This is a genomic window from Devosia sp. Leaf420 (assembly GCF_001425445.1).
Lineage (GTDB): Bacteria > Pseudomonadota > Alphaproteobacteria > Rhizobiales > Devosiaceae > Devosia.
Genome location: NZ_LMQU01000012.1, coordinates 451656 through 505837 on the forward strand (window position 1 = coordinate 451656; position 54182 = coordinate 505837).

The following is a 54182-nucleotide window of genomic DNA, read 5'->3' on the forward strand; positions in this document are numbered from 1 at the left end:
GATGTCCGGTCAGCAGGCGGTTACGGTAGCTGTGAACCGTGCGGCGGCATGTGCGGCGATGGTCGCCATGTGAGATTTGCCCTTCGGATCGAGCATGCCGTGATCGAGGGCGGGGATTTCCCAATAGGTCAGGTTGCAATGACCTGCGCTAGCGAAGGCATTTGTGGTGATGCGAGAGGAGGCAATGGGGCCGGGGTGCTGGTTATGCTTCGCATGCCGGTTTCCGAGCTAACATACTGATGGGTCGAAAATTTACCTGTGCCGGACGGGGTGTCTAGGTGCTCCGATGTTTCATTGGGAATATGCTGGTGACGGCTAAATGTGCTGGGCATTATCGCGCAACCCCCACCTAGCCTCCCCCTGGTAGGGGGAGGGACGCAGCGGTTCTTGCTGCGGCTCGTTGGTCCTACCGGCGGATACCTCCCCTGGGAAAGGGGAGGCTAGGTGGGGATTGGTGATGCGCGGGCGGACTCTGTCACCTGTTGGTATGGTGTTTGGCACCGTAATCCGCGCTATTGCACCGATCAGCGTCTCGCGCTGTCGCTTACGCCGCCTTCGTCTCGTCCGGATTGGCGATGTCTTCGATGTGGACGAAGCCGCGTTGGAGGGCGGCGAAGATGGTGGGGTCTATGGCGGTGCCGAGGTCTTTTTGCATGATGGCGAAGGCGTCGGTGACGGACATGGCTTTGCGGTAGGGGCGGTCGGCGGTCAGGGCGTCGAAGATGTCGGCGACGGTGACGATGCGGGTGTCGAGGTCGATCGAAGCCTCGGAAATGCCGTGGGGATAGCCTTTGCCATCCAAGCGTTCGTGGTGATCCCCGGCGATGCGAGCCATGGCGCGGAAGGCGGAGATTTTGGAGAGGATGACGCGGCCGAGTTCGGGATGCTGGCGGATCTGGACCCACTCGTCTTCGTCCGGGCGGCCATTTTTGTCGAGGACGGAATTGGAAACGCCGAGCTTACCGATATCGTGAAGAAGCGCGGCGCGCTTGAGCCAGCGGCGGCGGTCGGGGGCGTAGCCGAGTTCTTCGGCGATAAGATCGGCGAAGATCGAGACGCGGTCGGAATGGCCGGCAGTGAACGGGCTTTTTGCGTCAACGACCTTGGCGAAGCCGGCGGCGATGTCGTCGAGATAGTCTTCGTCGACTTCGCGCATGCGGGCGCGTGGCTCGAGCGATGCGACGCAATGATCGAGATCGTTGGCGAGGAGGACCTGCCAGAATTTGGCGTCGGATGCGAGGTCCTGAATGATGGCCACGAGGCTTGGCTCGAACCAGCGGCCAGCGCGATCGCTGACCTCAGCGACAGCGGCTTCGGCGCCGCCGCGCATGAAGAACACATCGACCACCTGCGATAACAGGGCGATGCGGGCGAAAAGCGAGATTTCGCTGCCGGTGCGGCGCAAGGGTTGGCCCGTGCCATCCCAATGCTCGTCGAGGTCGAGGATGCCCTGGCAGACGGTTTCGGAGAAGCGCATGCTGCGGGCGATATCGGCGCCGCGCTGGCAGCGGGTTTCGATGAGCTCGCGAGCGATCTCGCCACCATTGCGGGCAACATTGATCATGGTTTGCAGGCGTTCGACGAAGCCGGATTTGCGCGCGGTGTTGGAGATCAGAAACCGCAGGATTTCCGGAAGCTTGGTGTCGACGCTCTTGTACGAATTCTTGAAGTTGAGATCGTCGGCCAGATAGAGCTTGCAGATGCGGGCGGCATTGGAGCTGCAGCCGATATCCTTGAGCAGAAGCGTATAATAGAGGTCGGACAGCTCTTCTTCGGAGAGATCGAGCCGCATGCCGATATGCATGCCGATCCAGCAGCAGCGAAGACTGTGGCCGACCGGTTGGCCCTCGGTGATATCGAGCGCATAGCTGAGCGCGCCGACGACTTCGGATAGATAAACGACGTCCTGCATGCTGCCCCGCCTGTCTGACCCAGGCAGAATAAGGGATAATCCTTAAGGCAAACGCCGAGGAAGATGGCGCAATTGCAAGCAAGTGGCTCGTGGGCGCGATCCATTTGATGCCGTCACCACCCGGACAAGCCGGGTGGCGACGGCGTTTGGGCGGTGGTGTTACTCGGCAGGCTGCATGCGGGTGGCGGCGTTTGGCGCGGGCGTGAAAAAGACATAGGCGCCGATGAGGACGCCGGCGGCGGTCAGCAGCGAGCCGATGGCGACGAAGGCTTCGACGCCGGTATTGCCTTTGAGCAGCAGATAGAGCGCGACGCTCATCATGGCGACGCCGGCCGTATAGACCCAGAAATGGATCTGGGGCAGGCGGCCTTCGGCCTTGGCGGGATTGAGCGCGTAATAACCGCCGAAGATGGCGCTCGTGACCCAGCCGAGCAGATTGATATGGGCGTGGGCGCCGATGACGTCATGGTTCTGGCTGATCGACATGGCGAGGCCGAGGCCTATGCCTGTGATCAGAAAGAGAATTCCGGCACGAAAGAAGAGATGCGAGATTTTTGGCATTGATGTTCCCCCTGTAAGCCGGCGGAGCATGCAAGTCCCCAATGTCCGCAGGCGGCCGGAGAATACCGGTTTTCCGGGCGTCTTACCAGATTGTTAACGCGGGCGATGCGTGTCCGAGGACAGCGGGGGGAAGATGGTTTCGGCGATGCGGACAAGGACCCAACCGGCGGTGAGGCCAAGCAGCGCGCCCACGGATTTGACCATGGCGTCGGAAAAGCGGCCGTGGCGATCTGGGCGAAGCTCCTGCAGCCATTCGAGACCGAAAACACCAATGATGACGATCAGCAACGCGAGCCAGATTTTGCGCGGATAGGCGAGGGCGAAGAGGAGGCCAACGACCACGAAGGCTGCGGACCGCTCGATGTCGACCGGGAGCATGGACAGGCGCGGGCGCAGGCCGATTGGCGAGAGCGTGGCAATGGCGATGCCGATGAGGGCGAGCCAGGCGAGGGCCTGCAGAATGGTTCTGGTCATAAAACTGTCATACGCGCCGGAGGCGGAACTGGCCAGTGGTGGGGCGGCATGGCTGGTGCCCATCATGCGCGGGCACGGCGGACCTCGGGGAGCGCGATGACCAGGAGAAGGAGCGCAGTGAGGAGGAAAAGCCAGCCGCCTATGGCGAGATAGATGACGACGCCGGCAATGCCGCCCAAGAGAAAAGCGGCGAGGGTGCTGATATGGAGTTTCAAGCGCTGGGGGCCGTTGCCATAGGTGAGCGAGGCGAGGGCGAGGCCGATATCGGTGGCCATGCCGGAGACATGGGTGGTGCGGACGCGGGCATCGCTGATCCGCGTCGTCGCGGCGTTTTGGAGGCCCATGATGAAGCTGAGGCCGATGAGGAGGCCGGGGCCGAAGCTCGGGATAGTGAGATCGGCGACGGCGAGGACGGCGAGCAGGGCGGCTTCGAGGAGGATGGAATAGGCATAGATGCCGCGAATGGCGTGACGGCGGCCGGTTTCGATGAGAAGGCCGGAACAGAAGGCGCCGGTGATAAAGGCGACGATGAGCGCAAGGAAGATACCCGTCAGGCCGAAGCGGCCGAGGCCGATCTGATCGGAGAGGGCGGAGACATTGCCGGTCATATTGGCGGAGAAGAAGCCGACGGCTTGAAAACCTGATGCGTTGAGCGCGCCGGCGATACCGGCCAGAAGCACCGCCAGCTTGACGTCGATTGCGGGCGTTCGCTGATCGCCTTCATGGATAAGCACGGAAATTTGGCCGCCGGTTGAATTTGTGATCGCTGAAATTACGAGGATTTCCGGGCTTTGCAAGCGGCGAGCGCGGCCAACATTACCGACCTTGCCAAGAGTTCATCCCCTCGCAACCTCAGGGCCAGCCCGTTGCCTGTAGGTTGGTGTCATTCCGGTTCGACCGGTTTCCCATGCAAGGAAAAAACCATGACCTCGATTTCTAAAAAAGCCATCGTTGCTGCTGTGACCGCAGTGATCGGCCTGGGTGCCATTGCACCAGCCATGGCGCAGACGGCTCCAGCCGCTCCGCAGCCGCCGACGGCCGATGCGCCGATGCCGCCCGATGCCAATGGTCCGATGGGTGGCCCCGGCCATCGTCCGCATGACGGCGGGCCGCGCCGTGGTGGTGGCGAAGGGTTTCTCGACTTTGGCCGTGGCGGCGAAGGCATCGAAATTGCCATCGTGCGCCTCAGCCACCGTATCGACCTGACCGCTGAGCAGAAGACGCTGCTCGAGACCTTCAAGACCGACGCGCTGGCGGCGGCTGAAACATTCACTACGGCCACCGAGGGTTTGCGTCCGACCCCGCCTGCTCAAGGCACGACCGCGACTGCACCGACGCCGCCGACGTTCACCGAACGGCTCGACAATCGCATTGCGATGGAAAAGGCGCAGCTTGCAGCGCTCGAAGCCGTGCAGCCGTCGGCGAAGGCTTTCTTCGATAGCCTGACCGCCGAACAGCAGGCCCAGCTTACGCCGCAGCGTGGCGAACCCGGCTTTGGTCCGCATGGCCGCCCTGGCCAGCATGGTGGGCCGAACGGCAAGGGTCAGCATGTGCGTCCGGGCCAGATGGGTGCGCCTGATCAGCCGGCCACTCCTGCCGAAGCACCGACAGAAGCGCTGCCGCAGACCTAAGCAGCAAACGCTTTTACGGCTCCGCGCATCCTTCGGTGCGGAGCCGATGAGCGGCACGATTTGCCCCCGAAGTCCATCGCGTCCGCGGACCCCGGCCCTCAACGGCCGGGGTTTTTCGTTGCTGGTTGAGTGCGGCTCGACTACCAATCGATCAGCCTTTGATGGATTGACCATGACCCAGCTGCCACTCGACACCGCCCGCATTCGTGCGCTTTTTCCCGCTTTTGCCGAGCCGAGCCTAAAGGGGCTGGCGTTTTTCGAGAATGCCGGTGGGTCCTATACGGCCAAGGTAGTGCTCGATCGGCTGGAGCATTTTTATCGGGCGACCAAGGTGCAGCCCTATGGCGTTTATCCCGCTTCGATCGAGGCGGGCGAGGCGATGAACCTCAGCTACGAGCGGATCGCGGCGGCGCTGAATGTGACGGCGGACTGGATCCACTTTGGTCCATCGAGCTCGGCGAACAGCTATGTGCTGGGCAATGCTTTTGGCGGCTGGCTAAAGCCGGGTGATGCTGTTGTCGTGACCAATCAGGATCACGAGGCCAATACCGGCGCATGGCGGCGGTTGGCGCAGAAGGGCATCGAGGTGCGCGAGTGGAGCGTCGATCCGCGGACCGGGCGGCTGGCGCTCGGGGCGCTCGATGCTGTGCTCGATGACAAGGTGAAGCTCGTCGCGGCGACGCATTGTTCCAATGTGGTGGGCGAGATCAATCCGGTGGCGGAGGTCGCCAAGCGCGCGCACGCGGTTGGGGCCGTGGTGGCGATCGATGGCGTCAGCTATGCGCCGCATGGTTTGCCGGATCTGGCTGAGTTGGGCGCGGATATCTATTTGTTCTCGGCCTATAAGACCTATGGCCCGCATCAGGGGGTGATGGCGGTGCGGCCGGAACTGGCGATGGCGTTGCCGAACCAGGGGCACTTTTTCAACGATGCCAAGCCGCGCTATCGGTTGACGCCGGCCGGGCCGGATCATGCGCAGATCGCGGCTTGCGCGGGGATCGCGGATTATCTCGAGCAGGTGGCCGAGATCGACGGCGGCGAGGGCAATCCATTCAGGCGGGCGCATAAGGCGATGCGGGCGCAGGAGATCGAACTGGCGCGGCCGCTGCTCGATTATCTCAAGGGGCGAAACGATGTTTCGTTGGTGGGGCCGGACGATGCGGAACTGCGGGCGCCGACGATTGCGCTGCGGCATCGCGAGCCGGGGATCGACGTGGCGAAGCGCTTGGCCAAGCATGGCGTGATGGCCTCGGGCGGTAATTTTTATGCTTGGCGGCTTATGGAGGCGCTGGGGATCGATCCGCACCATGGGGTGCTGCGATTGTCGTTCGTGCACTACACGAGCGAAGAGGAAATCCAGAGTCTGATCAAGGCACTAGATGCGGAATTGTAGAGACTGATTCATTTCTCACAACGTCGGATGTCATCCCGGCCTTGAGCCGGGATCCATCTTGAGATCTTGGGTTAGGCCCCGGCTTTCGCCGGGGTGACAATCGAGTTCGTGACGGGCTCCGGGCCTAAACTAAAAAACGAGTTACAAAAAATGTCGCGTCCACTTGCAGCTTTGCTTTTGCTGCTTTGCACCATGTTTTGGGGTTTTGCCTTTGTGGCGCAGAAGTCGGCCATGGGGACGATGGGGCCGCTGAGTTTTGCGGGGGTGCGGTATATCCTCGGCGGGCTATTGGTGCTGCCGTTGGCACTGGGGGAGTGGAAGCGGCGGAAGGTGACGTTGACGCGGAACAACTGGCTGCTGATCGGTGTGCTGTGCTTTGCGTTTTTCATGGGGTCTTGGCTGCAGCAGGCGGGGCTGGCCCTGACGACGGCGACCAATGCCGGGTTTCTGACCGGGCTCTATGTGTTCTTCGTGCCCTTGATCGGTCTGGTGTTTCTGCGGGTGCGGCCGCATCCGATTGTTTATGTCGGGGTGCCGATGGCGCTTGTGGGGATTTATTTCCTCAATGGCGGTGGGATTTCGGGCTTCAACCAGGGCGACTGGCTGATCGTGCTCAGTGCCGTGTTCTGGGCGATGCATGTGCTCTCGCTGGGGCATATCGCCAAGGAGACGGGCCTGCCGATCTTCGTTTCGGCCATCAGTTTCCTCGTGGCGGGTGTCGTGGCGCTCGCCATTGCCGTGCCGACCGAGGCGCTGACGCTGGCGCAGATTTCGGGCGTGTGGGTGCAGCTTGCCTATGCCGCGGTGCTGTCGACGGCTGTGGGATTCACCCTGCAGGCGGTGGGGCAGCAATATGTGCCGCCGGCCAATGCGGCGATCATTCTTTCGGCGGAAAGTTTGTTTGCCGCGCTGGGTGGGGCAGTGGTGCTCGGCGATCGATTGCCGGCTGTGGGCTATGCCGGGGCAGCGCTGCTGTTTGCAGCAATTGTTCTGGTAGAGGCAGTGCCAGCACTTTTAGCGCGCCGGCAATTGCCTGAGGTCCGGGCCACGAACTGAGTTACTGGCTAACCCTATACATCTCGTAGCTCTTGCAGACGACGAGGACGGCGCAGCCTTGGAGGGTCATGTGGTCTTCGCTGTGCTGGGTGATGGTGCCCGACATGTTGAAGCCGAAGAGTTTGAGATTGCCCTTCCAGGCATTGCTGCCGGACGGGCGCAGGCGGTTGGCCATGGGCTTGTTGAGATAGGGCTTATACTGCTCGTTGTAGTCGACGTCGCTGAGCCAGACGAGCTGGCCGCAGAGCTGGTTGCCATCGCCGCAGAGTTCGAACTTGAAGCGAGTGTCCTTGCTATCCAATTCCCAAACGCCATTGGGTGAGGCAAGGGCCGGGGTGGCGACGAAGGCGGCGAGGGCGAGTGGCAAAAGGGCAGACAAGCGGGGCATGATGTTCTCCGGCAACTGAGGAAGAGTTTGCGGGCGCGGAGGTGAATGGCGGCTGAACGGTTTGCAACGCCGAAAGCGGTTCATCGGGATGTCACGCAGAGGGCCTAGGGTGAAGATGCTCCGGAGGCATCCCATGTATTGCCGGATGCGCCGCCCGCCTTCCCATAGCCCGGCGGGCGTTCCCCCGAGGTCCTCGACCTCACCGCATCGTTGCTTTGGCCGCCTTCGGGCGGCCCTTTTTTGTGGACCATTGGGAATAGTCCTCGCGCCGGCCTGCAGGCTGCGCCAAAAAGGGCTCGAACGCGCCTCGGCGGATTGCCAGAGTGGTTCGCAGCTTTTGGGGCGGACGATGGCCAAACTCTATTTTTCCTATGCCGCGATGAATGCCGGCAAATCCACCTTGCTGCTGCAGGCTGCCTACAATTATCGCGAGCGCGGCATGCGGCCGCTGCTTTTTACCTCGGCGCTTTATGTCGAGGACGGGGTCGGGCTGATTTCGTCGCGCATCGGCATCAGCGAGCCGGCCGAACTCTATTCGGCGGGAGACGATCTCTACCAATCGATCAAGGACCTCCACGAAGAGTCAAAGGTCGATTGCGTTTTCGTCGATGAGGCACAGTTTCTCGAGCGCGACCAGGTCTGGCAATTGGCACGGGTTGCCGACCGGTTACGCATTCCGGTGATGTGCTTTGGGCTGCGGACCGACTTCCAGGGCAAACTCTTTCCTGGCTCGATGGAACTGCTTGCCGTCGCCGACGTGATGCGGGAAATCCGCACCATCTGCACATGCGGCGCCAAGGCGACTATGGTGGTGCGGCAAAGCATGGATGGGCGCGTGCTGACCGATGGCGATCAGGTATCGATCGAAAAATCGGTTTATCTCTCGCTCTGCCGCAAGCATTGGGAAGAAGCCGTGGGACGCTGGCCGGTGAAAGGACCGCGATGATGGATGACGCAATGAACGAACCGCTGGGCCAATTGACCATTCGCACCATGGCGATGCCCGCCGACACCAATGCGGCAGGCGATATTTTCGGTGGTTGGGTAATGAGCCAGATGGACATCGCAGGGGCGATCGCGGCAGTCGAGCGGGTCAAGGGCCGCGTCGTGACGGTGGCGGTCGAGGCGATGACGTTTATCGCGCCGGTGAAGGTCGGCGACGTACTGTGCGTCTATACGAGCATCGAGCGGATCGGGAACACGTCGATCACCATAGCGCTCGAAGCCTGGGTGCGGCGCAACAGGCTCGACGAACGCAAGAAGGTCACCGAGGGTCGGTTCGTCTATGTGTCGCTCGACGACAATGGACAGAAGCGCCCGATCCCGCCCGCCTGAAGTCTGCATTCAGACTGCGTTCAGCCACGCCGCGCCAAAAAGGCAGCACGACATCGCCTTGCTCGTGGGGAGCCACACCATGAAAGCCATTCTTCTCGCTGCCGCTGCTGCGCTCGGTCTTTTTGCCAGCGTTTCCAGCGCTCAGGCCGAACCTGCATTCGCGACAACGACCGTGGAAGTCTATAGCGGACCGGGCTGGCAATATGGCGCGACGGGCTACTATATGAATAGCGGCCTGACGGTGGACGCCAACTGCTTTGGACGCGGCTGGTGCCAGGTAAACGGCAATGGACCAAGTGGGCCATTCATCGGCTGGGTGGAAGAGGGCGCCTTGGCTTTTGGGGGCTATCAGCCGCAGCCGCCACGTCCGCAGCCTGTTCCGCAGCCGCCCCGGCCACAGCCGGTGCCGCCGCCTGACTATGAAGATGCCGGCGCTTGCTTTTACGCGCAGCGCAATTTCCGCGGCGACTCGTTCTGCGTCGATGTGGGCGAAGAGTATCCGCGCCTGCCGCGCGGCTGGGATCAGCGTATCCGCTCGGTCGAAGTTTTCGGCGATGCGGAGGTCGATCTCTGCACTGACAGCGACCTTTATGGACGCTGCGTGACGTTGCGCGCGGATTCCTCGCGATTGCCCTCTGGGCTCGACCGTCGCGTCCGCTCGCTGGAGGTTTACTAGCATTCGGATTCCGATTTCGGCTCCGGAACTCTTTTTCAGGCCACTCCGTTTCTAGCTCATAACAATTCCGCACCGGGCACTGCGTCACCCGGGACGCGGCACACAGGGACTACTCACCATGAACCGCCACACCCGCAAAATGCTGCTCAATGTGACCACTGCCGTTGCAGTGGGTGCAACAGCACTTGTCGTTTTCCTGCCTGCTGCGCAGGCTGCCCCAGGTACAGTGACGAGCAATGTCAATGTGCGGTCCGGTCCAGGCACCAATTACGCCGTCGTCGACACCGTGCGCCGCGGCCAGGCTGTCGATGTGCAGCAGTGCCAGGGTTCCTGGTGCTATATCGCCAAGCCGGGTCCGGATGGTTGGATTTCCGCCAGCTATCTCAGCGCTGATGGCGGCGCCGTGAACCCACAGCAGCCGGGCATTTCTTTCGGCTTCAACCTTGGCCCCAACGGCCCGAACGTCAATATCGGTGTCGGCAACCAGCAGCCGCCGCGTCCTCCGGTGACCCCGCCCGTCGTGCAGCCGCCGCGCCCGCAGCCGGTCAGCGATGACGTCTGCTTCTATGATGGCTCGCGCTATCGCGGCCCGAGCTTCTGCCTCGCACCGGGCGACAATATCCGTGACCTGCGGGAATGGACCGACCGTATCTCCTCGATCCAGAACGAAGGCGGTTACTCGGTTCAGGTCTGCTCGGAGCCGAACTATCGCAATTGCCGGACCTATACGACGAGCGCATCGAGCCTGAACGACTATGACGATTACGTCGCTTCGATCCGCATCCGCTAAATGAACCAACGGCGCCCTAAACACAGGGCGCCGTTTTTCTATTGGGAATTGGCTGGGCACAGGCGAATAGGCTAGTGTCCGGCCAAACAGTATTGGTGGACAGAATCGATGAAGCGACTGCTTGGGTTAGGACTGGCTGTGTTGATGGGTCTGGCGAGCTTTACGCCTGCCTCCGCTTTTTCCGACACCGGATCGCATGGCTGGGCGCTGGTCGACCTTTCCCTCTCCAATGGTCCCGGCGCGGCCTATGGTCCAGCCGGCAGCATTGCTGAAAATTCCGCCATCCGCGTCCTGCGCTGCCAGGTGAACTGGTGCCTCGTCGATAGCGGCCCGGAGCGCGGCTGGACGAGCCGTCAGTCTGTCGGCTTTGGCAAGACGCCGGAAGGCCCGTTGTTTTCAATTCAGCCCAATTACCCTGCCGGTGGGCCAGGGAGCGTCTGCTTCTATGAGGGGCGGAATTTCTCGGGTGCGTCGCTGTGTGCGGGTCCGGGGCAGGTCTTCACCGATCTCAAGCTCTATGGCCATGATAACCGGTTCAGCTCGGTCGAGATCACCGGTGACGTGTCGGTTGCGGCCTGCCGGGATCGTGGCTTTCAGTCCTATTGCGAGCGGATCATCGAGAGCCAGCCGGTCATGGACCAATATCTCGTGCGCAATCTGTCCTCGATCCGCGTCTACTAAAGCTGTCGTTCGCGCAAAAAAAAGGCCGGCTGAGCCGGCCTGAGGACTTTGGAGAAAAGCCGCGCAGAGGGCAACTCGCGGCAGGCACTGATCAGCGTTTTTTGGGCGCTGACCAATTGGTGACGCGCCGACGGGGCGGCACGGAAGCAGGAATGCGGTTGCGCCAGACATAACGGCTGACTTCGAACATCATAGTCAAAACCAGAATGGTCAGCGGGACCATGAAGACGGCAACCTGCGCATCGGGTTGAGCCGCAAGATCTGCCGCCAAAGCGGGCGTTACACCGGCGAGGAGGGCGCCGGAGAGGCCGAGCGCAACAGCGAAACCTGATGCAATTGCGACCTTGATCTTGAGGCTCTTACGACCGCGAGACGGAGTAGTTTGCATGGGATAGGCGTCTCATCAGTGAAGATGCAGAAGCTAACCATGCAAATGGGGTTCGAGTGTGACCGGTCGCCATGATGGCTTGACCATTTTCTGTCCGAAATGCGGCAGCGATTTCGCGTGCGGTGGGCAGTTGCCGGACGTGGCGGCTTTGCTTATTCATGCCGGCATTGACCGGAGGCAGACATGGCTTTTCTTTCCGACGCACTGGGACGCGTCGCCACATCGGCGACCATGGCGATCACCCAGAAGGCCCGCGTGTTGGCGCAGGAAGGGCGGGACATCATCGCGCTTTCCGCAGGAGAGCCGGATTTCGACACGCCAGAGCATGTGCGCGACGCGGCCAAGAAGGCCATGGACGAGGGCAAGACGCGCTACACCAATGTCGATGGCATTATCGAACTGAAGGAAGCAGTGGCGCGCAAGTTCAAGCGCGACAATGGGCTCGACGTGACGGCGGCGGATTGCTTCGTATCCTCGGGCGGCAAGCAGATCATTTTCAACGCGCTGATGGCGACGCTGAATCCGGGTGATGAGGTGGTCCTTCCCGTGCCCTATTGGGTGAGCTATCCGGAGATCGTGCGGCTCTGCGGGGCCGAACCGGTGTTCGCCATGGCGGATGCTTCGACGGGATTCAAGCTGTCGCCGGAAGCGCTTGAGGCGGCGATTACGCCGCAGACCAAGTGGCTGATCCTCAATACGCCGTCGAATCCGACCGGCGCGGCGTACTCGGCCGCGGAATTGCGCGGGTTGGCGGATGTGCTTTTGCGGCATCCGCAAGTGCATATTCTCACCGACGATATCTATGAAGTGCTGGTTTACGACGGCGGCAGCTTTGCGACGCTGGCTCAGGTGGAGCCAAAGCTGCAGGAGCGCACGCTGACGATGAATGGCGTGTCGAAGTCGCATGCCATGACGGGCTGGCGCATCGGCTATTGCACCGGGCCGCGGCCGCTGTTGGCGGCGATGACGAAGTTGCAGGGACAATCGACGTCGAACCCGACCTCGATCTCGCAATGGGCGGCGGTGGCGGCGCTCGACGGGCCGCAGGACTTTTTGGCGGATTGGCGACGGGTGTTCCAGGAGCGTCGCGACCTGGTGGTCAAGGGGCTCAATGCCAATACCGGGCTCGACTGCCTGACGCCCGAGGGCGCATTCTACGTGTTCCCGTCGTGCAAGCGGCTCTTGGGCAGGACTACGGCCGGTGGGGCCAAGCTTGAGACTGACGAGGATTTCGTGATGGCGCTGCTCGAGGAAACCGGGGTGGCGCTGGTGCATGGCACGGCGTTTGGCCTGCCGGGGCATTTCCGACTGAGCTATGCGGCGAGCAATGCGGAGCTGGAAGAGGCGATCAAGCGCATCCAGCAGTTCTGCGCGGGAATTTCCTGAGCGTGGCGGTTGCCGTAACGCTGCTGTTCGATCCGGTTGCCACCGCCTCGGTGCGGGAAATCTGGCATCGGATGGCGGAACTGGGGATCAGTTCGAGCATGCTCGATCTGCACTACCCGCCGCATCTGACGCTGATCGTGGTCGAGGATGAGGGGCTGGCGGGGCAGCTTGATCGCGCCTTGCCGGATCTGGCGCAAGATGCGCGGCTCAATTTGACGCTTGGGCCGCCGGGGCGGTTTGTAGACACCGATGTCGTGTGGCTCGGCGTCGATGGTGCCGGATTGCGCGAGCTACAGGCCAAGGCGGCGACTTTGGTGGGTGATGCTGCCATTGCGCCGCACTATCGACCCGACGGCTGGGTGCCGCATGTGACGCTGCAGACGGCGGGGCATGCGGATGCGGCGCTTGAGCTGGCGCATACGATGTGGCCAGCCCAACAGGCAGCGGAAGTGCGCACGATCGAGCTGGTGGGTTTTAGCCCGATCGTGACGCTCAAGCGTCTCGGGGTTTAACCGAGGAGGCCCGCAAGGCTAAAGCCTGGCGTGGACTTGCTGGAACTGCCGCTGCTGGCGCCCAGCTGGTTGAACATTTCCATGAGCTTGTTGGACGACGAATAATTAGCAACGGCCGCTTCATAGAGCTTGTCGGACCAGCCGGCGGCCTGGCGTTCCTCAGCGCTGAGCGAGGAGAATGCCGAGATGACATTCTGGCTGAAGGCGGTGGGGTCGGACGATTTGGACGCGGACTTGAGGCCCGCCATCAGTACTGCGCTCGATTTGGTGCGCAGCTCGGACTTTGCGGCCGCAACTTCTTGGGACGAGAACTGGCCTTCCTTGTCGAGCACGATGGACGAGAGCGTGCGGCTCGATAGATCGGACAAATCGATAAGGGCGCCAGTGCCGTTTGGCTTCAAAGTCGGGACCTTGCCAGCGGCGGTGGCATCGGCATAGCGCTTGTCGATGGTGGTGCGGGCGTTGGTAGCAAGGCTGGCCATGGACTGGTCGAGCGCGCCGCGGGTTTCGAGCAACTTGATATAGGTTGCGACGGGATCATTCTCGCCAGCTTGAGGCAAGGTTTTGGAATCGGTCTGGAGCTGCTTGAGGCCTTCGGTAACTGAGGCGCGCGAGGCCTGCCAATCGGCACTGACTTTTTCCTCGGGGCCCAGAGCGTCGAGGAAGGTCGCCGCGGCATTGTAGAGGCCGGTGTAATTGCCGGTTACCTTCGCAATGGATAGCGGGCCTGCGAGCGCCGCTTCCATGCGACGCTGCATTTCGAGCTTGGCGGCGTCGTTTTGGTCGGCGGCAAAACTCTTGTCGCTCGCCATCGCATAAAGCTCGCGAGAATCAAGGCTCGACATATCCAGCGCGAGTTCGCCGTTTTGGAGCGGCGATTTACGGCCGGCGGCTTCGAGCAATTCGGTCAGCTTGGTGCGCGCATCGGCGAGGACTGCGGCGAAGGAGCGCTCGGAGAGGGCTGCTTTCGCGGCGTCTGACAGTGTGATGGAGGTGGCGGAGGATGATGTGGCAGTTGCCGCGGCAGTCGTCTTCGTTTTGGCGCTGGCGGTTGTCGTCGTTGCGGCGGAGGCGCTGCCCGACGATGTCGCGGTCGAATAGGCGGTGTAATAGGAATTGGTGATAGCGACCATTGCAGCGTTCTCCTTGCTGCTAATGGTTAAGCAAACCTTGTGCCGTTTAATTTACGTGTGAAATCAATAGGGTGGCACTGTGCAATTTGGCCGGGCGGCATGTTTTGCCGAGTGCGCTGAGCAAATTGTATCGAGGGAGGGGGAGAAATAAAGAGGCCCCACCCGAGGGGATGGGTGGGGCCAGGGGTCTTCGGCAGAGCCGCTGACCTTGGAGGGGTGGTACACCACGTACACCACCTTCAAGACCGACTATCTGACTTTGTCGGTTTGACGACAAACGCTCAATAAGAAGAGCTGCCATGCAGAATCGCTACAGCAAAAAAAGGGGCTCCAACCGAAGTTGGAGCCCGATGATAGGGCCGAAGCCAAATCGCAAGTGTTGGCCCGATGCAAGGGAGGAGGATTTGCACCAAACCGGTGGGCCATAACCGAGGGAGGAGGATACGGTTACAACCCGGTGTCGGGCGTCGCGGGTCCTTGGGAGGAGGATAAGGAGCGGCGTCGCATCGACAAGACCGAATATAGATTTTGACCGTTTGGTCAGCAATACGAGTTCCAACATGTCAGCTATGCAATAGGCACAGCGACATTCTGTCCAAAATTTGAGCAGCTTGTATGGAAGGGGTGTGGCGGAGGCGATGGAAGAGGTGGGGTCTGGCCAAGGCCGCTAGCTCCTTGAGCGGGTGTTTCCGCCTCCGGCGCACTCCGCTCACCGTGCTTCCCTCAGGCTTGACCCGAGGGGCACTCCGCTAGGCACTGATGTTCGTGGCTTCCGCGTGGGCCTTCGGGTCAAGCCCGAGGGAAGTTCGGTGGGTGGAAGAGTTGAGTGCCGGAAGGGACAAAGGGGAGTTGGCCCCGGACTGTACGGAGAGTGTTCGTGCTGGGTGACATCTCAGTATGGGCCCGGCTTTCGCCGGGGTGACAATTGAGTTCGAGATGGGAACGGTAGGAGGAGGCTAGCGCCAGCGAGGTGGCTGGCATGTCTAAATGCATTTGGGCAAAAAAAGAGGCTCCAACCGAAGTTGGAGCCTGATGACTGGGCCGAAGCCAAATCGAAAGTGGGGCAGAGGCAAGGGAGGAGGATATGCCATCTGCCGTGAGCCTTGGGTCTAGGGAGGAGGAAAAGACCCTTAGCTCGGTGTCGCGATACGGGGTCCGAGGGAGGAGGAGTTCGGAGCGCGTCTCAGCGACACGACCTATATGTACTCTACTGACTTAGTCGGCAATACGGCCACTGACATGTCAGCCATGCATTTTTGCAAGGCTGCTGAAAAAATTGCAAACGCGTGCATTCGGCAAAAGCACAAGCGCCACGTTATCAAATCAGAAGGGGCGGAAAGAAAAAGGCTTCGCCCGAGGGGAGAGCGAAGCCTTAGAGGGTCGGGCCGAAGCCCGAAGGAGGGAACGCAGCGCGTTGCAAGGGAGGAGGAGAAACATCCGCGCTGTGATGTGCTCGATATATGAGCGCCTTGCCCATTCGCCAACCAGGGTACTGACATGTCAGGCATGCGATATGCGCATGTCTCGCCGAATTTCCGAGTTGAATCAACGACAAAGGCTCAATCTGCGGCGTGCTGACGCAGCCTAATTTATGGGCTGATCGACGAAGGATGCTGCCAACGAAGTGCGCAGCGCGTCACCGGTGTCGTATTCGATATCGTCCAGAACCCAGCCTTTGTCGGTTTTTATGAGATTGAGACGGTCGGAATAGTTGGCGGCGGAATCGCTGGTAAAGCTGTAGTTGATCTCGACCTTTGCAGTGTCTGCATTGCTCTCGATTGCACCGACGTCGCAACCATCGGCATAGTCCTGCCAACTGCGCCAGGGGAGGCCATCGCCCAGAGGCGGTTTTTCGTCTGGCGCTGCTGCTTGCAGTGCATCGCTCTTGGCCCAGGCGTCGACGACGATGATGGACAGGGCTGGAGACAGTGCGTCTTCGATCGGCGACATATCGCCATCAAGACTCGCGCGGCAAAAGGCATCGCCGAAGTCAGCGGGGGTAGTAGATGCTGCCATGGCTGTTGCAGTGGTCAGCAACAGTCCTATGGCGGTGAGAACAAGACGCAGCATGATTGAACTCCGCTTGGCGTGGCGGCGCTAAACCTAGCGCATTTGCTCGAAGGCGGCGATGGCGGCGTGCAACTCGCCGAGGTGCGGAATGCGGGCGTAGCGCGCTTCATCTGCCGGTTCATCGGCGTGTTCATAGGACCAGGTCAGGTCATGCGGAACGTAGACGGCGAAAGCGCCAGCTTCGAGAGCGGGAAGAATATCGGAGCGGAGCGAATTGCCGACCATGACGGTGTGCTCGGGGCCATCGGTATGGGAATCGAAAATGCGCGCATAGGTCTTCGCATCCTTATTGGCGACGATTTCGATGGCAGAGAAGACGTCAGCCAGACCGGAAGCGGCGAGCTTACGCTCCTGATCGAAGAGATCGCCCTTGGTCACAAGGATCAGGCGGTAGTTCTGCTGCAGATCGGCCAAGGCGGCATCGACATAGGGCAGGGTCTCAATGGGGTAGGTCAGCAGTTCGCGGCCGGCGGCGAGGAGCTCGGCGATCACCGTAGCGGGGACGCGGTGTTCGGTGATTTCAAGCGCGGTCTCGATCATCGAGAGCGTAAAGCCCTTCATGCCGAAGCCATAGAACTGCAGGTTTTTGGCGCTCGAGGCGAGGAGGCGCTCACTGAGATTAGGCGCGTCGGTATAATCCTTGAGAAGATCGATGAAGCGCTGTTCGGTGAGGCGGATGAACTGCTCGTTTTGCCAGAGCGTGTCGTCGGCATCGAGGGCAATCGTGGTGATGCGGGGTGGGTTCATTTTGCGTCTGGAAAGCCTTCAATGCGGTCGGTCCACGAGCCGGGCCGAGGGCTAAAGGTGAGGTTATGAACAATGCCGAGAATGGCGCTTTCGTCGATCGGGCCGAAGAAGCGGCTATCGACGGCGTTGTCTCGATTATCGCTGAGGACGAAGTATTGGCCCTCGCCGACCGTTTGCGCTTGCGTGTTGTCGAAATGCGCGTCAGTCGCCGTGCTGATGATGACGTGGCTGGAACCGTCGGGGAGCGCTTCGCGATAAAAGGCGCATTTCTTCGCGGGAGGTCTGAGGTCTGGGCAGCCGGCCTCGATCGGCGTGACGAGTTGGGTGTGTGCGAGGGGCGTCCGGTCAAGAAAGACGATGCCGCCGATGACGGTGACTGTGTCGCCGGGAACGCCGATGATGCGGCTGACATGCACTTCAGTGCCCATCAAGAAGACGATGATATCGCCGCGCTGCTTGTCGGCCGCGTAGGGGACGGCAAGGAAGGTATCGCCCTCGCCGAGGGTGGGCATCATCGAGGACCAGGGGACGGTATAGAAGGGCGCGGCGAGGGCCGGGGTCGCAAGGGTGCAGAGGGCGATCGTCAGGGCAAGACTGTGGCGCATTGCTGGGTCACCATTTTAGCGCAACGTGGTCGGGGTCAGCTTTCCGAGATGGGGTCGAGACAGGTGCCCGAGGTCCACTTGAGTCTCTCGGGATGGGCCTCGGCCTTCGCCGGGGTGACGGTCAGGGGGTTAAATGCCCGTTGTCATAACCGCCAATGCAGTAGCCATCATGCCCTTTGATCTCAAATCGCTCCATTCGGGCGATTTGCCGTTTGGGACGATTAGAAGCTCCACTCTCTCGCCTTCGAGACCAAAAAGTCGCGGAAGACGCCGACGCGCTTGGAGTTTTTGAGGGCGGGTGGGTAGACGAAATAGGCTTCGTAGGCCGGGAGTTCGACTTCGGGAAGCACCTGGACGAGGCCGTCTTCCTTCTCGGTCACATAGGCCGGGAGCATGGCGAGGCCGATGCCGGCGCGGCAGGCTTGCATCATTCCGTAGATGGCATTGACCTTGAGGGAGGCGCGGCGCGGGCTCGATTCCGAGCGGCCCATGCGCTCGAGGAAGTTGATGTCGCCGAGATAAGACGGGACAGGCTCGCCGAAGCTGATGATGCGGTGATTGTCGAGATCGTCCAGCGAGCGCGGCATGCCGTGTTCGTCGATGTATGAATTGCTGGCGTAGAAGTAATTGTGGACCGTGAACAGCTTGCGCTGGATCATTTCCGACTGATTGGGGCGGTGGAGGCGGATGGCCACGTCGGCCTCGCGCATGGCGAGATCGAGTTCGGAGTCGTTGAGACGGATTTCGAGCTGGATCAGCGGATAGAGTTTCAAAAACTCATCAAGCCGCGAGGAGAGCCAGGTGGAGCCGATGCCGACTGTCGTGGTGACGATCAAGGGGCCGGTGGGCTCGTCCTGGCTTTCGGACATCTGCGTTTCCACCTGCTGCAGTTCCCAATGCATGCGATGGGCGGTGCGGAAGAGTTGCTCGCCGACTTCGGTGAGCACCAGGCCGCGCGCGTGGCGAATGAAGAGTTTCAGGCCGAGATCGTCTTCAAGCGCTGAAATCTGCCGGCTGACGGCCGACTGGCTCATGCCAAGCTTTTCAGCGGCATGGGTGAAACTGCCCGACTCGGCGGCCGTGTGGAAAATCCGAAGCTTGTCCCAATCGAGCATTTTCATGACGCTTTCTCGTTAACGGTCAGCCGGTGAGCTGCAGCAGACCCGGCTTAGCCAAAAGTCGGGCATTCATTATGACGGTCGTGTCTTTTTCACAGAACATACTGACGCAGCCTACTCAGCCGCTTCGGCAAGTTCGTGTTCGGCAAGAAAGCGTTCCGCGTCGAGCGCGGCCATGCAGCCCATGCCGGCGGCAGTGACGGCCTGACGATAGACATCGTCTGTCACGTCGCCGGCGGCAAAGACGCCCGGAATGTTGGTTTCGGTGCTGCCGGGTTTGACCTGCAGGTAGCCGCCCGGCTTCATGTCGAGCTTGCCGGCAAAGATGGCGGTGGCAGGCGCGTGACCGATGGCGACGAAGACACCGTCGATGGGCTGCTCATAGACGCGGCCGGTGGCGTTGTCCTTGAGGGTGACCGCATTGACCGATGGCGGCATGGGCGTGCCGTTGACCTCGGCGATCTCGTGGTGCCAGCGCACCTCGATCTTGGGGTTCTTGAAGAGGCGTTCCTGAAGGATGCGTTCGGCGCGGAATTCGCCGCGGCGATGCACCATGATCACCTTCTCGGCGAAATTGGTGAGGAAGAGGGCTTCTTCGACAGCCGTGTTGCCGCCGCCGACAACGAGCACCTGCTTGCCACGATAGAAGAAGCCATCGCAGGTGGCGCAGGCAGAGACGCCAAAGCCCTGGAACTTCTGCTCGGACGGCAGGCCCAGCCACTTGGCCTGGGCGCCGGTGGAGATGATGATGCTGTCGGCGGTGTAGGTATCGCCGCTATCGCCGGTGAGGACGAAGGGGCGGCGGTCGAAATCGACATGGTTGATGATGTCGTTGACCATCTTGGTGCCGACATGCTCGGCTTGTGCCTTCATCTGGTCCATGAGCCAGGGGCCCTGGATGACGTCGGCGAAGCCGGGATAGTTTTCGACATCGGTGGTGATGGTCAGCTGGCCGCCCGGTTGAAGGCCCTGGATCATCACCGGCTCGAGCATGGCGCGCGCAGCGTAAATCGCGGCGGTATAGCCGGCAGGACCGGAGCCGATGATGATGACTTTCGCGTGCATCGCGACGCCTCTCAAATAAAAAAGGAAAACTCCCTCAGGGCCTAATTAAGAGCCGATGAGGTTCGGTTTCAAGGCACTATGACGACGGGCCCCGTTCGGGGCCCGTGAAAGTGCTGGAAAGACACAGTATATTGGGCCTCAGCCCGCAAAAACCGCGTCAGACGTACTTGATCTTGACGATCTCATAGCTACGCGAGCCGCCTGGCGCCGCAACCTCGAACGAATCGCCCTCGGATTTGCCGATCATGGCGCGGGCGATGGGCGAGGAAATTGAGATGCGGCCGGCCGAGGCATCGGCTTCCGGGTCGCCGACGACCTGGTAGGTCTTCTCCTCTTCGGTGTCCTCATCGACATAGGTCACGGTCGCGCCGAACTTGACGGACGAGCCCGAAAGCTTGCTAACATCGATGATGTCGGCGAGCGCGAGCAGCGTTTCGAGCTCCTTGATGCGGCCCTCGTTGAGGCTCTGCTGTTCCTTGGCCGCCGAATATTCGGCGTTTTCAGAAAGGTCCCCGTGAGCGCGGGCTTCAGCGATGGCGTCGATGATGCGACGGCGCTCGTTGCTGGTGCGGTGCTCGAACTCTGCAGTCAGGGCCTTGTGTCCCTGGACGGTCATCGGGACCTTATCCATATCGTCTCGCCTCCAATGGGCTTCAGGCAAATGAATCCGGCGCGCCCTGACGATTCCATATGGAAACGCCACCGCGCGCCTTGATCAGGTTGTAGGTTGGGTCCGACCAGTGCGATCGCGACCCTGCATGATGTCTCCCGCCAAACGCCGTTCGGCCAAAGCTTCACGATAAGTTTTGAGGGAGATGAGGCCAACTTGCCCGCGCGACGCGTTGCGGTCAAGCCAGTGTGTGTAGTGAGATATTCGCTTTATGCCACTGTTCAAGGGCACATTCCGCAAAACACCAGAAAGGCTATGCCTCATGCGACATTCCCTGCCAGTTCTGCCGCTTGTTACCCTCTCCCTGATGCTTTCGGTCGCATCGAACGCACAGGCACAGACTGTGGACAGCAGCGCCGGATCGCTCACTGCGACGGTGGTGGTCGATGGCTTGGAGCATCCGTGGGGATTGGCCTTCCTGCCTGATGGGCGGTTTCTCGTGACCGAGCGAAGCGGGCAATTGCTGGTCCTCGACGATGCCGGTGGGCGGATCACCGTCGATGGAGTGCCCGAAGTCGTGGCGCGCGGGCAGGGCGGCTTGCTTGATGTCGTTCTGGCACCTGACTTCGAGACGAGCGGCAGACTGTTCATGACCTACTCAGAGCCTGCGGAATCAGCAGGTTTGCAGCGGGGAACGGGGACGGCTGTGTTGGCGGCCAATCTTGTCTTGGAGGATGGCGCAGCGCGGTTGGGGGATCAGTCAGTGATCTTCCGCATGAACAACTTTGACAATTCGACACGGCATTTCGGTTCGCGCATCGCCATCGGGCAGGACGGCAACCTCTTCGTTACGCTTGGCGACCGCGGAACGATGGACCGGGCGCAGGATGCTGAGGATCTTGCGGGTGGCGTGGTGCGGATCGGGCCCGAAGGGTCGGTGCCGGCGGACAATCCCCAGCCGGAAGGTTGGGCGCCCGAATTCTGGAGCATCGGTCATCGTAATCCGCAGGGCGCGACGATCAGGCCATCGGACGGTGCACTCTTTACCGTGGAGCACGGGGCGCGCGGCGGGGATGAGGTCAACATGCCCACGGCGGGCGACAATTTCGGCTGGCCGATCATCACCTATGGTGTCGACTATTCGGGCCTGTCCATCGGCGAGGGAACCGAGAAGGAGGGGCTGGAGCAGCCGATCCACTATTGGGATCCATCCATTTCCCCGTCGGGCCTCGACTTCTATGAAGGCACGCTTTTGGCTGATTGGGAGGGTGACTTGCTACTTGGCGGCTTAAGCGGGCAGGTATTGGTGCGGCTCGATATGGATGGCGATGCCGTGGTGGGCGAAGAGCGGCTGTTCGAAGGACAACTCGGGCGCATCCGTGATGTGCGTGTGGCCGGAGATGGCGCGATTTATCTGCTGACCGACGCTGAAAACGGCAGGCTGATCCGCGTGGCGCCCGACGGGCAATAGGCTTTCATCAACCCAAAACAAAAGCGCGCCCGCATGCGGACGCGCTCCATCGATTGGACGAACCTTGGCTTAGCTGGCCACTAGATTGTCGGCGGCAGACTTGCCCGTCCGCTTGTCCTTGACGATTTCGTAGGTGATCTTCTGGCCTTCATCCAGGCCATTCAGGCCTGAACGCTGGACGGCGGAAATGTGGACGAAAACGTCCGCTCCACCTTCATCCGGCTGGATGAAGCCAAACCCTTTTTGGCCATTAAACCACTTAACGGTGCCCGTTGCCATGATGCGCGTTCCCTCGTGCAGTCGCTGCAATATGACCCCAATCGATGCACCCGACCGGGATCTAGACGATATCGAATGTTCGGAAAGTGACGTCAGCATTAGCGAATGGCATTCGCGTCGTTAAATCAGTCGGCCGCAATATTCGATCCGTTCACCCTAGCGTGAAACAAACCTTGCGACAATATGTGGTTTTTCCAACAAGTATGGCCCAGCAGAATTGAATTTCTGCCAGGCTGCAATCGATATCAATGGCGCAACGCTCCGGTTTCAGCGGAGCAATCCAGGACGTCAGGGAGGCTGGCGCGCCTGGAGAGGTTGAGGAGGGCTCCCCAAACTGGGCGTGTTGTAGCCTAGAGCCGTGCCGATAGAAAGCCTCGACGCAAGCAATCACGACTATGTTGCGCGCATTTATCTTGCCAAGACCCGGCTTTTCCGGCACACCCCGCGCGCCGCGCAAGGTTGGCGGTTTTCTCGAAAGTTCCTCGTCTTGACCAAGGCGTTTTACTCCTCCGGCGATGTCATTGCCGACCGACGGGCGGACTATGCCCGCATGCTGGCCGAAGGTGGCGACTACGCCGCGGCGGCCGAACTGATGGGGCAGGCGCTGGAACTGGCGCCGGAATGGGCGGCCGGCTGGGACCTGCTCGGGACCTATAGCGAGAAAACCGGCGATGTTTCCGGCGCGATTTCTGCCTGGCGTCGGCTCGAAGCGCTCGATGACGAAGGTGTCTTCGGCGCGCGGCTGAAGCTCGCAGCTCATGACGCGGGCGCGGCGGGTGAGGGCACGGCGACGAGCTATGTCGAAGCGCTTTTCGACCAATATGCGCCGCAGTTCGAAGACGCACTGGTCGGCAAGCTGGGCTACCGGGTGCCGGAAATTCTCGACGCCATGGTGGTCGAGGAAATGGCGCGTCTGGGGATCGCCCGTTTTTCCAAGGCGGTTGACCTTGGTTGCGGCACGGGCCTGATGGGCGAGCGGCTGCGGCAGAAGGTCGATTTCCTCGAAGGCGTCGACATTTCTGCAGCGATGATTGCCGAAACAGCGCGCAAGGGAATTTATGACAGCCTGCAGAAGGCCGAGCTGGTGGCCGCGCTGAACACGCGACGCGCCGAGGCCGACCTGATGACCGCGGCGGATGTTTTTATCTATTGCGGTGCGCTGCAGCCTGTCTTGGCGGCTCTGGTGCCGGCGCTGAAGCCCGGCGGGCTCGTGGCCTTTTCGCTCGAGGCGCATGATGGGGAGGAAGCGCTCTTCCTCCGCCCAAGCCTGCGCTATGCGCATGGCGTTGCCGCGACGCGCGATGCGCTGGTGGTGGCGGGCCTCGATATCCTGCGGTTTGAGACCGCGGTCTTGCGGATGGACCGGGGAGCGCCGATTACGGGCATCCTGGTCGTGGCGCAGAAGCCGATGATCGAATTGACCGCGGCCAATGACGGCGAATCCGGCGACCACGTCGCCGCCTAGCCAAATCTCTCCCGCCTTGGCACAAGGGGAGCGTCCGACTGGAGGCTCCCATGAATAGCATTCGCCACGATTTTCGCTCCGACACAGTGACAAGGCCAAGCCAGGGCATGCGCGCCGCCATGGCTGCGGCCGAAGTGGGCGACGACGTTTTTGGCGATGATCCGACGGTCAATCTGCTCGAGCAGAAAATGGCGGGTCTCTTGAACAAGGAGGCCGCTATTTTCGTGCCTTCGGGGACGATGTCCAATCTTCTCGCCCTCATGAGCCATTGTGGGCGTGGCGAGGAGTTTATCGCTGGACAGAATGCCCATCTCTACAAATATGAGGCGGGCGGCGCTGCCGTGCTCGGCTCGATCCAGCCGCAGCCGATTGCGCATCGGGCCGACGGCACGATGAACCCGAAGGAAATCGAGGCAGCGATCAAGGCGCCGGGCGATAGCCATTTTGCTGTTACGCGCGTCATTGCACTCGAGAACACCTTTGGGGGCCGTGTACTTCCCGTCGACTATATGCACGAAGTCGCTGGCATTGCGCGCAAGCACGGGCTTGGGCTGCATCTCGATGGCGCGCGGGCGTTCAATGCCGTGACGCAGTTGGGCTTGGGGATCGCCGAGTTTTCGGCGCCGTTCGATACGGTTTCCATCTGCCTTTCCAAAGGGTTGGGGGCGCCGGTTGGATCGGTCCTCGTTGGGCGCAAAGATCTGATCGACACGGCACGGCGGCACCGGAAAATGCTGGGCGGGGGTATGCGGCAGGCAGGGATGCTGGCGGCGGCGGGGCTCTATGCGATCGAGAACAATGTGGTGCGCTTGGCCGAAGACCATCGCCGGGCAAAGCGGCTGGCCGAGGGGCTGGCAGGGCATAAGGCGCTAAAGTTGACGATGCCGGATACCAATATTCTCTGGGTGGAGGCGGAGCCCGAATTGGGCGATCGGCTTAGCCATTATCTTGGCGAGAATGGCGTCGGCATTACGGGGCGCTATGGACAGCAGCGTTGGGTGACGCATCTCGATGTCACCGATGAAGATATCGATGGCGCTTTGGCGCTGGTGGATCGGTTTTTCGCCTGATGGCAAACGGGTTTGGCGGCAACCAGTGGGTGCGGTCTGCCATTAGGGGAGCACGGAGGAGCTGCCCATGCTCAGGTCTGTTCTTGGCTATATCGGCGCGATCAAATGGTCCGTGCTGGCCTTCGTGCTGTTTTTGATCGGCGGTTTTGCAAGCCTCGGCATGCTGGGCATGGCGCTTTATGGCGTCGTGTTTCCGGTAGTCTCGATGTTTTATCCGCCGCTTGATGACTGGAACGGGCCCTGGGTCTGGCCGGTGCTGATCGCGGTGGGGCTGATCTGGCCGTTTAGCTTTCTCGTGGCGGGTCCCGTTGGCTATGCGCTCAAGCAGCGGGGCGTCGGGGATTGGCCGCGGCGACGGACCTATCTTGTCATTTTATGGATTGGCGCCGTTGTGAGCTGGCTGATCGTGCTCGCCACCAGTTTTCCGGGCTAGCCTTGGTTTTGCCGCGCGGGTCCTCAAAGCTGAGCGAAAGATAGGGAGTAGCAAAATGATGTTTCGTGCGACGACGATCATAGTAGCGGCTGGTCTGTTGATCGGGCCAGCCTTGGCACAGGACCAGGTTGTGATCGATTATAATGACGGCAATGCCCTCGATATTGCCGATACGGCGCAATGGAGTCCGATCGCAGAAAAGATCGGTGGCGGTGTCGAGGTGCTTGGTGAGGTGAAGGGGGCTTTCACCAAGGCCGGGGCGGACGAGATCGGCTATCTCGTGAGCAATGGATCGCCGGCTGCGGCCGATCCCTTCCCGAAGCTCGATCAGCGTCTCGTTGTGTTTGCTGGCGACGAACAGGTGGCCGATTGGGCATTGCCAGAGGATGCGGCGTTTTCACGGCCCGTGGTGGCGGTTGATCTCGATGGGGACGGGATCGATGAGCTCGTGGGCGAGGGGAGCTTTTACAATATGGGGACGATGGCGATCGGGCTCAGTGCGGTCAAGCTCGGCGACGCGCCCGAGGTGATCCAGACGCTGCCCGATGTCTATATCGATAGTTGCGATGCCAGTGTGGGGCAGCGGAGCATCGAGGCTAGCGTCGTCAGTGTTGTCGATGGGAAGCTGACGTCGCAGACGACGACTGAAGATTGTCCGGCGAAGTAACGTGCGCCTAGCTTTGCTAAGCCTTCGGGCCTAGAGTCGCTACCTCCCTCTATTTAGAGGGAGGCACGATTGTGGCTGGATTAGACCGCGAAATATTCCTGCAGGGCGCGGACCTGTAGGCTGCCTTGGCGGAGGGCAACTATGCCTTCTACGGCGGCGAGGGCGCCGTCGATGGTCGTGTAGTAGGGTATCTTCGCGTAGAGCGCCGTGCGGCGGATGTCGCGGCTGTCGGAGATCGACTTGAGGCCATCGGTCGTGTTGATCACCAGCTGCACGCCGCCATTTTTCATCGAGTCGACGATGTGCGGACGGCCTTCGAGGACCTTGTTGATCTTGGTCGCGGGCACATTGTTATCGACGAGATAGCGCTGGGTGCCGCCGGTCGCGAGGATTTCGAAGCCGGCTTCGACCAGATGGCGGGCCATATCGACGATGTATTGCTTGTCGTCATCGCGGACCGAGATGAAGGCCTTGCCTGAGGTTGGCACCTTCTGGCCGGCGCCCATCTGGGATTTCGCAAAGGCGATGGCAAAATTGTTGTCGAGGCCGATGACTTCGCCGGTCGACTTCATTTCAGGGCCGAGCACCGTATCGACGCCGGGGAAGCGGTTGAACGGGAAGACGGCTTCCTTGACGGCGATGTGCTTGAGCTTCTTCTCGGTGAGATTGAAGCTCGCAAGGCTTTCGCCGGCCATGACGCGCGAAGCGATCTTGGCGATGGGTTCGCCGATGACCTTGGCGACGAAGGGCACGGTGCGCGAGGCGCGTGGGTTCACTTCGATCAGGTAGATCGTGCCATCCTTATAGGCGTATTGGACGTTCATCAGGCCGCCGACCTTGAGCGCGAAGGCCAGTTCGCGGGTCTGGCGCTTGAGTTCCTCGATGACTTCGGGCGGGAGGCTGCGCGGGGGCAGGGAGCAAGCGGAATCGCCGGAGTGAATGCCGGCCTCTTCGATGTGCTCCATGATGCCGGCAACGAAGACGTCCTTGCCGTCGCAGAGGGCGTCGACGTCGATTTCGATGGCGCCGGAAAGGTAGGCATCGAACAGCAGCGGGTTGTCGGAGAGGACAGAGTTGATCTGCCCGGTCCGATCATTGGGGTAGCGCTGGAGGATATCGGGCGGCACGAGGCCGGTCAGGGTATCCTGAATGTAACGCTCGAACTCGTTCGCGCTGTGCACGATCGCCATGGCACGGCCGCCGAGGACATAGGACGGGCGGATGACCAGCGGATAGCCCAAGCGCTCGGCAACAAGGCGTGATTGTTCAAGGCTGTAGGCGATGCCGTTCTTGGGCTGAGTCAACTCGAGACGGTTGAGCAGCTTCATGAACAGATCGCGGTCTTCAGCGAGATCGATGGAGTCGGGCTGGGTGCCGAGGATCGGCACGCCGGCCTTCTGCACGGCCTCGGCGAGGTTGAGCGGGGTCTGGCCGCCGAACTGCACAATAACGCCATGGAGCGTGCCGTTCTGCTTTTCGCGCAGCAGGATTTCGATGACGTCTTCCTCGGTCAGCGGCTCGAAATAGAGGCGGTCGGAGGTGTCGTAGTCGGTCGAAACAGTTTCCGGATTGCAGTTGACCATGATGGTTTCGTACCCGGCATCGGCCAGCGCGAAGGCTGCATGGCAACAGCAATAATCGAACTCGATGCCTTGGCCGATGCGGTTGGGGCCGCCACCGAGGATGACGACCTTTTTACGGTCGGACGGCCGGGACTCGTCTTCGACCTTGCCGCCGAAGGGGGCTTCGTAGGTCGAGTACATGTAAGCGGTTGGTGACGCGAATTCGGCGGCGGACGTGTCGATGCGCTTATAGGCGGGACGCACTTCGAGGCTATGGCGCAGCTTGCGGACATCCGAGGTCTTGACGCCAGCGAGCTGGGCGAGACGCGAGTCCGAAAAGCCCATGGATTTGAGCTGGCGCAGGTTGGCGGCGTCCTGCGGGAGACCGAACTCCTTGACCTTGGCTTCCATGTCGACGATGCCGCGCATCTGTTCGAGGAACCACGGGTCGATCTTGCAGGCCTCAAAGATTTCTTCGTTGGAAAGGCCAAGGCGCATGGCTTCGGCGACGTGGAGGAGGCGGTTTGGCGTCGGGGTGCCGAGGGCGGCCTTGATGGCGTTCTTGTCTTCGCCTTCGCCGAGGCCGGGAATGCCGATCTCGTTGAGACCGGTGAGGCCGGTTTCGAGCGAGCGCAGGGCCTTCTGGAGCGATTCCTGGAAGGTGCGGCCGATGGCCATGGCTTCGCCGACCGACTTCATCGAGGTGGTCAGGCGATTATCGGCACCCGGGAATTTTTCGAAAGCGAAGCGCGGGATCTTGGTGACGACATAGTCGATGGTCGGCTCGAACGAGGCCGGGGTGGCGCCGCCGGTGATGTCGTTTTCCAATTCGTCGAGCGTGTAGCCGACGGCGAGGCGGGCGGCGACCTTGGCGATCGGGAAGCCGGTGGCCTTCGATGCAAGAGCGGACGAGCGCGAGACGCGCGGGTTCATTTCGATGACGACCATGCGGCCGTCGGCAGGGTTGATGCCGAACTGAACGTTGGAACCGCCGGTTTCAACACCGATCTCGCGCAGAACCGCCAGCGAGGCGTCGCGCATGATCTGGTATTCCTTGTCGGTCAGGGTCAGGGCCGGGGCGACGGTGATGCTGTCGCCGGTGTGGACGCCCATGGGATCGATGTTCTCGATCGAGCAGATGATGATGCAGTTGTCCTTTTTATCGCGGACAACCTCCATCTCGTATTCCTTCCAGCCGAGGACGGATTCTTCGACGAGGACTTCGTTGGTGGGAGAGGCGTCGACGCCACTCTCGACGATGGCGAGATATTCTTCGCGGTTGTAGGCGATGCCGCCGCCGGTGCCGCCAAGGGTGAAGCTCGGGCGGATGATGCAGGGGAGGCCGATGACCTCAAGCGCCTGCAGGGCTTCGATGGTGTTGTGGGCGAGCATGGAGCGCGGGGTTTCGAGCCCGATCTTCTTCATGGCATCGCGGAAGAGTTCGCGGTCTTCGGCCTTGTCGATGGCTTCGGCAGTCGCGCCGATCATTTCAACGCCGAACTTTTCGAGGACGCCCATCTTGCGCAGCGACAGGGCGCAATTCAGCGCCGTCTGGCCGCCCATGGTGGGGAGGAGCGCGTCGGGGCGTTCCTTCTCGATGATCTTGGCGACCACTTCGGGGGTAATCGGCTCCATATAGGTCGCGTGGGCCAGATCCGGATCGGTCATGATCGTCGCGGGATTGGAGTTTACCAGAATGATCCGGTAGCCCTCTTCCTTCAGCGCCTTGCAGGCCTGAGTGCCGGAATAGTCGAACTCGCATGCCTGCCCAATGATGATGGGGCCCGCGCCGATGATCAGGATCGATTTGATGTCGGTACGTTTTGGCATGGCGCTCGCTCTCTAACAATTTGGAAGCGGGCGAGGGGAGGAATCGCCCGGACACACCTGTCCGCGCGAAACCCGCACGGCAACTGAGCGCTGCAACGCGGGGAAGAAGACCGAACATGGTGGTTAGGTGGGCTGTCTAACCGAAGAGTCGCGGGAAGGGAAGGGGCCGAGTGCTTTGCGGTGCGTTTGTCCATGGCTCTCCGCGTGCGGCGTGGAGAATGGATACTGCGGGACGATTGGAGAGCGCAGTGAAACTGCGTGTTGCGGTCTACTTCGGCAGCGAGTCGAGAATTCTATGTGCAGGATTTGCACGACCACCGAGATTAGCTTCTGTCATCCTTGCCTAATCTTTGCCCAAGAATGACCCAAGAGTGGTCCAATACCTGCCTTGTTAGGCGCCTCACATGGGCGTGATCAAAAGTCGATCATTCATTGTATGAGGTAGATATGAAGAACTTGCGATTTGCTGCTCTGGCAGTTGTCACGGCTATGGCTCTTGCGGCTTGTGGTGGGGATGCTCCGCCGCCTGCAGATGCACCGTCGAACACCACGACCACTCCAGCACCTGCGACTACGCCAGCAACGCCTCCGGCCACGACGCCGGCGACACCGCCAGCTTCCCAGTAAGCGGCCTCCCATTTGCCCCGGCTTCGGCCGGGGCTTTTGCTTTTTTAGGCTGCTGTCGCCATTTTCTGGCTGTGAAGGGCGGCAAGAACGGCATCGAGGCTGTAGGGCTTGGGCACGAAGGTGGCGCCCAAAGGCAGATCGGTTGCTGTCGGGATAACGCCGCCTGAGACGACCACGATCGGCAGGCCAGGTCGCGCCTGCGCGGCGAGCCGGGCGAGAGCCAGACCATCCGGTCCAAGCCCGAGTTCTATATCGGTGATCATTGCGGTGATCGTATCATCGACCAGACGCGCGGCAGTTGCAGCGGTCGTCGCCGATACCGGGGTGTAACCCATCTCCTCAAGCTGATCGCACAGATCAAGCAGAAGCAGTGGACTGTCTTCGACTACCAGGATCTTGGAAAGATTCGACATCGGCTTCCCCTCTCGCACAGACATAAAGGGAAGCCCGTGGAAAGCTGAACGTTGCATGCGGTGATAGCATGGCTGTCAGTATGGTTAGGATTTTACTAAAATTGTATCGAATTGAACTTGCGGCTCTACTTAGAGCTGCGATCGATAGAGTGCGACGCGAATGCCGCCATGGAGCACCGGGGCCAAGGCCGGCTCGAATTTGAGGCCGGTCGCCTGGGCGAGGGACTTGTCGGCGGTGATGATGCCGACGCGCCAGCCAGCAAAGCGTGTTTTGAGCACTTTGCCAAGGGTGCGGTGGAGGCTGACGAGCGGGGCTTTGTCGCCAATGCGCGTGCCATAGGGCGGGTTGAGGATCACGAGACCAGGCGGACCGGGCGGTGGCTCCAGTTCTTCGATGGATTTTTGCTCGAAGCGGGTGATGGCGTCGACGCCGGAGCGCGTGGCGTTTTCGTTCGCCATGCGAATGGCGCCAGCGTCGCGGTCCGAGCCGTGGAAGAGAACGGACGGCGTGATGCCAGGGGTGTGGGGGCGCAGTGCGGCGAAGGCCTTGGTGTCGAAGGAGGGGAGGCTTTCGAAGGCGAAGCTGCGTTGGCGGCCGGGGATGAGGCCAGAGGCGATTTCGGCGGCTTCGATGACGAAGGTACCGGAGCCGCACATGGGGTCGAGCACGGGCTCGATGCCATCAAAACCGCATTGGCGGAGGAACATGGCCGCCATGGTTTCGCGCATGGGGGCTTTGTTGACCGCTTCCTTGAAACCGCGCTTGTGGAGCGACTCGCCGGTCGTGTCGATGCTGAGGGTGACGAGGTCGTCTTCGATGCGGACCATGACGCGGAGGGCGGCGTCCTCAGTGATCGGTGCGCCGAACTCTTCGGTAATGGCGATGGCGACACGTTGGGCGGCGGCGCCTGCGTGGTAGATGCGCGAGCGCTTGCAGCTGGCTTCGACGCGGAGGGGAACGTTGCGGCTGAGAAAATCACCCCAGGGGATTTTTCGCGAGCGTTTGTCGAGTTGAGCCAAGTGCATAGCGCGGAATTCAGCGAAGCGCGCAAGGATGCGGGTGGGGCCGCGGAGGACGAGATTGGCGCGCCAGACGTCGGCCCAGGTACCCTCGAAGGTGACGCCGCCATCGGTGACGCGCGACGAGGGGAAGCCATTTTCGAGCGCCTCTTCGCAAAGAGGCGCTTCAAGGCCGGGGGTCGAAACGAGATAGATGGGGAAGCTGGCGGTCATCCGTCTGACCTAGCTTGCCCATCCCTTGGCTGCAATGGGCTCAGTTGTTGATCGAGAAGATGCCCCACTGCGTATCCGCGCAGGAGTCATCGAGGCAGACATTAGTGATCCACATGGCGCCGTTCGCGAGACCGACGCCTTCGCTGGTGACGATCAGATCATCGACATCCTGAGACGCGACGCCGTCGATCGTTTCCTGGGTGACGAGGGTATCGAAGTTGTCCTCGAAATCCTGCTGGCTGAGAATATCGTAGGTTTCGCCATTGGCATTGATGGTCAGCGGATAGATGGCGAAGGCAGCAAAATCGACCGGATTATAGGTGGATGCCTGCTGAACGTCCGAGAAAAGCTCGAAAAATCCGTCGGCATTGCCGTGAATATTCTCGATGTCGGCATAGACCTGCTCTTCGCTGGCAAAGGCTGGGCTGGAAATAAGCAGGGCGAGAGCCGCGATGGCGAGGCGCATAAACTGTTCTCCGGGACCTATATCGGCTAGGTGCGGCAGATTTGCTTCAAATCACGGCGACTACAAGACGGGCGGCAAAATATACCGCCCGTTAAGCGTAGACCGCCATTATGGCCCTGTCGGAGATGGCAGGCCTGGTCTGCTCCCCCCGCGAGTTTCAGTATTGCGTCAGGTCGGGTTCGATGCGTCTCATTATCGGTGTTATCTTTGTCTTTGCCTGCGTTCTCGGCGGCTATGCCGCAATGGGCGGGCACGTCGAAGTTCTCTGGCAGCCCTTCGAATTCGTCATCATTCTGGGTGCCGCGATCGGCGCCTACATCATCGGCAATAGTGGCCGGGTGCTGAAGTCGACCATCGGCATTTTCGGCACGCTGTTCAAAGGGCCGCGCTACAACAAGGCGGCCTACGTAGAATTGCTTGGCCTGCAGTTCAGCCTTTACAAGCTGATCCAGGCCAAGGGTGTGCTGGCGATCGAACCGCATATCGAAAATCCGCACGATTCCGAGCTGTTCAACCGCTTCCCGACCTTTGCCAAGAACCACCACGCGGTGGAATTCATGTGCGACTATCTGCGCATGGTGACCATGGGCACGAACAATGCCCATGAAATGGAAGCGCTGATGGACGAGGAACTCGAAACCCATCACCAGGAGCAGGAACAGCTCGTCGGCGCCATGCAGGCCCTGGCTGACGGTACGCCGGCTCTTGGCATCGTGGCCGCCGTGCTTGGCGTTATCAAGACTATGGGCGCCATCACCGAGCCGCCGGAAGTTCTCGGCCACCTCATCGGCGGCGCTCTCGTCGGTACCTTCTTCGGCGTGTTCGTCGCTTACGGTTTCTTTGGCCCGATGGCGCAGTCGCTGCGCGGCATCTTCGAAGCTGAATCCAAGTATTTCCTCTCGATGAAGGTCGGCCTTCTCGCCCATATCAGCGGCCAGCCGCCTGTTATGGCGGTGGAATTTGCCCGCAAAGCTCTGATGAGCGATGTGCGCCCGACCTTCAACGAGGTCGAAGAGGCTACTGCGGCCCTCCCGGCTGCGACCTGATCTGATTTTTTCGAGTAACGTGCCGCCCCGAGGGGCGGCGCAGTAGTTTTCTGCGGGGCGGCCATGGCCAATTTCGAACAGCCAATCATCATCAAGAAGGTCAAGAAGGGTGGCCACGGCCACCATGGCGGGGCGTGGAAGATCGCCTATGCCGACTTCGTGACGGCCATGATGGCCTTCTTCCTCCTCATGTGGCTCATCAACATGACGACGGCAGAGCAAAAGCAGGGTCTCGCCGACTACTTCTCGCCACCATCGATCAGCCTTTCCTCCAGCGGGGCAGGCGGGGTCATGGGCGGGCAGGCGATGGACAACGAAGGCGCGAGCATGTCCGGCTCGGCTTCCGACATCACGGCCAAGGAGCCGGCATCGCCCTCTGACGCCACCACGGGTGAAGCCGAGAAGGCTGTGGGCGGGCAGGCCAAAGAGAATGGTAGCGAATTGCAGGCGACGAGCGATTCTGAATTCAATCTCAAATCGGTGGATTCGCAGGAATTCCACTCGGCTGCGGCGAGCATTCGCCAGGCCTGGCAGTCTATGCCTGAGCTGACCCCGTTCATGGACAATCTGATGATCGAAGAGACCGAAGATGGTCTCGATATCCAGATCGTCGACCAGCAGGGCCGTCGCATGTTCCCCGAGGGTTCGAAATATCCGCTGGAAACGACGCGCGCAGCGATCGCTGCAATGGCGCCCTATCTGCAGCAGCTCAATGCGCAGATGTCGATATCGGGATATACGGCCGCTGGTGGGCGCTATGAAAATCCGCGCTATGGCGCCTGGGAGCTTTCGGCTGATCGCGCCAATGTCGTGCGGTCGACGTTGGGTGAATTTGGGCTGAGCGATGATCGCATCAAGTCGGTGTCCGGCCGGGCGACGGATGAACCCTTCTTCCCGAACGATCCCTATATGGCGGCCAATGAGCGCGTGAAGATCACTGTGATCAAGACAGCGCCGCCAGTACCGATGAGCCTCAAGCCATAGGACTGTGGCGTCTCTATTTTCCTGAGCCTTTTGCGGCTCAGGAACGATAACATGCTGGAACGCCGCGCAGTGCGCGGCGTTCTTCTTTGCAGAGTTCTATTCTGCGAGAAGCGTCATGTTGCAGTTGTTGCTTATTCTGATCGTTGTCGCCGTCGTATCGGGCGCCATGGGCTTTACCGGCGTCGCAGCTGGCGCGGCAGGCCTTGCCAAGATCATCTTCGTTTTGATGCTGCTCGGCATCGGTCTCATCGTCATTCTGACGATGATGGGGCTAGCCATTTTGTTCTGAAAATTAGCTGCAGCCGGAGAGAAGAAAGGGCGCCTTGCGGCGCCCTTGGTGTTTTAGGCAACGGTCAGCGTGACGTCGACATTGCCGCGGGTGGCGTTGGAATAGGGGCAGACTTCGTGGGCCTTGTGGACCAAGGATTCTGCGTCTTCCTTGGAAAAGCCGGGGAGGTTGACCTTGAGCTCGACCGCAATGTTGAAGCCCTTGGCGCCTTCATTGGCGTTTTCGCCGAACGAAACGGAAGCGTCGATCGTGGTTTCGTCGGGAACCTTGATTTTTTCGCCGCGGGCGACGGCCTTCAGCGCGCCGAGGAAGCAGGCGGAATAGCCGGCGGCAAAGAGCTGCTCAGGGTTGGTGCCCGGGCCATCATTGCCGCCCATGGCCTTGGGGGTGTCGAGCGTTACGGCAAGACGACCGTCATCGGTCTTGCTGGTGCCGGTGCGGCCGCCGGTGGTGTGGGCGTGGGCGGTATAGACTGCAGACTTGATCGACATGTTTTGCTCCTGTGAGAGGGCTGAAATCTCGTGACACGGAATTCAATAGCGCACAATTAAATTGCGCGCAATAGAAATTTGTGGGATAGGTTGGATCGAAGTTGGAGAGGGCGCATGGTTATTAAAAAGATGCCGACGATCGACCAGATGCTGTGCTTTGCCATTTATTCGGCCGGACACGCCTTCACGCGTTTCTATAAGCCGCGGCTGGACGCGCTCGATCTCACCTATCCGCAATATCTCGTCTTCCTCGTGCTCTGGGAGAAGGACGACATCACGGTAAAGACCTTGGGCGAGCGATTGTTCCTCGATTCCGGCACGATCACCCCATTGGTGAAGCGGCTTGAGGCGCGGGGGCTGGTGAGCCGCGAGCGCGATAAGGTCGATGAGCGGCAGGTGCGGATCAAGCTGACGGACGAGGGGCGGGAGATGGAAACCAAGGCATTGGCCATCCCGCTGGCGGTCGTCGAGGGGACCGGTGGATCGCTCGAAAGTATCGACGCGCTCCGGCAAGAGCTGGATTCACTGCGCGAGCGGCTCGACGCCGCGGTGCGATAGGGGAAGGGGAGCCAGCGGCTCCCCTTTTTGTTGGCTTAGAGCGTGATGCGATATATGCCGAAACCGTCCTCGTTGGTTTCGCCTGTCGCTTCGATCTTGATCGCGGTGACATCATCGACGTGCTCGGCGGCCTTGGGGCCTGTGGCGAAGAGGACGGTGGTGTCGGCGATGGGCGCCAGGGACCAGTTGCTGTCTGCCTTGGGATCGATCGTGCCGTTTTCGATGATGTAGCGCACGATGATGTCGCGGTTGGTATCGGGGCCCTTGAAGACGATCACGTCCGAATTGATGTTCGGGAAGGTGCCGCCGCCGCCAGCGCGATAGTTGTTGGTCGCAACGACAAACTTCTGAGCTGGATCGACCGGCTTGCCGTCATACATCAGATCGACGATGCGGTTGGCATCGGGGTTCGGTTCTTCCTTGCCATCGGAAGAGTATTTCGAGGGCTGGGTGAGGTCGATCTTGTAGGTGACGCCGTCGATGACGTCGAAATTGTAGGACGGGAAGTCGAGATTGATCAATTCGGCATCTTTGGCGCCGGCTTCGATCTGGTTGAAGATGCCTGCCGAGCGTTCGAGCCAGTTCTTGACGTCGGCGCCGGTGATGACAACGGCCTGGATCGTATTGGGATAGAGGTAGAGGTCGGCGACGTTCTTGATGGCGACCGGGCCGACGGGGACGTCGGTGTAATAATCAGGACCGCCACGACCGCCGGATTTGAAGGGAGCAGCGGCTGAGAGGATCGGCAAGCTTTCCCATTCTGTGCCCTTCATCATCTGCTGGATATACCAGGTCTGGGCCTGGCTCACGATCTGAACCGATGGATCATCAGCAACGAGCGCGAAATAAGAATAAAGCGGCGCGGCGGTTTCGCCGACCGGGCGACGGATGTAGTCGAGCGTTTCTTGGTGTTCATCGTCAACCGCGCTGACGATTTCGGCTTCGTCTTCGACGAGCGGCTGCACCTTGCCATCGACGCGCTCGGAGATCGGGCGGGCTTCGGAGGTGTGCGAAGCGATGGTCCATTTACCATCGGCATCCTGCTCCAGGAGGAGGTCGATGAGGCCCATATGGCTGCCCCAGAAGCCCGGCATGACGGCCGGCTTGCCGGCGAGCGTGCCGGCTTCGATGTCGACGCCTTCGATGCCTTCATAATCGGGGCCGGGGAAGACCAGGTGCTGGTGGCCGGTCAGGACCACGTCGATGCCTTCGATGCCAGCAAGCTGCAGCGAGGCGTTTTCGGCGCCAGTGGTCTGGTCGGCGGCGATGCCGGAATGGGAGAGGGCGACGATGATGTCGGCGCCTTCTTCCTTCATGCGCGGCACGTAGGCCTTGGCGGTTTCGACGATGTCGCGCGTGTTGACCTTGCCCTCAAGGTGCGTCGCGTCCCAGGTCATGATCTGGGGCGGCAGGAAGCCGATGAGGCCGACCTTGATGGTCTTGGTGGCGCCGGAGCCGTCGGTCAGTTCCTTTTCGACGATGCGATAGGGCGTGATGTAAGTGTCGTCGCTAAGCGCATCGGCTGCGAAGTCGCCACGGACGAGGTTGGCGGAGACGAAGGGGAATTCGGCGCCTTCGAGAGCCTTGTCGAGGAATTCGAGGCCGTAGTTGAATTCGTGATTGCCAAGGGTCGCGGCTTCATAGCCCAGCGTGTTCATTGCAGCGATAATCGGGTGGACGTTGCCATCGAGGCCTTTTTCATAGGCGATGTAGTCGCCCATCGGATTGCCCTGGATGATGTCGCCATTGTCGAGCAGCATGGAATTGCCGGCTTCGGCGCGGATGGCTTCGATCAGGCTGGCGGTGCGTGCGAGGCCCATCGTGTCATTGGGCGCGTCGGCATAGTAGTCATAAGCAAGTGCCGCGACGTGTAGATCGGTGGTCTCGATGATGCGCAGATGGGCCTGATTGGCTTGCGCATGGACGGCAAAGGGGTGCATCGCCGCGATGGCTCCTAGACTGGCGGAACCGGCGAGAAAGGTACGGCGGGATATCCTCGGGTGAAAATTCATCGACTTCTCCAAGTATTTGCCATTGTTTCCGGAAGTGCACCTCCGGTTGCCGGTTAACCGGCTATGGCCGCTCCCAAAAAAGGGCGAGACCTGCTCTTGCCTCCGTTCGGTGACGGTGCCGTGACGGCGGCGGAGGGAGGCTAGGATTGTTTTACCAGGCGGTCAATTTATGACATTGCGATGACAGCGAACGACAGGATGCAACCTGTTCCCACCCTTGTCTCTTGTTGGTAGCAATAACAGCGTTGTGAAGGGGCAATCTCCATGAAATGGCGTGGGCGCGAGCGCAGCAGCAATATCGAAGACAGACGCGGGCAGGCGGGTAGTTCCGGCGGCTTTGGCAGCTCGCCATTCGGCCGTGGTGGTGGCATCCGACTGCCGACGGGTGGCGGCGGTGGCTCGCGCGGCGGCATCGGTGGCATCATTGGGATCGTTGTGTTGCTCGGCATCGTCTGGCTGGTCACGGGACAGAACCCGATGGACATGCTGGGCGGCAGTTCGGGCGCCGCGCCATCGAGCACGACATCACGCCAATTGCCGGCCGAAGGTCAGGACGAGATGGCCGATTTCGTCGGCGTCGTCGTCAAGGAGAACGAAGATCTCTGGAACCAGGTGTTTGCCGCTGCGGGCGAGACATACACCGAGCCGCAGGTGGTGCTTTACACCAACCAGACGGATTCCGGTTGCGGCACTGCGGATTCGCGGATGGGTCCGTTCTACTGCCCGGTCGATTCCAAGGTCTATATCGATCTCAGTTTCTACGATGAGCTGCGCCAGCAGTTTGGCGCGCCCGGCGATTTTGCGCAGGCCTATGTGCTTGCCCATGAAATCGGGCATCATGTGCAGAACCTGACCGGCGTGCTGCCTGACTTCAACGAGCGTCGGCAGAGCATGAGCGAAGAAGAAGCCAATGCCTATTCGGTGCGCGTGGAACTGCAGGCCGACTGCTACGCTGGCGTTTGGGCGAACTTTGCCGGCGAGCAGAACCTCCTGGAATCTGGCGATATTGACGAAGCGCTGAACGCTGCCGAGCAGATCGGCGACGACAAGCTGCAGGAGCGGATGCAGGGCTATGCCGTGCCCAAGACGTTTACGCACGGCACGTCAGCGCAGCGCCGCACCTGGTTCGAGCGCGGGTATCGGTCGGGCGAGCCCAACCAGTGCGATACGTTCTCGGGCAATATCTAGGCGAACCCTTGGCCGGGAGACGCGTTGCGTCCTCGGCCAAGGAGTTTTGAATGCAGGGCAATCTTGCTGACATCGCCATCAAGCATTTTGCCGATGATGGGACATTTCCCAACAACAGCCTGCCGGTGATCATCTATCGGCGGGCGGTCGCCGAGCCGTCGCCGGAGGCGATGGAGGCGCTCTTCGATCAGAATGGCTGGCCGAGTGCCTGGCGCTATGGCGTCTATGACTTTCACCATTTCCATTCGACGGCGCATGAGTGTCTTGGCGTGGCACGCGGTTCGGCGCGGCTGCAATTTGGCGGTCCAGAGGGACGAGTGTTCGAGGTGGTGGCTGGCGATGTTATGGTTCTTCCAGCGGGCATCGGGCACAAAAATGTCGGATCGAGCGCGGACTTTCTGGTGGTGGGGGCATATCCGCCGGGGATGAGCGCCGATCGATTGAAGGGCGAGCCTGGCGAGCGGCCGGGGGCGGATGAACGGATCGCCCAGGTGGCCTTGCCAAAGACCGATCCGGTCGGCGGTCAGGCCGGTCCGCTGCTGAGCAAATGGGGATGAACTAGGAGCGCATTCGTGATGGACCGCTTTGGGTGGCTCAAGCATTTCCTTCAGACTGAAGGAGATTGCAAATGAGCAAACCTAAAGAGACGAATACCGCTCAAGCCAATGCCACTCATCGCGCCGAGGCTGACCGCCGGCCAGTGCCTGACAAGGACAAGAAGGCCGCGACTGGATCGCGCGACGAGGATCTGCCAGGGGCCGAGGGTCCGCTGTCGGCTGGCGCGAATGAAGATACGTATGACTAGCGTGATGACGTGAGAGGGTCGACTGAGACCGGTTGAGCGCTCACGGGTGAGATAGGGGTGGCCGCGTAGGGCAGGGTTGGGTAAACCCTGCCTAGTTTTACGCATGGGCCGCCATGATCCCCAAAATCCTGCACTTCACCTGGAAATCCACTGACCTGCCGCGGCAGATGCAAACCTATTACGATGCGTGGCGCAGCCTGCATCCGGATTGGGATATCCGGCTCTGGACCGACGAGACCATGCGGGGTTTCGTTGAAGAAACATATCCCGATTTTCTCGCCACCTATGACGCCTATCCCAAGATGATCCAGCGAGCGGACGCGTTTCGCTATCTCGTGCTTGGAGCGCTGGGTGGCGTTTATGCAGACCTCGATGTCGAGCCATTCCGGCCCATCGATGAACTGCTTCAGCATGAGTGTTTCCTTGGGATTGAACCGCTCGAGCACATCTTTCCCGATCGCCATCATCAGGGCGTGCCGTTCCTGATCACCAACGCCTTTATGGGCTCGGTCCCGAGGCATCGGCTTTGGCTGGATATCATCGCGAGAATGCCGTCGCTGTTGGATCAGGAGACGTTTTATTCTACGGGTCCATCCATGGTGACGGCAGCGGTTTTGCGGCTGCCGCGTAACGAGCGGCCGACATTGCTGTCGCCAAGGGTGTGGTCGCCATTGCTCGTTGATGGGCGGAAGACTGGGACAGATGCCGAAGCCGTCGCCTTGCTCGATCCGGTCGCGCCAGTGGTTTCGAAGGCGGAGCCGCTGGTGTCCCATGTCTGGATGACGACCTGGGTGCCTTGGCACAAGCGGAGCAAGCGCTTCAATGCGTTGTTTCAGGCGCCGACGCGGGCCAAATGGCAGTTCAGGCAGTTGGCCAATCCGTCCTTGGCCAAGGTGGTCATTGCCGATCCGCTGCATCTCTATATCGATCAGAACATCCGTCCGTCGGCGGATCGACCGAGTGTTAACGTGGCCGTTCGGCTCGAAGATGGCGCCCTGTCGACGGGATTGGCTGACGCCTTGATGCGCCTCGATTATCCGCGTGATCGCTTGACCATCACGCTGCATGTTCCGGGTCGTGCCGATGTGAAAGGTTTGGACGCGCTGGTGGCCGAGAAGGGGCTGAACGCGGTGATCGTAGCCGGAGATTATGCAAGCGTCGCGGCGCGGGACAATGACATTTTGGACAGCCATGGGCCGTGCGCTGACTGGGTGCTGCTGATCGATGGATCTATTCAGGACTTCCCGCCGGATGTGATCCAGAGGATGCTGGGCGCAGAGCGGCCTGTGGTCTCAGCCAATGTCGTCGACGAAACCGGGACGCCGGGCGACGACCAATTGTTCCGATATGAAAAAGCGGCGCCCTTCAAGGTGCTTTACAAGGATCGCGGCAGAGATGGCGCGGTGCGCCGTGACCGGGCGTTCCGGACTTATCTCGGGCGTCAAAAGGCGTTTGCCGTCTTGCCGTTGGATGGAGTCGGAGAAAGCTTTGTCCTGATCGAGCGGGCGGTGATTGAGGCGGGCGTACGCTTCGCGGAGACGCCTTACAAGCTGCACCTTGGCGCCGAGGCGTTTGGCATCATGGCGCGGGATCGGGGCTTTGAAGTTTGCGGGCTGACCGAGCTCGAAGTCGTACGCAGCAACCAGAATTGAAAAGGGCAGCGCTTTTGGCGCTGCCCTTTTCAATGCTTTAGGCGGCTTCGCCGGGTGCCTTGTGCTCGGGCAGCTCTGCCAAGCCCTTTTCCTTGCGCACCAGATTGAGGAAGCGCGTGAAGAGGTAGTGGCTGTCCTGTGGGCCGGGGCTGGCTTCAGGGTGGTACTGCACCGAGAAGATCGGCTTGCCATCGACCGCGAGGCCGGCATTGGAATTGTCGAACAGCGAGATATGGGTCTGGGTGACGCCAGCCGGCAGGCTTTCGGTGTCTACGGCAAAACCATGGTTCATCGAGGTGATTTCCACCTTGCCCGTCGTCAGATCCTTCACCGGGTGATTGGCGCCATGGTGGCCCTGGTGCATCTTGCTGGTCGTGCCGCCGAGGGCAAGGCCGAGCAACTGGTGACCGAGGCAAATGCCGAACATGGGCTTTCCCGTTTCCATCAGCTTCTGAATGGTCGGGACGGCATATTTGCCCGTCGCCGCCGGATCGCCAGGGCCGTTGGACAGGAATATGGCGTCGGGATTGTGCGCGAGCACGTCGGCAGCTGTCGCCGTGGCCGGGACGACGGTGACCTTGGCCCCTTGATCGGCGAGGCAGCGGAGGATGTTGCGCTTCGCGCCGTAGTCGATGGCGACGACGTGGAAATCTGGCTTCTCGACTGTGCCGTAGCCCTTGTTCCACTGCCAGCTGGTCTGGTCCCAGTGGTAGGTCTGGGCCGTGGTGACTTCTTTGGCGAGGTCGAGGCCTTCAAGGCCCGGAAACGCATTGAGTTCGGCCTTGATGGAGCCTTCGTCGAACTGGCCGGTGGGCTCATGGGCGATGACGCCATTGGGCATGCCGTTTTCACGGATGCGCGCGGTCAGGGCGCGGGTGTCGACGCCGGCAATGCCGATAATGTTGCGCTTCTTGAGCCAGGCATCGAGCTTTTCGGCGGCGCGGTAGTTCGAGGGGTTGGTGATGTCTGCCTTGAGGACGACACCCCGGACGCCCGAGAGCGCGGCCATGTTCACCGTTTCGATGTCTTCATCGTTGGTGCCGACATTGCCGATATGGGGGAAGGTGAAGGTGATGATCTGGCCGGCATAGGAGGGGTCGGTGAGGACTTCCTGGTAGCCGGTCATCGCCGTATTGAAGCACACTTCGCCTGCGGCATGGCCAACTGCACCAATGCCATGGCCCTCAAGGCGCGTGCCGTCAGCCAGAATAAGAACTGCGGTCGCGGGGGATTGCTGCCAGCGGGTCACGGTCGGTCTCCATGCTTGGTTCGTCGGTTCGCGCGCACAGGCAAACGGGGTGAGCCGCTACAGTGGGTGCGAGGGATGTCGGTTGAGGCCTCCTCTTAGAAGGCCAAGCCGGAGAGCGCAAGTGGCGCAGTCCGCGTTTCATGCCTATATGGGGGCAAGAATCTGCATGGCAAGGAGCACACCAAGATGCGCGAAACGATCAGCGAAGGCCTCAAAACCGCACTAAAAGCCCGGGATCAGCGGCGTACGGCGACGCTGCGCGCCATCAATGCGGCCATCAAGGACCGCGATATTGCCAATCGCGGCGATGGCAAGGGGCCGGCGACCAACGACGAAGTCCTCGCGATGATTCAGAAGATGGTGAAGCAGCGCGAAGAGAGCTTTGCCATCTATGCCCAGGCCGGCCGCGCCGATCTCGCGACGGTGGAAAAGGAAGAGATCGATATTCTCAACGAGTTTCTGCCCAAGCCACTGACCGAGGAAGAAGTCGCTGCGGCCATCACTGCTGCTATTTCCTCCAGCGGCGCCGAGGGGCCGAAGGACATGGGCAAGGTGATTGCTGAGCTCAAGGCGAACTATCCGGGGCGAATCGACTTCGGGAAGGTGAGCCAGCAGGTGCGGAGCGCACTCGCAGCGCAGGGTTGATCGAATGTGGGGCGCCGAGAGGCGCCCCGTTCGTTTCAGGAAAGGCCTGCAAATGGGTCGCGCCAGGCATCGATCTCGTCGAGGCGGTCGTGCCAGGCATGGATGTTGGGGAAGAGATCGAGCGGGATCAGGCCGCGCTCGGCATAGGGCAGGGCCGAAGCGACGCGGAAATCGGCATAGGTCAGTTTGTTGCCAACGAGCCAAGCGCGGTCTGCAAGCGTTGAATCGAGGATCGCGGCGAAGCGCTTGAAATCATTCGTCGTATCTTCAACGACCTGCGGATCCGGATCGCCCATGAACGACTTTGCGGTGTGGTTGTGCCAGACGAGGGCCGCACCGGCATTGGTGAAATGGTGGGCGCTCCAACTCACCCACATCATGATCTCGACAGCGAACTCATCGGGCCAGAAGGCACCACCGGCAAGGCGCGAAAGGCGCAGCGAAATGGCATCGGCTTCCCAGAGCCGCTTGCCATCTTCGACGAGCAGCGGGGCAAGCGAATTGGGATTGAGCGGCAAGAATTTCTCGCGGTCGGCGCCCATCGGCTCGTAGCGGATGTAGCCGACTGGCGACTTGAGATGGCGCGCGACGGCGACCGCGACGCGCGGGTTGATGTTGTGCGTGTAGTAGAGCGTTCTTTCAGTCATAAAATCCTCCTAGTGCCGCCTCTTCAGAGCTCGCTTTGCACAAGCTTACTCCATGCGGATGTGAGGACGACGCCTCTGCCGACAGGCGATCGACTATTTTTCTGAGATTTTTTTGGCGTTACGCGACAAGCCGAAGCGCGGCGAGTTTTACTTGGTTTCGCCCATTGTGCTTGGCTTGGTAAAGCGCCGCGTCGGCGCGGTTGAGGAGGGCGGGGAAGTCTTCATCGCCCTCGAACATGGCAAGGCCCACGCTGACGGTGGCGTGCAGCTGGCCTTGCTCGATGACGAGCGTCAAATCGGCAAAGACACTGCGCACGCGTTCGGCAACTGCCTTGGCCTTTTCCTGATCGACGTCGATCAGAACAGCGCAGAATTCTTCGCCGCCGATCCTGGAAATGACATCGAGAGGTCCGAGCTCGCGCTGCAATACATCGGAAAAGAGTTTTAGGACGCGATCACCTTCGGCGTGGCCAAGCCGGTCGTTGATCTGCTTGAAATGATCGAGATCGAACATCAACACGGCGCTGTTGCGACTGGGCGGCGCGTTGCCGAAGCGATCGAAAAGCGCCCGGCGATTGAGCACGCCGGTCAGGGAATCGGTGTTTGCTGCCTGGTGATGGTGGTGGGCGGCGCGCGCGTGGTGAAGGGTCAGGGTGATGGCACCGATGCCCGTCAGTCCCACCAGCGACATGATGGAATTGAAGTCTTCAGCCCAGTTCTTTGGCGGCGCGGAGAGTACCCAATTGCCGTCAAGGGCCAGCATGAGGGCGCAACAGGCGAATGAGATGGCGGTGACGGCGTAAAGTGTGCCGATTGCGGCAAGCGCAAAGCGAAGCTGGTCGTCGCTGCGGATATGCTCATAGGCACATAGGAGCATAAGAACGGCGGCGGTGGCCTTAAGCATCAGTGTGCCCAGGCCCGATAGCCCAAGAAGAAGGGGTACCGCGGTCGCAATGGCCGAAAGAGCGCCTACCACAGCGGCGGGCCAAAGGGACGCCTTGCTGTTTCTGAAGCGACGGGCGCCCGCGTAGACGCAACTGAAACCGATCAGGATCAGCGCGAAGGGCACAAGCTGGAAGAAGAGCGTGTAGGCGCCGTTGCGCAGGCCCATAAGCATAAGGGCGACGACGATGAGCGCCATGCCGGTGGCGCCAAGAACGAGATAGGTCTCGCTGCGAGAGTTGAACCAGCCGATCAAAAGCGCGAGCAGCAATGAGGCGCTCGAAAAGCCGATGCCGATCAGTAGAGTTGCATTGTCGATGATCATGGTGCACCCCACGACGGTCGGGCAGTCATAAAGTCAAATTTGACAACGCTCCCTTACATTTCCGTTTCAATTCTATCGACTGCTTTTTCCCGGGCCTTATTCCGCGGCGACAGCGACGGGCGGCAAAAGACCCTGGCGTTTATCGAGCATGTTGGAGACGACCGCGACAAAAGCGGCGAGCGCCGAGCTGATGGCACCAATGAGGGGCAGGTAAGCGTATCCGGGGCCCGATGCGATAACGTTGGCGCCGAGAATGGCGCCGACGGCTATGCCGATGTTGAAGCCGGTGGGAATGAGGGCTGAAGCGAGGTTCGGCGCATCGGCGGCCCAGGCGAGCACGCGCGACTGCACCGGTGAACCGAAGGCAAAGTTGACGCCGCCCCACAGGATCGTCGCGATGGCCATAACGATGGGGTAGGGGCTCACGAAGAAGATCGTCGCAAACATCACCGCCTGTAGCGCGAGGATCGCGATCAGCGAAGGCATGAGCTTCCAATCGGCCAATCTGCCACCGACAAAGACACCTATGGTTGAGCCGACACCATAGAGCAGCAAGAGCCATGGGACGGTCGCCGTGGGCAGACCGGTAATATTGGTCAGGAGCGGGGTGATGTAGGTGAAGAGGCTATACTGGCCGATCATCACCAGGATCACGATGAGCAGCGAGGCGACAATCTGTTGCCGTCCCAGCACTTTGAATTCACGCTTGAAGTCTCCGGCGGTGGTGGCGGAAGCGGCACTGCGCGGCAGGAAAACGGCCACAGTCAACGTCGCCAGCAGTCCGATAATTCCGACCGCCCAGAACGTGGCGCGCCAACCCAGAACATTGCCGATGGCCGTGCCGCCGGGTACGCCGAGGATATTAGAAACGGTGAGGCCCGAGAGGATGAGTGCAACCGCGAAGCCGCGTTTTTCCGGCGGCACGAGGCTGACAGCCACGATTGCTGCGATGCCGAAATAGGTGCCGTGGACAACAGCGACGATGACACGGGCGGCCATCAGCAGTTCAAAACTCGGAGCAATGGCGCAGAGCACTTGGCCCAGGGTAAAAATGCCGCCCAGCAGCAGGATCAGCGACTTTCGCGTCATCTTCTTGGTGGCAACGGCGAGAAGTGGGCCGCCAACGGCGATGCCGATCGCATAGCCGGAGATGAGATAACCAGCCACTGGCACGGTTACGCCTAGACCGGTGGCGACTTCGGGAAGAATGCCGGCGATGACGAACTCGGCAGTGCCAAAAGCAAAGGCTGCGAGGAAAAGCGCGATAAGGGGGAGGGACATGCAGTATTCGCCGGGAGGCGGCCTCGGTGGAGGGCGTGTCTTTCCATAGGCCCGAAAGGGGCACAATCTATATTTTGCGCGGGCCATTTCAGAAAAGCTCAACCCATGGTGCTGGCGTGACCGCAGAGCTGGCGCTAACGTTCTCTTTGGCGGGCTGTTGAGTCCCATGGAGGGCAAGTGAAATGGCGGTTTCTTCGGGTACCAAAAGGCGTTTTGCGGCGGCGACGGCATTGCGCGGCGTGCTGATGCTGATTGCGGGGCTCTATGCTCTGATCTTCCCCGGCGATGCGCTCACGGTTCTGGTGCTGTTCGGTGGCGTGTTGCTGATCGTTGATGGCGCCTTGGGGCTCTGGAGCCTGACGTTTGGTGGCGGCAAGAGTGGCAATTATTGGTTCGATATCATCGCCAATGCCGCGTCACTGATCCTCGGTGTGCTGTTCTTCATCCAGCCGTTTATCGCGACGATCTTTACGGCAACTTTCCTCGGCACGATCGTGGGGCTCGCCGCGCTTTTCGTAGGCGCCATGCAGATATTCGTCGTGGTCCGCGAGCGTGAGAGCTATGCGCGGATCTGGCCGGTGGTGCTGTCCGGCGCGTCCTATGTGCTGCTCGGGCTGGTCTTCCTGCTGTTTCCGGTTTTGACCGCAGCGGTGGGCGTGATGCTTGGCGGCATCCTGCTGATCTTTTTTGCCATTGGCCTCTTTGGTTGGGCTTGGCGGCTTTATCAGTCGAGCAAGGTTTAGGTTGCGGGCTTGTAGGTCACCGAGACGCCGGCCACGGTCGCGTCATTCCGATAGATCGTTGCCTTGGGCGGCGCAGTGATCTCGATTGCGGTGGCCGAGAGCCAGCGGGGATCAGGATCAGCGCCTGCGCCGACGGAATAGAAGCTTGCGGCGTCGAATGGCACGTCTTCGCCCGGTGGCACCAGCGCTGCCTGGGTATTTTGGTCGGTGTCGCCGCAGTCCCTGGAGAAAATGACGAGGTCAAATTGACCATCTGGCGAGGGCAGGCGCTCGGTTTCGTTGACCGAGCACTCTGGAATAGCCTCTGCCACGAACCAAAGCGTCGCGCCGATGGCGATAGCCGGCCCAATGGTTAGCGTGAGCAACACGGCCATTGGCATTTTCGTCGTCTTGGGCATGGCTGTGGATAAGCTCCTAGGTCGTGAGGTGACTTCGGCCCTGGGAGTGCTTAGGTAACACCCATGCGCTTTACCGATACGTTCCTGGATGAAATCCGCCAGCGCCTGCCGATTACGCAGGTTGTGGGCGAACACGTGCTTTGGGACAAGCGCAAATCGCAGCCGGGCAAGGGCGACATGTGGGCCTGTTGCCCCTTCCACGCCGAGAAAAGCCCGAGCTTTCATGCCGATGACCGGCGCGGCATCTATCACTGCTTTGGCTGTGGCGCGACGGGCGATCATTTCCGGTTCCTGACCGAAAAAGCCGGGATGAGCTTTCCCGAGGCGGTCGAAAAGCTTGCCGGCATGGCCGGTGTGCCGATGCCGGCGCGCGATGAGCGCAGCGAAAAACGCGAGGCCGCGCAAAAGGGCCTCGTCGAGGTCATGGAACTCGCGACCAAATATTTCGAGGCGGCGCTGGCGCATAATATCGGCGCGCGGGCTCGCGGCTATCTCTTTGACCGCGGCGTGTCGCCGACGAGCCAGACGCGCTTTCGCATCGGCTTTGCGCCCGATAGCCGCAATGGACTCAAGGAGCATCTCGCCGCGAATGGTGTCTCGGCGCAGGCGATGCTCGATGCGGGGCTAGTTACCAGTCGTGACGACGATCCGCTGACCTATGACCGGTTCCGCAACCGCGTGATGTTTCCGATCATGGATTTTCGAGGCCGGATCATCGCCTTTGGTGGCCGGGCGCTGAGCGCCGATGTGCCGGCAAAATATCTCAACTCGCCGGAGACGAGCCTCTTTTCCAAGCGGCAGACGCTTTACAATGGGCAATCGGCGCGGGCGGCGGCGCGGGACGGAGCCACGGTTATCGTGGTGGAAGGCTATCTCGATGTTATTGCCGCTGTTTCTGCGGGTTTCGAAGGGACAGTGGCGCCACTTGGCACCGCGCTGACCGAGGAGCATCTGCAGTTGGTCTGGCGGATGGCGGAGGTGCCAGTTCTCTGCTTTGACGGCGACAAGGCGGGTTTGAAGGCTGCCGAGCGGGCCATGGATCTGGTCATGCCGCATCTCAAACCGGGGCAGACGGTGAAGATCGCGACACTGCCTGAGGGGCAGGACCCCGATGATCTGATCAAGGCGCAGGGCCGGCAGGCGTTTGCCGACGTGATCGAGAAGGCGCGCAGCCTTTCCGATATGCTCTGGAGCCTCGAGACCGGCGGATTGGTGCCCGATGCGCCGGAAGAGCGCGCCGCTTTGCAAGCGCGGCTGCGGGAGCGGGCCAATTCGATCCAGGACCAGACTGTCCGCTTTCACTATCAGCAGGCGTTTGATGAAAAGCTGAAAGCATTCTTTGCGCCGATCCGGAAGCCTTGGGATGGGCAGCGCGGCGGGCGGCCGAACTATGGTCAGAGCGGCGCCTATGGATTTCCCGCACGCGGGACGCCGCGTCTCGTCGTGTCCGATACGCTGAGGAACTCGCGACTGATGCGCGGTTCGACAGGCATGGAAGCAACGCCGCGCGAGGCGACGATCATCCAGACCTTGGTCAACCATCCGGCACTGGTCGAAGACAAGTTTGAAATTCTCGCCGCGCTCGACTGCGATACGCAGACTGCGCAGAAGGTTTTGAGCGACATACTGGCCCTCGTCGTACGGCACCACGATATTTCGGCGCCGGATTTGCAGGACGCGCTTGGCGTGCGCGGGCATGGACCGACGCTGGCCAGAATGGCCGAGACACTGGTGCGGCAGGGGGTATGGCAGGTGGGGCCGGATACGGCGCTAACCGACGCGGAAACAGGATTAAGTCATGCGCTGGCCTTGCATAACAAGAAAGTTCAGCTAAATAGGGAACTCAAGGCAGCCGAAGCGGCGCTGGGCGAAGACCCGAGCGATGAAACCTTTGAAAGGCTGCGAGACATCAAGAACCAGATTACCACTGTCGATGGCACAGAGGCATTGATCGAAGGATTTGGTTCGCTATCTGGACGCGCGACTCGCAGTTTTTAGAGAAAACTCTAAAGACCGGCGAAGACGCGCGATTTCGCATATGGCGGTTACGTCATGTCGTCCCGAAGCGAACCATCATGATGCTGAGGTGTTAACGCCTTGGTGACCAAACCTTTACCTTGTCTTGAGCTGTCACCACCTATGACAAGTCCGGCGCCCGAGATGCCCGCGGGTCCCGAGGAGTAGCATATGGCCACCAAGGCAGCGAACAAAGCCAGCAAGGAAACCGAGAAGCCCGAATCCGGGGCTCCGGAAGCCTCCAATGACAGTCCTCTGATCGACCAGAACGATGCTGCGGTCAAGAAGCTGATCAAGGTCGCCAAGAAGCGCGGCTATGTTACCTACGAAGAACTGAATGCCGTTCTGCCGGCTGACGAAACCAGCTCCGAGCAGATCGAGGACTTCATGTCCATGTTCTCGGAAATGGGCATCAACGTCGTCGACGAAGACGAGGTCGAAGAGACCGAAGTCGAGAAGGACGAGGAAGAAACAGGCAGCGAAGTTGCGCCTTCCGGCGGCACCGCTCTGGCCAATACGTCGAACACCAAGTCTGGTTCGGATCGTACCGACGACCCGGTGCGCATGTACTTGCGCGAAATGGGTTCGGTCGAGCTGCTGAGCCGCGAAGGCGAAATCGCCATCGCCAAGCGCATCGAGGCCGGTCGGGAGACCATGATCGAAGGCCTCTGCGAATCGCCGCTGACCTTCCAGGCCATCATCATTTGGCGCGATCAGCTCGCCGAGGGCGAGATTCTGCTCCGCGACATTATCGATCTCGAAGCGACCTATGCTGGCCCCGACGCTAAGCAAGCGGCGCCTGAAATCCCCGTGCCGGCGCCGAGAGTGGAGCAGGAGCCGGTAAAGGCTGCTGCAAAGCCAGCGCCGCGCCGCGCTGCGTCTTCGGATAGCGACGACGACTATGTGCCGGAGGAGCCGCAGGCGCCGCAGGATCCGGTAGAAGACGACGATGACGAATTCGACAACGCGCTGTCGCTTTCGGCCATGGAAGCCGAACTGAAGCCGCAGGTCGTCGAGACGTTCGATCGTATCGCCGAGGCCTATGGCCAGATGCGCGTCATGCAGGATCGGCATGCCGAAGACCGAACCGCCACTGTTTCCGACGCGGAAAGCAAGAAGCTTGAAGTGCTGCGCGGTGAAGTGATTGCCGACGTTAAGTCGCTCTCGCTCAACAACAGCCGTATCGAAAGCCTCGTCGAACAGCTTTACGACATCAACAAGCGCCTCGTGCGTCTTGAAGGTCGTCTGCTACGCCTGGCTGAGAGCTATGGCGTCAAGCGCGAAGTTTTCCTCAAGAACTATTATGGCCGCGAACTGGACCCGACCTGGGAAACGACGTTCGATGGTTTCGATGGCAAGGGCTGGGCTGAATTCGCGCGTCGCGAAGTCGATACCGTTCGCGACATCCGTTACGAGATTGCTACGCTCGCGACCGAGACTGGCCTCGATATCGCCGAATATCGTCGTATCGTGCACAAGGTGCAAAAGGGCGAGCGCGAAGCTGCCATCGCCAAGAAGGAAATGGTCGAAGCCAACCTTCGCCTCGTGATCTCGATCGCCAAGAAGTACACCAACCGCGGCCTGCAATTCCTTGATCTCATTCAGGAAGGCAATATCGGCCTGATGAAGGCCGTCGATAAATTCGAGTATCGTCGCGGTTACAAGTTCTCGACCTATGCGACCTGGTGGATCCGTCAGGCGATCACCCGCTCCATCGCCGATCAGGCGCGCACTATCCGTATTCCGGTGCATATGATCGAGACGATCAACAAGATCGTCCGGACCTCGCGCCAGATGCTGCACGAGATCGGCCGCGAACCGACGCCAGAGGAACTCAGCGAAAAGCTGCAGATGCCCTTGGACAAGGTCCGCAAGGTGCTCAAGATCGCCAAGGAACCGATCTCGCTCGAAACCCCGATCGGCGACGAGGAAGATTCCAACCTCGGCGATTTCATTCAGGACGTGAATGCGATCCAGCCGATCGATGCGGCGATCCAGTCGAACCTGCGTGAAACGACGACGCGCGTTCTCGCTTCGCTGACGCCGCGTGAAGAGCGCGTGCTTCGTATGCGTTTTGGTATCGGCATGAACACCGACCACACGCTCGAAGAAGTCGGACAGCAGTTCTCGGTGACCCGCGAACGTATCCGTCAGATCGAAGCGAAGGCCCTGCGCAAGCTCAAGCACCCGAGCCGGAGCCGCAAGCTGCGGAGCTTCCTCGACAACTAGGAGCAGCTCATGGCTGCTCCTCGCCTCAAGATAACGGCTATTCGCGCGTCTGTTCCGTTCAAGCTGGCGGTGACTTTTTCCGATGGGACGCATGGCGTGTTCAACGCCGCGCCTATGCTGGCTGAGCGCGGAGAGGGGACGGAGCCGCTGCGGGATCGGGCCTATTTTGCCAAGGTGGAGCTCGCCAATGGCAAGCCGATCTGGCCGAACTATTTTGACATCTCGCCGCAATGGCTGCAGGAGGAGATGGACAAGCGCGGCGAGTTGGTACGGCCCCGGCCGCCGAGACGAAGTTAAGGGAGTTTTCGATGTCGTTTTGGAAAAAGCTTTTTGGTGGTGGCGGCGCTGACGAGGCGACACCAGCCGGCGACAAGTCCCTCGGCGAAGAAAGCTACAAGGGGCATCTGATCAAGGCCATCGAGATGCGCGTCGGCAGCGAATATCAGTTGGCCGGGACGATCGAGAAAGAAATCGGTGGCGAACAGAAGAGCTACAAGTTCATCCGCGCCGACCGCATGGGCTCCAAAGATGATCTTACCGCGCTGGCTCTTAACAAGGGCCGCCAAATCATCGACGAACAAGGCGACGGCATCTACCGCTAAGCCGAGCCAGTATTTTTAGTTATGACCGCGGGCCAATCGGCTCGCGGTCCTGTTTTTGAAGGATTGTCGTCATGGCAAAGAAGCCAACCGCCCGCAGTGAATTCGTGATGTTCGACATCGTCTATGAAGACGGCTCGCAGCGCTCAAACCGCAAGGTGGATGCCAATCTGCTGGGTGGGCTTGATGGCGACGAACCAGCCAAGGCTGCGATCGAAGAGCAGGACCGCGCCATCTCCGAAAAGTCCGGCATGCCGCCGCTGGCGATCAAGTCGATCAAGCGCTCGGGCAAGTAAGATGAATTCGGAAACCCTGCAGCTTGGCAAGGATGTGGAGGTGCCGCAGCATCCGGACGAGGCTGTGCTGGACCCGGTGCCCAATCCGCATCCGGATGTGAATTATGTCGCGCGCTATGTGGCGCCGGAATTCACCTCGCTCTGTCCGGTGACGGGCCAGCCGGATTTCGCCCATCTGGTCATCGACTATGTGCCCGATCAGTTTCTGGTGGAATCAAAGTCGCTTAAACTGTTTCTGACCTCGTTCCGCAATCACGGCGCCTTCCATGAAGGTTGCACGATCGATGTGGCCATGCGGATCGTCGCGGCGATCAAGCCACGCTGGCTACGGATCGGCGGCTACTGGTATCCGCGTGGCGGCATCCCCATCGATGTGTTCTGGCAGACGGGGCCCGTGCCTGACGGTGTCTGGTTGCCCGATCAGGGCGTGCCGCCCTATCGCGGTCGCGGCTAGAAAGCGGCCTCAAGAGCGGCTGCAAGCTTTTCGGCGCGCGCAGCAAAGCTGAGCCCTCGGGCGCTGAGATGCGGGATGCGCTGATGAGGAATGGCGTGGCGGCTGCATTGGCGGCTGGCCGCGTCGCCCAGGGCGATGACTCGACGATCCACCAGCTCATGGCGTGCGATGGCGTCGAAAGAAGCGTCCAGCGCTGCGTTGGGAATTCGCTCAGAGCGTGCGCGGGCGAGGAGGTGGAACGCATGGGTGACGTAAATGTCGGTGCGCTTGAGGCCTGCGAGCGCCAGACCCAGATCCAGAACACGATTGAACGGCATTTCGGCGAGATAGCCGGTTTCGCGCAAGCGCGAGCGTTCGGCTATGGCGGTTGGAGCGTCGAGGAAATTATAGGTCAGTAGTATCGGGCCGGTAAAGCTGGCCGAGGACAGGTGGTAGGGCGTGATCCAGTCGCCTTCCAATCCAGCGTCGGCATAGCTCTCGTAGCCGGGCCAGGAAAACTGACGGCGGCGCTCGACGATTTCTGCGTAGAGCGCCGCGTCCATTTAGGTGCCGAGGGCCTTATCGATGGCCGGCTTCACGACAGTGCCGTAAAGCTCGATTGCCTTCATGACCTTGTCATGGGGCAGGGTGCCGACGCTCAGTTGTAGGCCGAAGCGATCGTGCTTGAACCACTCGTGCTGCATTAGGATCTTGTCGATGACTTCCTGCGGCGAGCCCATGTAGTAGGCGCCTTCCGGCGTTGCGCCGCCATCGAACTGGGCGCGGGTGGTCGGCGGCCAGCCACGTTCGGCGCCGATGCGGCTCATGGTGGCGCTGTGGGCGGGAAAAGCAATATCGCGCGCCGATTGGCTGTCTTCGGCGATGAAGCCGTGGCCAGAGACCCCAATTTTGAGGAGCGAGGCGTCGTGGCCCATCTTGTTGCCTGTGTCTCGGTAGAGATCGACCAGCGGCGCGAACTGACGCGGGCGGCCGCCGATGATCGCGATCATGAGCGGGAGGCCATAATAGGCAGCGCGGGCGACCGAATTCGGTGTTCCGCCGACGGCGATCCAGAGCGGCAGCGGGCTCTGCACGGGCTCGGGATAGACGGCGATATTGTTGATCGCCTGGGTGTGCTTGCTACCAGCCCAATTGACCTTGCCGCCCTTGCGCAGGGTCAGCAGCATTTCGAGCTTTTCTTCGAAGAGATCGTCGTAGTCGTTGAGATCGTAGCCGAAGAGCGGGAAGCTTTCGATGAACGAGCCGCGGCCGGCCATGATCTCGGCGCGGCCATTGCTCAGGAGATC

Annotated in this window: 58 protein-coding genes (1 of these 58 only partly in view); 31 read left to right on the plus strand and 27 right to left on the minus strand. The window is 60.7% G+C overall.

Annotated elements, in window-relative coordinates; genetic code table 11:
* Positions 1-544: 544 nt before the first annotated feature.
* From ASG47_RS15515 to ASG47_RS15530, 4 genes are all read right to left on the minus strand, one after another.
* The gene (locus tag ASG47_RS15515) at positions 545-1912 is read right to left on the minus strand and encodes an HD-GYP domain-containing protein (protein WP_061910620.1); all 1368 of its coding nucleotides are present in this window, start codon (positions 1910-1912) and stop codon (positions 545-547) included.
* A gap of 159 nt (positions 1913-2071) precedes the next feature.
* Positions 2072-2473, minus strand: a complete 402-nt coding sequence (locus ASG47_RS15520; protein WP_061910622.1) for a hypothetical protein — start codon at positions 2471-2473, stop codon at positions 2072-2074.
* Positions 2474-2566: 93 nt separating this feature from the next.
* Entirely contained in the window at positions 2567-2947 is a 381-nt protein-coding gene (locus tag ASG47_RS15525) for a VanZ family protein (protein WP_156464131.1), read from the minus strand.
* Positions 2948-3009: 62 nt separating this feature from the next.
* Positions 3010-3681 (minus strand): YoaK family protein, encoded by a 672-nt coding sequence (locus ASG47_RS15530; RefSeq protein ID WP_061910827.1) that lies wholly within the window; start codon positions 3679-3681, stop codon positions 3010-3012.
* 189 nt (positions 3682-3870) lie between these two features.
* Here ASG47_RS15530 and ASG47_RS15535 point away from each other — a divergent pair, with 189 nt between their 5' ends.
* The 3 genes from ASG47_RS15535 to ASG47_RS15545 all read left to right on the plus strand — a co-directional run bounded on the left by ASG47_RS15535 (position 3871) and on the right by ASG47_RS15545 (position 7027).
* A complete protein-coding gene (locus ASG47_RS15535; protein WP_061910626.1) occupies positions 3871-4578 on the plus strand; it encodes a Spy/CpxP family protein refolding chaperone in 708 nt (235 codons plus the stop codon).
* A gap of 172 nt (positions 4579-4750) precedes the next feature.
* Positions 4751-5971 (plus strand): aminotransferase class V-fold PLP-dependent enzyme, encoded by a 1221-nt coding sequence (locus ASG47_RS15540; protein WP_200940949.1) that lies wholly within the window; start codon positions 4751-4753, stop codon positions 5969-5971.
* Positions 5972-6121: 150 nt separating this feature from the next.
* Positions 6122-7027 (plus strand): DMT family transporter, encoded by a 906-nt coding sequence (locus ASG47_RS15545; protein WP_061910627.1) that lies wholly within the window; start codon positions 6122-6124, stop codon positions 7025-7027.
* A gap of 1 nt (position 7028) precedes the next feature.
* Here the strand turns inward: ASG47_RS15545 and ASG47_RS15550 are convergent, their stop codons facing one another.
* On the minus strand, positions 7029-7415 hold the full coding sequence (locus ASG47_RS15550) for a DUF2147 domain-containing protein (protein ID WP_061910629.1): 387 nt from the start codon (positions 7413-7415) through the stop codon (positions 7029-7031).
* Positions 7416-7764: 349 nt separating this feature from the next.
* Between ASG47_RS15550 and ASG47_RS15555 the strand changes: the two genes are divergently transcribed.
* From ASG47_RS15555 to ASG47_RS15575, 5 genes are all read left to right on the plus strand, one after another.
* Entirely contained in the window at positions 7765-8361 is a 597-nt protein-coding gene (locus tag ASG47_RS15555; protein ID WP_061910631.1) for a thymidine kinase, read from the plus strand.
* Between the two features lie 11 nt (positions 8362-8372).
* Entirely contained in the window at positions 8373-8750 is a 378-nt protein-coding gene (locus ASG47_RS15560; RefSeq protein ID WP_244487115.1) for an acyl-CoA thioesterase, read from the plus strand.
* Between the two features lie 79 nt (positions 8751-8829).
* A complete protein-coding gene (locus ASG47_RS15565; RefSeq protein ID WP_061910632.1) occupies positions 8830-9426 on the plus strand; it encodes a peptidase inhibitor family I36 protein in 597 nt (198 codons plus the stop codon).
* Between the two features lie 118 nt (positions 9427-9544).
* The gene (locus tag ASG47_RS15570; RefSeq protein WP_061910634.1) at positions 9545-10216 is read left to right on the plus strand and encodes an SH3 domain-containing protein; all 672 of its coding nucleotides are present in this window, start codon (positions 9545-9547) and stop codon (positions 10214-10216) included.
* A gap of 108 nt (positions 10217-10324) precedes the next feature.
* The gene (locus ASG47_RS15575; RefSeq protein WP_156464133.1) at positions 10325-10897 is read left to right on the plus strand and encodes an SH3 domain-containing protein; all 573 of its coding nucleotides are present in this window, start codon (positions 10325-10327) and stop codon (positions 10895-10897) included.
* A gap of 91 nt (positions 10898-10988) precedes the next feature.
* On the opposite strand, the gene ASG47_RS15580 is transcribed toward ASG47_RS15575, so the two are convergent.
* On the minus strand, positions 10989-11285 hold the full coding sequence (locus tag ASG47_RS15580; protein ID WP_061910638.1) for a hypothetical protein: 297 nt from the start codon (positions 11283-11285) through the stop codon (positions 10989-10991).
* Positions 11286-11468: 183 nt separating this feature from the next.
* Here ASG47_RS15580 and ASG47_RS15585 point away from each other — a divergent pair, with 183 nt between their 5' ends.
* Complete coding sequence (locus ASG47_RS15585; protein ID WP_061910640.1) at positions 11469-12671, plus strand: pyridoxal phosphate-dependent aminotransferase; 1203 nt, start codon at positions 11469-11471, stop codon at positions 12669-12671.
* Between the two features lie 2 nt (positions 12672-12673).
* The gene (locus tag ASG47_RS15590) at positions 12674-13183 is read left to right on the plus strand and encodes a 2'-5' RNA ligase family protein (RefSeq protein ID WP_061910642.1); all 510 of its coding nucleotides are present in this window, start codon (positions 12674-12676) and stop codon (positions 13181-13183) included.
* Here ASG47_RS15590 and ASG47_RS15595 read toward each other — a convergent pair.
* From ASG47_RS15595 to greA, 7 genes are all read right to left on the minus strand, one after another.
* A complete protein-coding gene (locus ASG47_RS15595) occupies positions 13180-14316 on the minus strand; it encodes a hypothetical protein (RefSeq protein ID WP_061910644.1) in 1137 nt (378 codons plus the stop codon). The genes ASG47_RS15590 and ASG47_RS15595 overlap by 4 nt on opposite strands.
* Before the next feature lie 1584 nt (positions 14317-15900).
* On the minus strand, positions 15901-16386 hold the full coding sequence (locus tag ASG47_RS15600) for a hypothetical protein (RefSeq protein WP_156464134.1): 486 nt from the start codon (positions 16384-16386) through the stop codon (positions 15901-15903).
* 33 nt (positions 16387-16419) lie between these two features.
* Positions 16420-17133: an HAD family hydrolase gene (locus ASG47_RS15605; protein WP_061910648.1), complete on the minus strand. Its 714-nt coding sequence runs from the start codon at positions 17131-17133 to the stop codon at positions 16420-16422.
* Positions 17130-17738 carry a signal peptidase I gene (gene lepB, locus ASG47_RS15610; protein ID WP_061910651.1) on the minus strand — a complete coding sequence of 203 codons (609 nt, stop codon included), beginning with the start codon at positions 17736-17738 and terminating at the stop codon, positions 17130-17132. Before lepB ends, ASG47_RS15605 begins: the two co-directional genes overlap by 4 nt.
* A gap of 221 nt (positions 17739-17959) precedes the next feature.
* Positions 17960-18859 carry a LysR family transcriptional regulator gene (locus tag ASG47_RS15615; protein WP_061910653.1) on the minus strand — a complete coding sequence of 300 codons (900 nt, stop codon included), beginning with the start codon at positions 18857-18859 and terminating at the stop codon, positions 17960-17962.
* Positions 18860-18970: 111 nt separating this feature from the next.
* A complete protein-coding gene (gene trxB, locus ASG47_RS15620; protein ID WP_061910655.1) occupies positions 18971-19921 on the minus strand; it encodes a thioredoxin-disulfide reductase in 951 nt (316 codons plus the stop codon).
* A gap of 157 nt (positions 19922-20078) precedes the next feature.
* Positions 20079-20552, minus strand: coding sequence for a transcription elongation factor GreA (greA, locus tag ASG47_RS15625; RefSeq protein WP_061910657.1), 474 nt, complete (start codon positions 20550-20552; stop codon positions 20079-20081).
* A 301-nt stretch (positions 20553-20853) separates the two neighbouring features.
* On the opposite strand from greA, the gene ASG47_RS15630 reads away from it, so the two are divergent.
* The gene (locus ASG47_RS15630) at positions 20854-22002 is read left to right on the plus strand and encodes a PQQ-dependent sugar dehydrogenase (protein ID WP_061910659.1); all 1149 of its coding nucleotides are present in this window, start codon (positions 20854-20856) and stop codon (positions 22000-22002) included.
* Between the two features lie 69 nt (positions 22003-22071).
* Here the strand turns inward: ASG47_RS15630 and ASG47_RS15635 are convergent, their stop codons facing one another.
* Entirely contained in the window at positions 22072-22281 is a 210-nt protein-coding gene (locus ASG47_RS15635) for a cold-shock protein (protein WP_061910660.1), read from the minus strand.
* A gap of 487 nt (positions 22282-22768) precedes the next feature.
* On the opposite strand from ASG47_RS15635, the gene ASG47_RS15640 reads away from it, so the two are divergent.
* From ASG47_RS15640 to ASG47_RS15655, 4 genes are all read left to right on the plus strand, one after another.
* A complete protein-coding gene (locus ASG47_RS15640; RefSeq protein ID WP_061910833.1) occupies positions 22769-23746 on the plus strand; it encodes a methyltransferase in 978 nt (325 codons plus the stop codon).
* A 50-nt stretch (positions 23747-23796) separates the two neighbouring features.
* The gene (gene ltaE / locus ASG47_RS15645; protein WP_061910662.1) at positions 23797-24816 is read left to right on the plus strand and encodes a low-specificity L-threonine aldolase; all 1020 of its coding nucleotides are present in this window, start codon (positions 23797-23799) and stop codon (positions 24814-24816) included.
* A gap of 67 nt (positions 24817-24883) precedes the next feature.
* Positions 24884-25249 (plus strand): hypothetical protein, encoded by a 366-nt coding sequence (locus tag ASG47_RS15650; RefSeq protein WP_061910664.1) that lies wholly within the window; start codon positions 24884-24886, stop codon positions 25247-25249.
* A gap of 55 nt (positions 25250-25304) precedes the next feature.
* Entirely contained in the window at positions 25305-25916 is a 612-nt protein-coding gene (locus ASG47_RS15655; protein ID WP_156464135.1) for a hypothetical protein, read from the plus strand.
* A gap of 80 nt (positions 25917-25996) precedes the next feature.
* On the opposite strand, the gene carB is transcribed toward ASG47_RS15655, so the two are convergent.
* The 4 genes from carB to ASG47_RS15675 all read right to left on the minus strand — a co-directional run bounded on the left by carB (position 25997) and on the right by ASG47_RS15675 (position 32047).
* A complete protein-coding gene (gene carB, locus ASG47_RS15660) occupies positions 25997-29308 on the minus strand; it encodes a carbamoyl-phosphate synthase large subunit (protein WP_061910668.1) in 3312 nt (1103 codons plus the stop codon).
* Between the two features lie 671 nt (positions 29309-29979).
* On the minus strand, positions 29980-30348 hold the full coding sequence (locus ASG47_RS15665; RefSeq protein ID WP_061910671.1) for a response regulator: 369 nt from the start codon (positions 30346-30348) through the stop codon (positions 29980-29982).
* 129 nt (positions 30349-30477) lie between these two features.
* Complete coding sequence (locus ASG47_RS15670) at positions 30478-31581, minus strand: THUMP domain-containing class I SAM-dependent RNA methyltransferase (RefSeq protein WP_061910673.1); 1104 nt, start codon at positions 31579-31581, stop codon at positions 30478-30480.
* A gap of 40 nt (positions 31582-31621) precedes the next feature.
* Positions 31622-32047 carry a hypothetical protein gene (locus ASG47_RS15675; RefSeq protein WP_061910675.1) on the minus strand — a complete coding sequence of 142 codons (426 nt, stop codon included), beginning with the start codon at positions 32045-32047 and terminating at the stop codon, positions 31622-31624.
* 182 nt (positions 32048-32229) lie between these two features.
* Here ASG47_RS15675 and motA point away from each other — a divergent pair, with 182 nt between their 5' ends.
* The 3 genes from motA (at position 32230) to ASG47_RS20425 (ending at position 34366) form a co-directional block, all read left to right on the plus strand.
* Positions 32230-33093 (plus strand): flagellar motor stator protein MotA, encoded by an 864-nt coding sequence (gene motA / locus ASG47_RS15680; protein ID WP_061910835.1) that lies wholly within the window; start codon positions 32230-32232, stop codon positions 33091-33093.
* A gap of 63 nt (positions 33094-33156) precedes the next feature.
* On the plus strand, positions 33157-34077 hold the full coding sequence (locus ASG47_RS15685) for a flagellar motor protein MotB (protein WP_061910677.1): 921 nt from the start codon (positions 33157-33159) through the stop codon (positions 34075-34077).
* Positions 34078-34192: 115 nt separating this feature from the next.
* Positions 34193-34366 (plus strand): DUF1328 family protein, encoded by a 174-nt coding sequence (locus tag ASG47_RS20425; protein ID WP_082511770.1) that lies wholly within the window; start codon positions 34193-34195, stop codon positions 34364-34366.
* Positions 34367-34419: 53 nt separating this feature from the next.
* Here the strand turns inward: ASG47_RS20425 and ASG47_RS15690 are convergent, their stop codons facing one another.
* Positions 34420-34857 carry an organic hydroperoxide resistance protein gene (locus tag ASG47_RS15690; RefSeq protein ID WP_061910679.1) on the minus strand — a complete coding sequence of 146 codons (438 nt, stop codon included), beginning with the start codon at positions 34855-34857 and terminating at the stop codon, positions 34420-34422.
* Positions 34858-34971: 114 nt separating this feature from the next.
* On the opposite strand from ASG47_RS15690, the gene ASG47_RS15695 reads away from it, so the two are divergent.
* Positions 34972-35415, plus strand: a complete 444-nt coding sequence (locus ASG47_RS15695; RefSeq protein WP_061910681.1) for a MarR family winged helix-turn-helix transcriptional regulator — start codon at positions 34972-34974, stop codon at positions 35413-35415.
* A 35-nt stretch (positions 35416-35450) separates the two neighbouring features.
* Here the strand turns inward: ASG47_RS15695 and ASG47_RS15700 are convergent, their stop codons facing one another.
* Positions 35451-37427: a bifunctional 2',3'-cyclic-nucleotide 2'-phosphodiesterase/3'-nucleotidase gene (locus tag ASG47_RS15700; protein ID WP_061910683.1), complete on the minus strand. Its 1977-nt coding sequence runs from the start codon at positions 37425-37427 to the stop codon at positions 35451-35453.
* Positions 37428-37691: 264 nt separating this feature from the next.
* Here ASG47_RS15700 and ASG47_RS15705 point away from each other — a divergent pair, with 264 nt between their 5' ends.
* The 4 genes from ASG47_RS15705 to ASG47_RS15715 all read left to right on the plus strand — a co-directional run bounded on the left by ASG47_RS15705 (position 37692) and on the right by ASG47_RS15715 (position 41072).
* Positions 37692-38615, plus strand: a complete 924-nt coding sequence (locus ASG47_RS15705; protein ID WP_061910685.1) for a neutral zinc metallopeptidase — start codon at positions 37692-37694, stop codon at positions 38613-38615.
* 50 nt (positions 38616-38665) lie between these two features.
* A complete protein-coding gene (locus tag ASG47_RS15710) occupies positions 38666-39172 on the plus strand; it encodes a hypothetical protein (RefSeq protein WP_061910687.1) in 507 nt (168 codons plus the stop codon).
* Between the two features lie 71 nt (positions 39173-39243).
* A complete protein-coding gene (locus tag ASG47_RS20750; RefSeq protein WP_156464136.1) occupies positions 39244-39420 on the plus strand; it encodes a hypothetical protein in 177 nt (58 codons plus the stop codon).
* A gap of 113 nt (positions 39421-39533) precedes the next feature.
* Positions 39534-41072 carry a glycosyltransferase family 32 protein gene (locus ASG47_RS15715; protein ID WP_061910689.1) on the plus strand — a complete coding sequence of 513 codons (1539 nt, stop codon included), beginning with the start codon at positions 39534-39536 and terminating at the stop codon, positions 41070-41072.
* 37 nt (positions 41073-41109) lie between these two features.
* On the opposite strand, the gene carA is transcribed toward ASG47_RS15715, so the two are convergent.
* Entirely contained in the window at positions 41110-42321 is a 1212-nt protein-coding gene (gene carA / locus ASG47_RS15720) for a glutamine-hydrolyzing carbamoyl-phosphate synthase small subunit (protein WP_061910691.1), read from the minus strand.
* A gap of 186 nt (positions 42322-42507) precedes the next feature.
* On the opposite strand from carA, the gene ASG47_RS15725 reads away from it, so the two are divergent.
* A complete protein-coding gene (locus tag ASG47_RS15725) occupies positions 42508-42966 on the plus strand; it encodes a GatB/YqeY domain-containing protein (RefSeq protein WP_061910693.1) in 459 nt (152 codons plus the stop codon).
* Positions 42967-43001: 35 nt separating this feature from the next.
* Here the strand turns inward: ASG47_RS15725 and ASG47_RS15730 are convergent, their stop codons facing one another.
* The 3 genes from ASG47_RS15730 to ASG47_RS15740 form a co-directional block, all read right to left on the minus strand.
* Complete coding sequence (locus ASG47_RS15730) at positions 43002-43613, minus strand: glutathione S-transferase family protein (RefSeq protein ID WP_061910695.1); 612 nt, start codon at positions 43611-43613, stop codon at positions 43002-43004.
* A 118-nt stretch (positions 43614-43731) separates the two neighbouring features.
* Positions 43732-44880, minus strand: coding sequence for a GGDEF domain-containing protein (locus ASG47_RS15735; protein ID WP_061910703.1), 1149 nt, complete (start codon positions 44878-44880; stop codon positions 43732-43734).
* Positions 44881-44976: 96 nt separating this feature from the next.
* Positions 44977-46161, minus strand: coding sequence for an MFS transporter (locus ASG47_RS15740; protein WP_061910705.1), 1185 nt, complete (start codon positions 46159-46161; stop codon positions 44977-44979).
* A 182-nt stretch (positions 46162-46343) separates the two neighbouring features.
* Here ASG47_RS15740 and ASG47_RS15745 point away from each other — a divergent pair, with 182 nt between their 5' ends.
* On the plus strand, positions 46344-46904 hold the full coding sequence (locus tag ASG47_RS15745) for an HdeD family acid-resistance protein (RefSeq protein ID WP_061910707.1): 561 nt from the start codon (positions 46344-46346) through the stop codon (positions 46902-46904).
* Here ASG47_RS15745 and ASG47_RS15750 read toward each other — a convergent pair.
* Complete coding sequence (locus tag ASG47_RS15750) at positions 46901-47302, minus strand: hypothetical protein (protein ID WP_156464137.1); 402 nt, start codon at positions 47300-47302, stop codon at positions 46901-46903. The two genes, ASG47_RS15745 and ASG47_RS15750, sit on opposite strands and share 4 nt — an antisense overlap.
* A 63-nt stretch (positions 47303-47365) precedes the next feature.
* Between ASG47_RS15750 and dnaG the strand changes: the two genes are divergently transcribed.
* The 6 genes from dnaG (at position 47366) to queF (ending at position 52896) form a co-directional block, all read left to right on the plus strand.
* Positions 47366-49300, plus strand: a complete 1935-nt coding sequence (gene dnaG, locus ASG47_RS15755; RefSeq protein ID WP_061910711.1) for a DNA primase — start codon at positions 47366-47368, stop codon at positions 49298-49300.
* A gap of 189 nt (positions 49301-49489) precedes the next feature.
* Positions 49490-51547: an RNA polymerase sigma factor RpoD gene (gene rpoD / locus ASG47_RS15760; protein ID WP_061910713.1), complete on the plus strand. Its 2058-nt coding sequence runs from the start codon at positions 49490-49492 to the stop codon at positions 51545-51547.
* A gap of 9 nt (positions 51548-51556) precedes the next feature.
* Positions 51557-51844: a DUF2442 domain-containing protein gene (locus ASG47_RS15765; protein ID WP_061910715.1), complete on the plus strand. Its 288-nt coding sequence runs from the start codon at positions 51557-51559 to the stop codon at positions 51842-51844.
* Positions 51845-51855: 11 nt separating this feature from the next.
* Positions 51856-52149 carry an HlyU family transcriptional regulator gene (locus tag ASG47_RS15770; protein WP_061910717.1) on the plus strand — a complete coding sequence of 98 codons (294 nt, stop codon included), beginning with the start codon at positions 51856-51858 and terminating at the stop codon, positions 52147-52149.
* Between the two features lie 71 nt (positions 52150-52220).
* Positions 52221-52442 (plus strand): hypothetical protein, encoded by a 222-nt coding sequence (locus ASG47_RS15775; protein WP_061910719.1) that lies wholly within the window; start codon positions 52221-52223, stop codon positions 52440-52442.
* Between the two features lies 1 nt (position 52443).
* Positions 52444-52896 carry a preQ(1) synthase gene (queF, locus tag ASG47_RS15780; RefSeq protein ID WP_061910721.1) on the plus strand — a complete coding sequence of 151 codons (453 nt, stop codon included), beginning with the start codon at positions 52444-52446 and terminating at the stop codon, positions 52894-52896.
* Here queF and ASG47_RS15785 read toward each other — a convergent pair.
* Together ASG47_RS15785 and ASG47_RS15790 are read right to left on the minus strand one after the other, a co-directional pair.
* Positions 52893-53438 carry a hypothetical protein gene (locus tag ASG47_RS15785; protein WP_061910723.1) on the minus strand — a complete coding sequence of 182 codons (546 nt, stop codon included), beginning with the start codon at positions 53436-53438 and terminating at the stop codon, positions 52893-52895. The two genes, queF and ASG47_RS15785, sit on opposite strands and share 4 nt — an antisense overlap.
* Positions 53439-54182, minus strand: the 3' portion of a protein-coding gene (locus tag ASG47_RS15790) for an LLM class flavin-dependent oxidoreductase (protein WP_061910837.1). Its footprint extends 297 nt past the window's final position; the window shows 744 of its 1041 coding nt (coding positions 298-1041); its start codon lies off the right edge, out of view; its stop codon occupies positions 53439-53441.

Bases quoted from the DNA above. Each gene is read 5' to 3' on its own strand.
- ASG47_RS15515 (WP_061910620.1), bottom strand. From the start codon at position 1,912: ATGCAGGACGTCGTTTATCTATCCGAAGTCGTCGGCGCGCTCAGCTAT.
- ASG47_RS15520 (WP_061910622.1), bottom strand. From the start codon at position 2,473: ATGCCAAAAATCTCGCATCTCTTCTTTCGTGCCGGAATTCTCTTTCTG.
- ASG47_RS15525 (WP_156464131.1), bottom strand. From the start codon at position 2,947: ATGACCAGAACCATTCTGCAGGCCCTCGCCTGGCTCGCCCTCATCGGC.
- ASG47_RS15535 (WP_061910626.1), top strand. From the start codon at position 3,871: ATGACCTCGATTTCTAAAAAAGCCATCGTTGCTGCTGTGACCGCAGTG.
- ASG47_RS15540 (WP_200940949.1), top strand. From the start codon at position 4,751: ATGACCCAGCTGCCACTCGACACCGCCCGCATTCGTGCGCTTTTTCCC.
- ASG47_RS15545 (WP_061910627.1), top strand. From the start codon at position 6,122: ATGTCGCGTCCACTTGCAGCTTTGCTTTTGCTGCTTTGCACCATGTTT.
- ASG47_RS15550 (WP_061910629.1), bottom strand. From the start codon at position 7,415: ATGCCCCGCTTGTCTGCCCTTTTGCCACTCGCCCTCGCCGCCTTCGTC.
- ASG47_RS15555 (WP_061910631.1), top strand. From the start codon at position 7,765: ATGGCCAAACTCTATTTTTCCTATGCCGCGATGAATGCCGGCAAATCC.
- ASG47_RS15560 (WP_244487115.1), top strand. From the start codon at position 8,373: ATGAACGAACCGCTGGGCCAATTGACCATTCGCACCATGGCGATGCCC.
- ASG47_RS15565 (WP_061910632.1), top strand. From the start codon at position 8,830: ATGAAAGCCATTCTTCTCGCTGCCGCTGCTGCGCTCGGTCTTTTTGCC.
- ASG47_RS15570 (WP_061910634.1), top strand. From the start codon at position 9,545: ATGAACCGCCACACCCGCAAAATGCTGCTCAATGTGACCACTGCCGTT.
- ASG47_RS15575 (WP_156464133.1), top strand. From the start codon at position 10,325: ATGAAGCGACTGCTTGGGTTAGGACTGGCTGTGTTGATGGGTCTGGCG.
- ASG47_RS15580 (WP_061910638.1), bottom strand. From the start codon at position 11,285: ATGCAAACTACTCCGTCTCGCGGTCGTAAGAGCCTCAAGATCAAGGTC.
- ASG47_RS15585 (WP_061910640.1), top strand. From the start codon at position 11,469: ATGGCTTTTCTTTCCGACGCACTGGGACGCGTCGCCACATCGGCGACC.
- ASG47_RS15595 (WP_061910644.1), bottom strand. From the start codon at position 14,316: ATGGTCGCTATCACCAATTCCTATTACACCGCCTATTCGACCGCGACA.
- ASG47_RS15600 (WP_156464134.1), bottom strand. From the start codon at position 16,386: ATGCTGCGTCTTGTTCTCACCGCCATAGGACTGTTGCTGACCACTGCA.
- ASG47_RS15605 (WP_061910648.1), bottom strand. From the start codon at position 17,133: ATGAACCCACCCCGCATCACCACGATTGCCCTCGATGCCGACGACACG.
- lepB (WP_061910651.1), bottom strand. From the start codon at position 17,738: ATGCGCCACAGTCTTGCCCTGACGATCGCCCTCTGCACCCTTGCGACC.
- ASG47_RS15615 (WP_061910653.1), bottom strand. From the start codon at position 18,859: ATGAAAATGCTCGATTGGGACAAGCTTCGGATTTTCCACACGGCCGCC.
- trxB (WP_061910655.1), bottom strand. From the start codon at position 19,921: ATGCACGCGAAAGTCATCATCATCGGCTCCGGTCCTGCCGGCTATACC.
- greA (WP_061910657.1), bottom strand. From the start codon at position 20,552: ATGGATAAGGTCCCGATGACCGTCCAGGGACACAAGGCCCTGACTGCA.
- ASG47_RS15630 (WP_061910659.1), top strand. From the start codon at position 20,854: ATGCGACATTCCCTGCCAGTTCTGCCGCTTGTTACCCTCTCCCTGATG.
- ASG47_RS15635 (WP_061910660.1), bottom strand. From the start codon at position 22,281: ATGGCAACGGGCACCGTTAAGTGGTTTAATGGCCAAAAAGGGTTTGGC.
- ltaE (WP_061910662.1), top strand. From the start codon at position 23,797: ATGAATAGCATTCGCCACGATTTTCGCTCCGACACAGTGACAAGGCCA.
- ASG47_RS15650 (WP_061910664.1), top strand. From the start codon at position 24,884: ATGCTCAGGTCTGTTCTTGGCTATATCGGCGCGATCAAATGGTCCGTG.
- ASG47_RS15655 (WP_156464135.1), top strand. From the start codon at position 25,305: ATGATGTTTCGTGCGACGACGATCATAGTAGCGGCTGGTCTGTTGATC.
- carB (WP_061910668.1), bottom strand. From the start codon at position 29,308: ATGCCAAAACGTACCGACATCAAATCGATCCTGATCATCGGCGCGGGC.
- ASG47_RS15665 (WP_061910671.1), bottom strand. From the start codon at position 30,348: ATGTCGAATCTTTCCAAGATCCTGGTAGTCGAAGACAGTCCACTGCTT.
- ASG47_RS15670 (WP_061910673.1), bottom strand. From the start codon at position 31,581: ATGACCGCCAGCTTCCCCATCTATCTCGTTTCGACCCCCGGCCTTGAA.
- ASG47_RS15675 (WP_061910675.1), bottom strand. From the start codon at position 32,047: ATGCGCCTCGCCATCGCGGCTCTCGCCCTGCTTATTTCCAGCCCAGCC.
- motA (WP_061910835.1), top strand. From the start codon at position 32,230: ATGCGTCTCATTATCGGTGTTATCTTTGTCTTTGCCTGCGTTCTCGGC.
- ASG47_RS15685 (WP_061910677.1), top strand. From the start codon at position 33,157: ATGGCCAATTTCGAACAGCCAATCATCATCAAGAAGGTCAAGAAGGGT.
- ASG47_RS20425 (WP_082511770.1), top strand. From the start codon at position 34,193: ATGTTGCAGTTGTTGCTTATTCTGATCGTTGTCGCCGTCGTATCGGGC.
- ASG47_RS15690 (WP_061910679.1), bottom strand. From the start codon at position 34,857: ATGTCGATCAAGTCTGCAGTCTATACCGCCCACGCCCACACCACCGGC.
- ASG47_RS15695 (WP_061910681.1), top strand. From the start codon at position 34,972: ATGGTTATTAAAAAGATGCCGACGATCGACCAGATGCTGTGCTTTGCC.
- ASG47_RS15700 (WP_061910683.1), bottom strand. From the start codon at position 37,427: ATGAATTTTCACCCGAGGATATCCCGCCGTACCTTTCTCGCCGGTTCC.
- ASG47_RS15705 (WP_061910685.1), top strand. From the start codon at position 37,692: ATGAAATGGCGTGGGCGCGAGCGCAGCAGCAATATCGAAGACAGACGC.
- ASG47_RS15710 (WP_061910687.1), top strand. From the start codon at position 38,666: ATGCAGGGCAATCTTGCTGACATCGCCATCAAGCATTTTGCCGATGAT.
- ASG47_RS20750 (WP_156464136.1), top strand. From the start codon at position 39,244: ATGAGCAAACCTAAAGAGACGAATACCGCTCAAGCCAATGCCACTCAT.
- ASG47_RS15715 (WP_061910689.1), top strand. From the start codon at position 39,534: ATGATCCCCAAAATCCTGCACTTCACCTGGAAATCCACTGACCTGCCG.
- ASG47_RS15725 (WP_061910693.1), top strand. From the start codon at position 42,508: ATGCGCGAAACGATCAGCGAAGGCCTCAAAACCGCACTAAAAGCCCGG.
- ASG47_RS15730 (WP_061910695.1), bottom strand. From the start codon at position 43,613: ATGACTGAAAGAACGCTCTACTACACGCACAACATCAACCCGCGCGTC.
- ASG47_RS15735 (WP_061910703.1), bottom strand. From the start codon at position 44,880: ATGATCATCGACAATGCAACTCTACTGATCGGCATCGGCTTTTCGAGC.
- ASG47_RS15740 (WP_061910705.1), bottom strand. From the start codon at position 46,161: ATGTCCCTCCCCCTTATCGCGCTTTTCCTCGCAGCCTTTGCTTTTGGC.
- ASG47_RS15745 (WP_061910707.1), top strand. From the start codon at position 46,344: ATGGCGGTTTCTTCGGGTACCAAAAGGCGTTTTGCGGCGGCGACGGCA.
- ASG47_RS15750 (WP_156464137.1), bottom strand. From the start codon at position 47,302: ATGCCCAAGACGACGAAAATGCCAATGGCCGTGTTGCTCACGCTAACC.
- dnaG (WP_061910711.1), top strand. From the start codon at position 47,366: ATGCGCTTTACCGATACGTTCCTGGATGAAATCCGCCAGCGCCTGCCG.
- rpoD (WP_061910713.1), top strand. From the start codon at position 49,490: ATGGCCACCAAGGCAGCGAACAAAGCCAGCAAGGAAACCGAGAAGCCC.
- ASG47_RS15765 (WP_061910715.1), top strand. From the start codon at position 51,557: ATGGCTGCTCCTCGCCTCAAGATAACGGCTATTCGCGCGTCTGTTCCG.
- ASG47_RS15770 (WP_061910717.1), top strand. From the start codon at position 51,856: ATGTCGTTTTGGAAAAAGCTTTTTGGTGGTGGCGGCGCTGACGAGGCG.
- ASG47_RS15775 (WP_061910719.1), top strand. From the start codon at position 52,221: ATGGCAAAGAAGCCAACCGCCCGCAGTGAATTCGTGATGTTCGACATC.
- queF (WP_061910721.1), top strand. From the start codon at position 52,444: ATGAATTCGGAAACCCTGCAGCTTGGCAAGGATGTGGAGGTGCCGCAG.
- ASG47_RS15785 (WP_061910723.1), bottom strand. From the start codon at position 53,438: ATGGACGCGGCGCTCTACGCAGAAATCGTCGAGCGCCGCCGTCAGTTT.